This window comes from Rhodococcus sp. RD6.2, from assembly GCF_001040705.1.
Classification (GTDB): domain Bacteria; phylum Actinomycetota; class Actinomycetes; order Mycobacteriales; family Mycobacteriaceae; genus Rhodococcus_G.
On the sequence record NZ_CVQP01000005.1, the window covers coordinates 395,911 to 453,183 of the forward strand.

The window sequence follows — 57,273 nt, forward strand, 5'->3', positions numbered from 1 at the left end:
CATCCACCTGCTGCCGCTCGGTCCATGAACAGCGCGACCGCGTCCGATCCGCCGTCACCGGACAGCGACATCGGCGGAACCGCATAGGCCCGTTCGAACGGCACCAACAGCCGGGCCCGGCTCGTTGCCAGCACCGTGACGTTCGGACAGGACGCGAGGAGCTGCTCGAGGAACGGCGCGACACCGTCCCGCACGTGTTCACAGTTGTCGAGAACGAGCAGCGCCTGCCGCTCCGCCAGTGCAGCGGGTACCGACTCGTCCATGCCTGTGCCGGGCTGCTCGCCGAGCCCGAGTGCGAGTCCGACCGCAGCGGCGACCACCGCGACGTCCGGGCTGCTGATCGGCACCAGATCGACGAACCACACGCCGTCGGCGAACTCGTCGGCGACATCCGCCGCGACGGTCAGCGCGAGCCGCGTCTTGCCGACGCCGCCGGGACCGACCGCCGTCACCTGCCGGTCCCGTCGGATCATCTCGGCGAGCTCGGCGCGCTCGCGCGCGCGCCCGACGAACGACGTCAGGGGCGTCGGCAGGACCGGCTCGGGCTTCGTCGCATCGGCTCGAGGCTGGGCGGAGGCGTGCTGGGCGGGCGCGTACTGGGCGAGGGCACGGCGATCCGGCACGGACAGCTTGCGCAGCAGTGAGGAGACGTGACTCTCGACGGTGCGCACCGAGATGAACAGTCGCGCGGCGATCTCGGCGTTGCTGAGATGTTCGCCGACCAGTGCGAGTACCTCGGCCTCCCGAGCGGAAATGTCCACCGTCGCGGTCATGACCCCATTCTGTACCACCGGATGTACGAACGGGCTCCGTGACGCCGATCCGTGGTGGGTTCCGTGGTCGCCACGGATGTGGCGCACCCCGTCGGAGCGCGATGGTGGTGTCAGTCCGGTTCACGGGCAGATCGGGCGACACGCCCCCGACATCAGGAGCTATCGATGACCACTACTTCGCAGACCCAGGGCATCAAGACCGTGCTGCATCCGGTGGCCGACCTCGCCGCCGCGAAGGCGATCTACACGGCGCTGCTCGGCACGGAGCCGCAGACCGACTCGCCCTACTACGTCGGCTTCGAGGCGGCGGGCCAGCACATCGGTCTGGTGCCCGGTGGCGGACCGCAGGCCATGGCCGGGCCGGTCGCCTACTGGCACGTGCCCGACATCGAGACGAAGTTGGCCGAACTGACCGCCGCGGGCGCCACCGTGACCGAGGCCGCGCACGAGGTCGGCGGTGGGCGCCTGGTGGCGACCGTGACCGACGCCGACGGCAACGTCCTCGGCCTCATCCAGGACCGCTGATCCCACCCCATCCCCACCCGAGGAGACCCCCATGAGCTCGAACGCCACCATTCGCCTGACCCACCGCTGGACCTCCATCGTCTTCACCGTGACCGTGGTCCTCGCCACGATCGCGGTGTCCCTCGACGCCGTTCTGTGGCTGTCGTATCTGCCGCTCCTCCCGCTCGCCGTTCTCCTGTTCAGCGGCCTGTACCTGTTCGTTCTGCCGTACCGGCGACGCGCGGCGGCCGGCCGGCGCCCCCTCACCCCCGCCTAGCCTCACCACCGAAACGAGGACACAGCCATGACCACTCGAAAGTCCACCGCCAAGGCCGAGCCCTCCGTGGGATTCACGGACGACGAACGCGCCGCCATGAAGGAACACGCCCAGGAGCTCAAGACGGCCGCCCGACGCGGCCCCCGCGCGTCCAAGGCCAACGGTGAGCAGGACGTGCTCACGAAGATCGCCGGAATGGCGGAGGCCGACCGCGTCCTGGCCGAGCGGATCCATGCCGTCGTGACCGCAAGCGCCCCCGAACTCACGCCGAAGCTCTGGTACGGCATGCCCGCCTACGCCAAGGACGGCAAGGTGCTCTGCTTCTTCCAGAGCGCGGACAAGTTCAAGGCGCGATACGCCACGCTCGGGTTCAACGACGTCGCGAGCCTCGACCACGGAACGATGTGGCCGACGGCCTTCGCACTGACGCGACTGACCGCGCAGGACGAGGCCCGGATCGGTGACCTGGTCAAGAATGCGGCGTCCTGATTGCTGCGTGACAACGGTTTTCGGGGTCGGTGGGCGGGCGGCATCCATTTCTGTCACCGCAATCGGGCATACTGCCCACCGACCCCCCAATGACCCAGGAGCGCACGGTGATCAGCGAGTTGCAGAACGAGTTCCATGAGCTTCCCGTCGTCGAGTTTCCCACCGACGACGCCACCCCGACGCCGGCCACGAAGGGCCCGGTCGCGTGGCGAATCTCCGCCGACACCTATGACGCGGAGATCGAGTGGCCGGAGGCGTTCGCGAAGTTCCGCGCCGCGGTCGACCCGGCGAGCGTGACCGCCATCGTGGTCGGTACCTGGTCCGAGCCGTACGAGAACAGTTCCGCCGGTGTGGTCGACGCCCTCGTTGCGGCCGCGGACGAGTTTCCTGCACTGCGAGCCCTGTTCGTCGGGGACATGACCGTCGAGGACTGTGAGATCTCCTGGATCGTGCAGTCCGACCTCACCGCTCTGCTCACCGCGTTTCCCCGGCTCGAGCGCCTGGGCGTGCGCGGCGGCACCCAGTTGGCCCTGTCACCGGTCCGGCACGAGAACCTGCGCATCCTCGTGATCGAGTCGGGTGGCCTGCCCGCCGACCTGGTCCGGGCCGTCGCGGCATCGGACTTTCCGGCGCTGACGGACCTGGAACTGTGGCTCGGCACCGAGGAGTACGGCGGCGATTCGTCCGTGGACGACCTCGCCCCGATCCTGTCGGGCGAGAAGTTCCCGAAGTTGACACGTCTCGCTCTGGCGAACTGCGATTACCAGGACGCGATCGCGGCCGCCGTGGCGACGGCGGCGATCCTGCCGCGGTTGCGTGCGCTCGACCTGTCCAAGGGCGTGCTGACCGACGCCGGCGCCGAGGCGCTCCTCGCGGGACGGTCCCTCACCCACCTCGAATCGCTGGACCTGCACCACAACTACCTGAGCAGCGGTATGCGGGAACGACTGCAGGCAGCGCTCGCACCGTCAGTCGCACATCTCGACCTGGATCTCGGCGACGCCAACGAGGACGACTACGACGGAACGATCTACCGATCGGTTGCGGTCGGCGAATGACGCGTCCCCGCCTTGCGGTGGTGGGCAACCCGGAGAACCGTCGCGTCACGATGTTCCTCGACGCCGCAGCCGCTCGCGGGCTGCCCACCCCGCGGGTGCTGCCCTGGCACGAGGTGGTCACCGCCGGTGGCGTCCGGTTCGACGCCGACGAACTGGTTCGCCTCGACTCCCCCGGCGAGAACTCCGCCGTGGATGCGTTGCTGCGCGGCCCCGGTGCGGCGACCCGCATCGCCGACGGTCCCCGCTGGTACACGGCGCTGGTCACCGCCGCCGCGACCCTGCGGGGTGGGCGCCTGCTGACCGACCCGGACGATCTGGCCGTGCTGTTCGACAAGCGCCTGTGCCACGCACAGCTGGCGAACAGTGGTGTCCCGGTGCCGTTCTCGCCCACATCGGGCACAGACGTACCGGCACCGGCAGGCTGGGCGGATGTTCGCGAGCTGGCCCAAGGGTCCGGGCTCCGTCGCTTCTTCGTCAAACCTGCACACGGATCGTCCGCGGCCGGGGTCGTCGCGGTCGAGACCGCGTCGGGCGGCCGCGTGCAAGCGCGCAGCAGCGTGGAGCTCGCCGCCGACGGCGTCCACAACTCCCTGCGCGTCCGCCGCGTCACGGGCGAGGCGGAGGTCGGCGCGCTGATCGACGCCCTGGCAGGCGAGTGCCTGCACATCGAGGCGTGGTTGCCGAAGCCGACGGCCCGCGGCCGCGCCGCCGACCTGCGCGTCGTGGTTGTCGCCGGACGGGCGACCCATGCGGTCGTCCGCACCAGCACCCACCCCATGACCAACCTGCACCTCGGTGGTCGCCGCGGCGACCTGGAGGCCGCACGCGCAGCGTTCGACGCCGCCGGATTCGGCTGGGACAGTGCACTGGCCGTTGCGGAACGAGCCGCTGCCCGCTTCCCGCGCACGCTGTGCGTCGGGGTGGACCTGCTGCCCGCCGCGAACTGGAACGGCGCCAGCGTGGGTGAGGTCAACGTGTTCGGCGACCTGCTTCCCGGGCTGCTCGGGCTGCCGGGCCGCGCCGACGGTCTCGACACGTACGGGGCGCAGCTGGCGGCGTTGGAGGGGTGGTCGGCCGATGCAGCAGCCTGACATGAACACCGTCGTCGGGGTCGACGACATCCTGATGGTCACGCTCGACACGCTGCGCTACGACGTGGCCTGCGAGCTCGCGGCGGCCGGCCGGATTCCGAACCTGGCACGGCACCTGCCGGGTGGACGCTGGGAGCAACGCCACTCCCCCGGCAGCTTCACCTACGCCTCGCACCAGGCGATGTTCGCGGGGTTCCTTCCCACCCCGATCGGGCAGGGACCGCATCCGCGATTGTTCGCGGCCGAGTTCGGCGGAAGCGAGTCGACCGCCGACCGGACGTTCGTGTTCGCGGAGTCGAACATCGTTGCGGGACTTCACAACAACGGATACCACACGGTGTGCATCGGCGGTGTCGGCTTCTTCAACCGGCGCGGCGCGCTGGGGTCCGTGCTGCCCGACCTGTTCGACGAGGCGCACTGGTCTCCCGCACTCGGCGTGACCTCCCCGACGTCCTTCGAGTCGCAGGTGGAACTCACGGCACAGATCGTGGACGGACTCGACCCCGGGCAGCGCCTGTTCCTCTTCGTGAACGTCTCTGCGCTGCACCAACCGAACTGGTTCCACGCCGACGGCGCCACCGCGGACGCCGGCGACACGCGCGAGACGCACGCGGCCGCGTTGGAGTACGTGGACCGGCACATCGGCCGACTGTTCGACTCCATGTCGAGCAGGCGACGATGCTTCGCGATCGTGTGCTCCGACCACGGGACCGCCTACGGCGAGGACGGCTACACCGGGCACCGGCTCGGTCACCCCGTTGTCTGGACCGTGCCCTATGCCCACTTCTTCCTGGACGGCCCTCGATGACCACTTCCCTTCCTGCCACCACCGCCCTTCCCATGCCGACGTCACCGGTTGCTTTGTCGCCGGACTACGTTCCGCCGTACCAGAACTACGTGTACGCGTACCCGCACAAGACCGCGTACCGCCCGCTGCACCCGCGACCCGCATTGAAGGACCTGTGGTCCGGCGAACCGCAGGATGCCCTCTCCCTGTACCTGCACGTGCCGTTCTGTGAGGTGCGGTGCGGCTTCTGCAACCTCTTCACCCGTGTCGGCGCGCCGGACGAACTGACCACCCGCTACCTCGACGCCCTCGAGCGGCAGGCCGAGTCGGTACGCGACGCGCTGTCACCCTCGGCCCGGTTCGCGACGGCCGCCTTCGGCGGCGGGACACCCACCTACCTGACCGCGCGGGAACTGGAACGGCTGTGCGACATCGCCGAGAGCATGGGGGCCGATCTGCGTGCGGTCCCCCTGTCGGTGGAGGCGTCCCCGTCGACGGCCACCGCCGACCGGCTGGCAGTGCTCGCCGAGCGCGGCGCCACCCGCCTCAGCCTGGGGGTGCAGAGCTTCGACGACACCGAGGCCAGGGCTGCGGTGCGGCCGCAGCGGCGCGCGGACGTCGAGGCGGCGCTGCAACGCGTCCGCGACGCGGCGATCGACGTCCTGAACATCGACCTGATCTACGGGATCGACGGTCAGACGCCCGAGTCCTGGGCCGCGTCCCTCGATGCCGCACTGACCTGGCGCCCGGAGGAGCTGTACCTGTACCCGCTCTACGTGCGTCCGCTGACGGGTCTGGCCCGGCGCGGCGGCGGCCCCGATCCGGAATGGGACGCGCATCGGCTGGACCTGTACCGGCGCGGCCGCGATCACCTGCTCGCGGCCGGCTACGTCCAGGAGTCGATGCGGATGTTCCGTCGCGGCGACGCACCGGACCTCGGCCCGAACGACTACGCCTGCCAGACCGACGGCATGATCGGCCTCGGTTGCGGCGCACGGTCGTACACGCGGTCGCTGCACTATTCGTTCGACTACGCGGTGGGGGTGAACGAGGTCCGCGCCATCATCGACGACTACGTGGCGGGCACGGTCGACGACTTCCGCCGCGCCGTGGTCGGTCACGCGATGACCGAGGACGAGGCGCGGCGCCGACACCTGCTGCAGTCCGTGCTGCAGAAGTCGGGAATGCCGTTGACGGACTACCGCTCCCGATTCGGCAGCGATCCGCACGAGCATTTCGGTGTCGAACTGCGCCGGTGGTCGGAGCGCGGGTGGCTCGATTCGGACGGCGACCTGCTGCGGCTGACGGAACTGGGCATGGCGTATTCCGACGCCCTCGGACCGGAACTGTTCTCCCCCCGGGTGCGCGCGGCGATGGCCGAGTACGAGGGCCACTGACCGTGCTGACCATCCTGTATCGCGGGCCACTGGCATCGTGCGACTACGACTGCCCGTACTGCCCTTTCGCGAAACGTCGGGACAGCACCGAGCAGTTGCGCGCGGATCGCGCTGCACTGGAACGGTTCTGCTCCTGGGTGGCGGATCAGGACAAGGAACTGTCGATCCTGTTCACGCCGTGGGGCGAGGGCCTGGTCCGGTCCTGGTATCGGAGGGCACTGGTGGGCCTGTCGCGGTTGCCGCAGGTGCGCCGGGTGGCGATCCAGACCAACCTCAGTTGCCGCACCGCCTGGCTCGCCGACACCGACCGCGACACGGTCGCGCTGTGGTGCACGTACCACCCCGGTCAGACCCCGCACGACCGGTTCCTCGCCAAGACCGCCGAGCTGACCGATCTCGGGGTCCGCTTCAGCGTCGGCGTCGTCGGACTTGCGGAGCACCTCGATGCCGCCCGCCGACTGCGCGCGGAGCTCCCCGCGTCGGTGTACCTGTGGATCAACGCCGCCGAGGGCCACGACTACACCGATGCCGACGCCGCCGAGTGGGCCGCGATCGACCCACTGTTCGGGTTCAGCAGGCATCCGCATCCGACGCGGGGACGCGCCTGCCGCACCGGCGATTCGGTGGTGTCCGTCGACGGTGACGGCACCGTCCGACGCTGCCATTTCGTCCCCGAGGTGCTCGGCAACCTCTACGACGGATCGTTCCGAAAGGCGTTGCAGCCGACACCCTGTCCGCTGGACGTCTGCGACTGCCACATCGGGTACGTCCACGCCGAGCAGTTGCCGCTGTACGACGTGTTCGCGGGCGGGGTGCTCGAGCGGATTCCTGCGGAGCCGGTGTGGCTTCCGCTGAGGATGCCGTCGTCGGAGGTCTCGGCGGTTCAGTTCCCGGCTTGACGGACGGGCGAGGGAATCCTGTTGCCGAGGTACGAGTCACCGCTCCTGGTGGGACGCCACAGGCGCCAGTGTTTCGCGGAGAGCCGGAACGGGAGGTGGTCCTGCAGGTGACGAGCTCCCAGGGAGAGGCGTTCGTCGGCGGGCAGGTTGAGCCACAGGGACAGCGACGACGCCGCGCTGCCGATTGACGCGCGTATCCCCGACCCACCCAGGAGTCGGCCGTACCCGTCCACCGCGAAGCGCCCGAAGGCGTCCGGAGCCAGATCCGGGTACGCGACACCGTCGACCGGATCGACGAGGCGCACGGGCGCACTGTGGATCAACGTGGCCACGGAGCGTCCGTATTCCGTGACGGCGTCGGGGCCCGCCGCGACGAGCGCGTCGAGCGCGGTGTTCACCGACTCGGCGGACACGTTCCACCGAGAGTGGGTCGGCGCGCGGTGGCAGGCTCCACCGAAGGTCTCGGTGGCAACCGCGACCAGACGCTCGGTCAGCGCGGGCGGTCCGCCCGACCAGACCTCGAATGTCCACGATCCCGCCGACGCGGGTTCCGTGCAGGCATCGGCGAAGCGCTGCACACGCCCGAAGGCCTGATGTGGATGCTTGGTTCGAAGCGAGTGCGCACCGCCCGCGGATGCCGGGAGTCCGTCGTAGGTCACCACCCGAGGGAGCTCGATGGTCCGTGCGCGCGCCATGCTCCCATCGTAGGAAGCGGGCATCCGGCTTCGTCACGGCCGGTTTCGCGGACCCGTCAGCGGAGGCTCTGCCTGCGCGCGGTGATGGCGCCGTGTGGCCGGTACCCGCTGCCCGTGCGGGTGTGCGCCTCGATCACCTCGAAGCCGACCGACTCCAACTCCCGGGAGAGGGCACGCACCGGCCATCGGTAGCCGGTGGTCGCGGCATGGTCGAATGCTTCGACTGTGTCGCCTACGAAGAAGCCGACCAACAATCCCCCACCGGGTCGGATCACGCGAGCGAACTCCGCCAGCGGAACGTGAATGTTCGCCGGCTCGTGGTGGATGAGCGAGTACCAGGACAGCACCCCGCCCAACGATCCCGTAGCGTCCTCCAGTTCCTCGAAGTTGCCGGCCTCGAAGGTCAGGCTCGGGTACTGCCCGCGAGCCCGGTGGATGAACTCGGGAACCAGGTCGATCCCGCGCACGATCAGTCCGCGGTCGGTGAGGAAATCCGTCCACTGCCCGGGACCGCACCCGGCGTCGAGCACAGGCCCGTCCAGTTCAGCGGCCCAACTGCGCACCAGTGCCCGGTCGGACGGGTGGGTCGACGTCATGGAGCCGAAAAGGTCAACGTACTCCTGGGATCGGGCCGAGTAGGCCGCGCGAACGGTGTGGCGTGGGTGCGAGCTGTCAGTCTCCATGCCGTCGATCATCGGCCATGATTCGCTGCGCGGAGTGACGCGTCCAGGGAACTCATGAGCTGCGCCACGCGATTCTTGCCCGCTGGCGCCTGCGGATACCGGCTGAGCACAGCGACCACTGTCGGTGTCGCGCGCAGTCGCGCCTGCTCGATCCGCGCCCTCCCCACCTCCGCATCGTCGCCCGCATTGAGCTCCCCGATGCGCGCCGCGCTCGCGGTGGCGCGCAGGATGTGACCGACCTGGTGGGACTTGGCAATCGGATGGAGGTAGGCGGCGGACGCCGCATCGCCCGCGGCCTGCGCGGCGAGACGAGCGGCCTCGGTGGATGCCTCTTTCGCGGCCCGGTGTGCGTCCATCGACGTCACTCGCTGCCGGATGGACCGTCTCGCACCGTTCACGAACTCCCACGCTGCGTCGATCGCTGCGCGGGGACGCGGATCGCCTGGACTCGCGGCCTCGAACACCGGCAGGACTTCCTGGGCACTTTCCGCCGCGAAGGCCGTGACCGCGCGAAGTTCGTCGATGGTCAACTCGAAGTCGCCGGACATCGTCGTCATCGCCCGAGTCTCCCACCGATCCGAACGTTGGAACACCGAGCGTTCGGCCTGATCAGCTCACGAACGCACGCAACGCTTCTGCCATGACCTCGGGCTGGTCCTCCGGAATGAGGGTCCACGAGTCGTCGACGATCACCTTGGTCGCATTCGGGTACAGCTCGACCAGCCGGTCGGCGTGCGCCAGGGGCATCATCCGGTCCTCGCGTGCCCAGACGACGAGGACCGGTCGGTCGAATGTGCTCATCCGGGACGACATTTCGAGCAGGCGGCGGCGTGACGGTGCGCCGGTGGCGAACTTCACCAGGTCGCGGCGAATCGCGGGGTTCTCGACGGCGGGCCGAAACCACTCGTCGTACAGCGCGTCCGGGAGCCCGGTCTTGGCGAGCGCCCCGTACGCGCGTGTGCTGTGGCGGAAGAAGCGGGTACCGAACAGTCGAGTGAGCAGCCATCCGCCGCCGGGCAGTCGGCACAGCAGTTCAGCCGGGCGAGCGGGCTTGGGCGGGTAGTTGTCGAACGCCGTGCACGACACGAGCACCAGGCGTCCGACACGCTTGTCCCGTCCCTCGGAGATCATGAATTGTCCACCGCCCCAATCATTGAGGACGAGCGTCACATCGTCGAGGCCGAGCGCGTCGAGGAAGTCGGCGAGGATGCAGGCCACACCGTTCTCCGACAGGTCCGCGTCCTCGTTCATCGGCGTCGTGTGCGCGCCGAGCGGAAGAGTCGGAGTGATGCACCGGTAGCCGGACAGCAGTGGAATCACCTTGCGCCACTGCCGCCCGTCCATGAGCAGGCCGTGACCGAGAACGAGTACGGGTCCGTCGCCGCCGGTGTCGTCATAGGCGATGGGACCGGACGGCGTTTCGACAGTTCGCACGTCATCATCTCCTAGATAGATCGTTCTATTCAGCGACGGTATGCTGTCCTGGCACGACGCGCAAGAAGGAGACCCGATGGCAGAACGACCCACCCGCGACCGGATCCTGGATGCCGCCGCGGAGCTCTACCGCCGCCAGGGCATGCCTGCCACGGGCCTCAAGCAGATCTCCACCGCGGCGAACGCGCCATTCGGCTCGATCTACCACCATTTTCCCGGCGGCAAGGAAGCGATCAGCGTCGAGGTCATCCGACGCGAGGGCGTCCGGTACGGCACGTTCGTCGGTGCCCAACTCGCCGAGACCGACCCGGTCGACGGCATCCCGGTCCTGTTCGAGAACGCCGGCACGTTGTTGGAGTCGCAGGACTACAGCGAGGCGTGTTCCATCGAAACCATCGCCCTCGAAGTCGCGAGCACCAACGAGACGCTTCGACTCGAAGCCGCCGAGGTCTTCGAAACCTGGCTGACCGCCCTCGCCGCCTGGTTCGGGCAGCTCGACCTCGCCGACGACGACTGCCGCCGGCTGGCCGCGATCACCCTGACCGCCCTCGAAGGCGCCTTCGTCCTGTGCCGGACCCTGCGCTCGATCGAACCGATCGTTCACGCAGGGCAGGGGGTGCAGGCGGCAGTGCGCGCTGCGGTCGACCGGGTCTGACCGTCAGCGCGATTCTTCGGTCCAGGAGGGAAGCCTGCCCGTGGCGTCGCGCACCCAGCTTCGGGAAGCATCCACATCGACGTCGACCGCATCTGTGAGCCAATAGGTTTCGTCGGGTGCCCATCCCGCGATGACACTCGCGGTGTCGGCGTCCACGGCGATCGCGGAGCCCGCCGCGGCGAGGTATCCCACCGCGGTGAGGTGGACGCCGTCGTACCGCTCGGCGATCCGCGGCCAGTCGGGGATGACCCATCGCCCCGACCGCCCGGTGGTGCGGTACCAGTCGTGTCGCTTCTGCGCGGTGACATCGACGGGGAACCGCCTGCACAGTTCCGCCCACGCCTGCGCGCCGTCGACCTCGTACACGCGAGCGTCGGCGGGGACGCTCACCCGCCGCACCACGGCACGCTCCCAGCCCATGCTGTCCTCCACAAACCACAATCCGGCCGGGGTGCCGTCCGACAGCAGCCGAGTCGAACTCCGGGTCGGTGGCGTCGACCACCACCAGCCGGACCAGTTCACGGTCGGATCGGCCGGTCGCTCGCGTTCTGCCCGTGCCTCCTCCTCCTCGGTCCGGTCTGCATAGTCGCGCAGTGCGTCTGCGGCCCGCGCGTCTGCGACATCCGTACCGCTCGCGCTCCAACTCACCTCCCACTGATCGGTCGCGGCGAGCGAGGTCACCCACCACCGCGCATGCGGGGATTCCGCAATGTGCTCGGCGACCCGGCGCAATTCACGAAGCACGGGCTCGGCGTCGGCAAGGAGGTCCTCGCCGTCGGGGTCCTGCCAGTACTGCGCCGAGTCCACCGCCATGGCGAGGGCGGACCGGAGCGAGCCGGCCGTCACCTCCGCAAGCTGCACCGCGGACAGGCGGTGCGCCACGTCGTCTGCAGTCAGGACGGTCCGCCGAGCCACTTCCGCACCCGGCCCGAACATCACACCGGCACCCTCTCGACCCGACTCCAGGTGATACGAGGCGAGGAACACCGCATGATCGAACGAGTCACCGCTGAACTCGGGCTGCAGGGCACGTTCGGCGTCCCGCGCACACGCGAGCAGCAGTCGACGCCCGCGCGGACCCGCGAGCAACACCTCGGCAGTACTCACCTGCCCACGATCTCACGCATGCCGGGTGCGGCGTGGAGACTCCGCGGTCCAGAGCAGTTCAGTCCCAGACGAGGGACAGCACCCGGTGGCCGCCGGGCACGGCCGGCACGTCGCAGAAGTCGTCGTGGTCGTAGACCATGCCCTCCCACGTCGGCTCCGCCTGCAGGCTCTTCACATCGAGGCGTTCGTCGATCTCCTCGGAGGTCAGCGTCGTGCAGATCGCTATACCCTCGGCGGTCACGCCGTCGTACCCGTCCTCGAACATCTCCTCGTGCGGCTGGATGCGTACCCATGCGACGGCGCGATTGGCGGCCAGCGCGTCGAGGCGGCGTGCGATCTCGGCGAGATCAGGGCGTCCGTACCCGTACTGGTTCGGGGCGATCGAGTCCTCGACGGTGTTCCCGTCGAAGAACTCCCGGATGGTCAGCAGCGGGTACCGATCGCTGCCATCGGCCGAACGTTCCATTACACCCTCGCGCGAAATCACAGGGGGACTCTAATTCCCTGGACGGTTCCCCTCGTACGGGGGTTACAGGTCACTTCGATCAGCCGCTGACCTCCGTTTTCTCGGGTGGCCGTAATCGTCTTGACCGCCATGCTCCGACTCCCCGACAATTCCGCGAATGGAAACCGTCGACGTGCTGTCCGACCCCGAATCGCCGGAAGGCTACCTCGCAGGCAGCGAGTTCATCGATCTCGACGACCCATCCATCCGAACCCTTGCTCGGACACTCCGGCAGGGCTCGGACAGCGACGTGTCCTTCGCCAGGGCAGCCTTCGAGTGGGTGCGTGACGAGGTGGGCCACTCCTACGACGTCCAGGACCCGCGGGTCACCCTGGCGGCGAGCGAGGTCCTCGAGCACCGCGTCGGGCTCTGCTACGCCAAGTCACACCTGTTGGCGGCGTTGTTGCGGTCCGAAGGCGTTCCGGCGGGTCTGTGCTATCAGCGTCTCGCGCACGGGGACGAACACGTCCTGCACGCGTTGGTCGCGGTCCATCTCAACGGCGCCTGGCATCGCCAGGACCCGCGCGGAAACAAGGACGGCGTCGACGCGCAGTTCTCACTGGACGAGGAACAACTCGCCTGGGACGTCGACCCCACGCTCGGGGAGATCGACTATCCGACGATCTTCCCCGAGCCCGCGGAATGCGTCATCGACACGCTCCGCGGCACGGCGGACATTCTGTCCCTCTACGACGTCGGCCTACCGACGAGACTGTGACTCTCGCGGGGCACCTACCCGAACGCGGCAACGCCCCGGGAGGAGCAATCTCCTCCCGGGGCGTTGCCGGAGAACTACGGTGTCGTCAGTTGACGGCCGCCAGGTCCGCGGCCTCCACCATCGGGTAGATCGGGTACTCGACGCCGGACAGGTACTGCACGGTGCGCACCACCTGGCAGGAGTAGCCGAACTCGTTGTCGTACCAGACGTAGAGGATGGCGGTGTCGCCCTCGACGATGGTCGCGTTCGCGTCGACAATGCACGCCGCCCGCGAGCCGATGAAGTCGCTCGACACGGCGTCGGTCGCAGCCGTGAAGTCGAGGTTCCGGCTCAGCTCACCGGTCAGCGACTCCTGACGCAGGTGCTCGACGACCTCCGACTTCGTGGTCTCGCGGTTCAGATGCAGGTGCAGGATCGCGACGGACACGTCCGGCGTGGGAACGCGGATCGAGTTGCCGGTGATCTTGGCCTTCAGATCCGGGAGGGCCTTCGCGACGGCCGACGCGGCGCCGGTCTCGGTGAGCACCAGGTTGAACGGTGCGGAACGACCACGACGGTCTGCCTTGTGGTAGTTGTCCAGCAGGTTCTGGTCGTTGGTGAACGAGTGCACGGTCTCGACGTGGCCGCGCGAGACCCCGAACTCGTCGTCCATGGTCTTCAGCGGCGGGACGATGGCGTTCGTGGTGCAGGACGCGCACGACACGATCTTCTCGTCCTGGTCGAGGCTGCGGTGGTTGACACCGTGCACAATGTTCGGGACGTCGCCCTTGCCGGGAGCGGTGAGCAGGACCTTCGCGATGCCGGGGCGCAGGTGCTTCGACAGCCCGTCGCGGTCACGCCAGATACCGGTGTTGTCGACGAGGATGGCGTTGTCGATGCCGTACTCGGTGTAGTCGACGGTGGTCGGGTCGTTGCTGTAGATGAACTTGATGACGTTGCCGTTGGCGATCAGCGTGCTGTTCTCGGCGTCGACCTTGATCGTGCCGTTGAACTGCCCGTGGACGGAGTCGCGACGCAGCAGCGAGGCCCGCTTGACGAGGTCGTCGTCGCCACCCTTGCGGACCACGACGGCCCGCAGGTTCAGTCCGTTGCCGGAGCCGGCCTTCTCGATGAGCAGACGGGCGACGAGGCGACCGATGCGGCCGAAGCCGTAGAGGACGACATCCTGCGGCTTCGCCGGGCTCGTCTGGGCGCCACCGACGAGGTCGGCGAGACGCTCCGCGACGAACTCGGGGATCGAGGTCCCCTCACCGTGGGCGTGGTACGCCGACACCAGCAGGCCGAGGTCGATCTTCGAGGGGCGCAGGTCGAGCTCGGTCAGCGCCTGAAGGAACGGGAAGGTCTCCTCGACGGACAGCTCGTCGCCGCGGATCTGCCGAGCGAAGCGGTGGGTGCGCAGAATCTGGATGACCGACCGGTTCACCAGCGAGCGACTGTGGAGCAGAACCGTCACCGAGTGCGTCCGGTGCAGACCGCCGATGATCGGAATCATCGCCTCCGCGAGAGCCTCCTCGGAGTTCCACTGGGTAAGTTCCGCTGTGCTCACTGCGCTCCCTGCCTTCCGGCTCGTGTCAGGTCCGTGGGACGGATTTCGGCCCGGACGAGACGCACGTCACTCGCTGGTCAGCGTCCTGGATCGGTGGAGCCGTTCGCCACCGATACCGATTTACGACGTGCGCGCCACCAAGCATATGAAAGCGCTCCCTCGGTCCGACAAGCCGGTCGCCGAAACCGTCCCGCAGGCGTGAACGAGACGACGAATCGGAAGAAGATGCCAGGAGTCAGATCGTCTCGGGTCGTGTCCCGGCCACCGCGCTGTGGCGGGCAATGCCTGCAGTCGTCCCGAGCACGACGATCACGACTCCGACCACCACGGCGAGGACGGTCGGGGTCGGGTTGAAGTTCCTCCACCATGCGATTGCCATGCCGGCGCCGATGCTGAGGACTGCTCCCGCCGGCAGAAGTACCGACAGCCACCGAAGCGTCGACGATGCTCGTGGATCACGACGAAGGGTGACCCACACGAACAGCAGGGCGCACAGATAGGCGAGTGCGCCCGACGACGCATACATGGGCAGGACGAATGGCCCCAGATCTACGGTCGGACGACCCGCGAACCCAGCGAAGACGGCGACCAGGATCACCGCCAGTCCAGCTGCCACGCCGAGAACGACAGCAGGAACAACCAGCTCCAGCCGCAGGGCGCGCCCGCACAGTCCCCGCTCGTCCGCCCACTGCCGGAGGGTCCGCGAGCCGTCGTCACCGAGGACCGCCGACGGGTCGTGGCCGTCCCGGAGGGCACCGTCGATTTCCGCCTCCAGTTCGGAGAGCATCATCTTTCGGTCCGGGCCACGGACGCCGGCGCGGCGCCAGAGTCGGTTTGCCTCCCGGAGGGTCTCCTGGAGCTCACCGTTGTCGACTTGCGTGTTCGTGGTGTTCATGCGACGCCCGTTCCGTTGTTGGTAGCCCGGTCTGGTGACTGCAGTAGTGAGGTGACGCTGCCGGAGAGTGCAAGCCATTCCGACGTTCCGCTGGCAAGCACGTCGATGCCGATCTCACTGAGCGAGTAGTACTTTCGCGGCGGTCCTGACGGAGACGGCCGTTTCTCGGAAACCACGAGGCCCGCTTTCTCCAAGCGGGCCAGCAGCGGGTAGGCCGATCCTCCAGCGACGAGCAGATCTTGCTCGGCCAGCCGCTCCGTCAGTTCGTAGCCGTACACCGGCCGCTCTCTCAGCAGTGCCAGGAGGCAAAGATCGAGCACGCCTCGAAGCACGAGGCTTCGTCTCTCCACAGCACTCATGCTCAACAAGCTAGCGGCATCTAGCTTGTTGAGCAAGATACTCGGGGTGGCATTTCTCCGGGCGCGGGATGACTGCGACCTTGCCGGAGTCCGGGACATGATCGAGGTTCGCGAGGAAGGTCACACCACACGACGTCCGAATCGAATTGACACAGGCCCCGCCCGGGCGGCAGAGTGTCCCGCCATGCGTATCCCACCAGCCAAGAAGAGCCGTCGGCGGCTCCGCGTTGGCTTGATCTGGGTGCAGAGACTCATCGGCTGACGCCGTCACGGATGAGCAACCTCCGCTAGCCGACCACGATTCGGCTGCACACCACCCGCATTCCCGGGTTCTTCGATTCCGTTCCGGCGCACAGCCCTTCGCCGCGCACGCACGCCCGCGCGTGCCCCGCTCTCGAGAACGGTCCTCGCCACCGTGCGGCCACTCCGGCACGAACAGCACGGCCGTCGCCTCGGAGCCTCGCGCCCCACCGGTCTCGACAACACACCTCCAGGGAACTCACATGATCACCACCACAGACCTCGAAGTCCGCGCCGGTACCCGGACACTCCTCACCGCGTCCGGGCCCGCGCTGCGCGTCCAGGCCGGGGACCGGATCGGCCTCGTCGGACGCAACGGCGCGGGCAAGACCACCACGCTGCGAATCCTCGCCGGGGAGGGCGAACCTTACGCCGGCGAGGTGATCCGCAGTGGTGAAATCGGTTACCTGCCACAGGATCCCAAGGAGGGTAACCTCGACATCCTGGCCAGGGATCGGGTGCTCTCGGCCCGCGGGCTCGACGAGATCCTGCGCAACATGGAGAAGCAGCAGGCGATCATGGCGGAGGCCGTCGACGACGCCGTACGTGACAGGGCAATCGGCAAGTACGGACTGCTCGAGGAACGGTTCGCCGCGCTCGGCGGGTACGAGGCCGAGTCCGAGGCGGCCCGGATCTGCAACAGCCTCGGGCTCGCGAACCGGATCCTGGCCCAGCCGCTACGCACGCTGTCGGGCGGTCAGCGTCGCCGCGTCGAGCTGGCCCGCATCTTGTTTGCCGCTACGGACGGCTCCGGCGGCAAGTCGAACACCACGCTTCTGCTCGACGAGCCGACCAACCACCTCGACGCCGACTCCATCACATGGCTGCGCGGGTTCCTGCAGAACCACGACGGCGGCCTCATCGTCATCAGCCACGACGTAGACCTGCTCAACGACGTGGTGAACAAGGTGTGGTTCCTCGACGCGGTGCGCGGCGAAGCGGACATCTACAACATGGGCTGGAAGAAGTACCTCGATGCCCGCGCCACTGACGAGCAGCGGCGCCGCCGTGAGCGTGCGAACGCGGAGAAGAAGGCATCCGCGCTGCGCCAGCAGGCCGCGAAGCTCGGAGCGAAGGCGACGAAGGCGACGGCCGCGCAGAACATGGCCAAGCGTGCCGACAAGCTGATCGCCGAACTCGACGACGTCCGCGTCGCCGACAAGGTCGCCCACATCCGGTTCCCGGAGCCTGCTCCGTGCGGCAAGACGCCGCTCATGGCCAAGGGCCTGACGAAGGTGTACGGCTCTCTGGAGATCTTCAGCGGCGTCGACCTCGCGATCGACCGCGGCGGCCGGGTCGTCATCCTCGGGCTCAACGGTGCGGGCAAGACGACGCTGCTGAGATTGCTTGCGGGAGCNGAGAAGCCGGATCTCGGGGAGCTGGTTCCCGGCCANGGCCTCAAGACCGGGTACTTCGCGCAGGAACACGACACCCTCGACGACGAGGCCAGCGTGTGGGAGAACATCCGGCACGCCGCGCCGGACGCGGGGGAGCAGGACCTGCGGGGTCTGCTCGGTGCGTTCATGTTCTCCGGCCCTCAGCTCGACCAGCCGGCGGGCACCCTGTCGGGTGGCGAGAAGACCCGCCTCGCGCTGGCCGGTCTGGTGTCCTCGGCGGCGAACGTGCTGCTGCTCGACGAGCCGACCAACAACCTCGACCCGATCTCCCGCGAGCAGGTGCTCGAGGCGCTGCGCAGCTACACGGGCGCCGTCGTGCTGGTCACCCACGACCCTGGCGCGGCCGAGGCGCTGAATCCGGAACGCGTCATCCTGCTCCCCGACGGCACCGAGGACCACTGGTCGCAGGACTACCTGGACCTCATCTCGCTGGCCTGACGGCCGGCCCGGGCCGCGGTCGCGGATCTGTACTAGCCTGGATTTCGAATGGTGACGTGCATCACATCTGGTGTCTTTTGAGGGGACGGGTGATGGCAGATCTGAAGCAGGTGAGGAAGGGCACGCGCATCTCGGGTGGCGCCCGCGACGAGCTGCAGACCGAGGTCCGTGCCCGCTACGTCGGGGGCGCCAGCATCCGATCCCTCGCCGACGCCACCGGACGCTCCTACGGCTTCATCCGAACCCTGCTCACCGAATCCGGAGTCGAACTGCGTGGGCGCGGCGGCCCCAATCGCCGCCGCGCCGTCCGCGGTGCCTGACCACTGGACTCGAGCGCACCGAGGGTGCGCGGACGCGGTTGCCTCAGTCGGACGAGCGCTGAGCGCGCACCGACTCCTCGACCAGATCGAGCACCGCGGAGAGGTTCTCGCCGCCATGGCCGGAAGCGATCCGGGCGATCAGGCCGTCCAGGACGAGGTCGAGGTAGCCGACCAGTACGTCGGTCGGTAGGTCGTCGCGGAGCCGTCCCGCTTCCTTCTGGCGCTCCAGCCGAGCAACCGTGGCCTCGGTGAGTTCCTCACCTCGCCGGCTCCACTCCTTCGCGAACGCAGGATCCGTGCGCAGACGACGCGAGATCTCCACTCTCGTCGCCAACCAGTCGAACTGGTCCGGCTGCGCGAGCATGTCTCGCATCACCTGGACCAGACCCTGCTCGGCGGCGACGTCGGCCATCCGCGTCGCGTCCTCCTGGGCCAAAGCCAGGAAGAGGCCGTCCTTGTCCTTGAAATGGTGGAAGATCGCACCCCGCGACAACGCGGTGGCGTCCTCCAGCCTGCGCACCGTGGCGCCCTCGTAGCCGAACTCCGCGAAACAGCGGCGAGCGCCATCGAGAATCTGCCGTCGACGTGCCAGCAGGTGGTCCTCACTGACCTTCGGCACAGCCGGGTTCCTTTCGTACGAAAGCGGAACGGCGGGCCCGAGACGAGACGTCCCGAGCCCGCCGTCAGCGCACTACACGGTCACTGGGTCACACGGTGGCCCAGGTGATCGGGTCAGCCCCGGATCATGTTGCGGAGCACGTACTGCAGGATGCCGCCGTTGCGGTAGTAGTCGGCTTCACCGGGGGTGTCGATGCGGACGACCGCGTCGAAGACGATCTTGTCGCCGTCTTCCTTGGTTGCGGTGACCTTGACGGTCTTCGGGGTGACGCCTTCGTTGAGCTTCTCGATGCCCTCGAAGTCGAAGACCTCGGTGCCGGTCAGTCCGAGGGACTTCGCCGACTCGCCCGCGGGGAACTGCAGCGGGATGACGCCCATGCCGATGAGGTTCGAGCGGTGGATGCGCTCGAAGGACTCGGTGATGACGGCCTTGACGCCGAGCAGGCTGGTGCCCTTGGCCGCCCAGTCACGCGACGAGCCGGAGCCGTACTCCTTGCCGCCCAGGACGACCAGCGGGATGCCGGCTGCCTGGTAGTTCTGCGACGCGTCGTAGATGAACGACTGCGGTGCGCCTTCGAGGGTGAAGTCGCGGGTGTAGCCGCCGGAGACGCCGTCGAGGAGCTGGTTCTGCAGGCGGATGTTCGCGAACGTGCCGCGGATCATCACCTCGTGGTTGCCACGACGCGAGCCGAGGGAGTTGTAGTCCTTGCGCTCGACGCCGTGCGAGTCGAGGTACTGCGCGGCGGGGGTGCCGGGCTTGATCGGGCCTGCCGGGCTGATGTGGTCGGTGGTGACGGAGTCGCCGAGCAGCGCAAGGACGCGGGCGCCGGAGATGTCGGTGACCGGAGCCGGGTCCATGGTCATGCCGTCGAAGTACGGAGCCTTGCGGACGTAGGTGGAGTTCTCGTCCCACGCGAAGGTGTCGCCCTCGGGGGTGCTGAGGCCCTGCCAGCGCTCGTCACCGGCGAAGACGGTGGCGTACGAGTTGCGGAACATGTCCTGGCTGATCGCCGACTTGATGGTGTCGTCGATCTCCTGCGCGGACGGCCAGATGTCCTTGAGGAACACGTCGTTGCCGTCGGAGTCCTGACCCAGGGCGTCGGTCTCGAAGTCGAAGTCCATGGTGCCCGCGAGGCCGTAGGCGATGACCAGCGGCGGGGACGCCAGGTAGTTCATCTTGACGTCGGGGGAGATACGGCCTTCGAAGTTGCGGTTACCGGAGAGCACCGCGGTGACGGAGAGGTCGTTGTCGTTGATGGCCTTCGAGATCGGCTCGGGCAGCGGGCCGGTGTTGCCGATGCACGTGGTGCAGCCGAAGCCGCCCAGGTAGTAGCCGAGCTTCTCGAGGTACGGCCACAGGCCGGCCTTCTCGTAGTAGTCGTTGACGACCTGCGAGCCCGGAGCCATGTTGGTCTTGACCCACGGCTTGGTGGACAGGCCCTTCTCGACCGCGTTGCGGGCGAGGAGAGCGGCGCCCAGCATGACGGACGGGTTGGACGTGTTGGTGCAGGACGTGATGCCCGCGACGACCACGGCGCCGTGGTCGAGGATGAAGTCGCCCTGCTCGTCGGTGGTGACCTTGACCGGCTTGGTCGGGCGGCCCTCGGCGCCGTTCGCAGCCGAGGCCACGGCTCCTGCAGCGTCATCCGCGAAGGAGAGCGCGGCGGGATCGGACGCGGGGAACGACTCCTCGACGGCCTCGTCCAGCTGGCTGTGATCGGCCGGGTTGTGGTCCTCCACGTAGGTGTGGATGTCCCTGCGGAACGCGTTCTTCGAGTCCGACAGCAGGATGCGGTCCTGCGGACGCTTCGGGCCTGCGATCGACGGCACGACGGTGCCGAGGTCCAGCTCCAGGTACTCGGAGTAGGCGGGCTCGTGCGCGGCGTCGTGCCACATGCCCTGTTCCTTGGCGTACGCCTCGACGAGAGCGAGCTGCTCGTCGCTACGGCCGGTCAGGCGCAGGTAGTTGATGGTCTCGCCGTCGATCGGGAAGATCGCTGCGGTGGAACCGAACTCGGGGCTCATGTTGCCGAGGGTGGCGCGGTTCGCGAGGGGAACCTCGGCGACGCCCGCACCGTAGAACTCGACGAACTTGCCGACGACGCCGTGCTTGCGCAGCATGTCGGTGACGGTGAGCACGACGTCGGTCGCGGTGACGCCCGGCTTGATCTCACCGGTGAGCTTGAAGCCGACGACGCGCGGGATGAGCATGGAGACGGGCTGGCCGAGCATCGCAGCCTCGGCCTCGATGCCGCCGACACCCCAGCCGAGAACGCCCAGGCCGTTGACCATCGTGGTGTGCGAGTCGGTGCCGACGCAGGTGTCGGGGTAGGCCTGACCGTTACGGGTCATGACGGTCGGCGCCAGGTACTCGATGTTGACCTGGTGGACGATGCCCATGCCCGGGGGGACGACCTTGAAGTCGTCGAACGCACCCTGGCCCCAGCGCAGGAACTGGTAGCGCTCGCCGTTGCGCTCGTACTCGAGGTCGACGTTGCGTTCCAGGGCGTCTGCGCGGCCGAAGACATCGAGGATGACCGAGTGGTCGATGACCATGTCGGCGGGGGAGAGCGGGTTGACCTTGTTCGGGTCGCCGCCGAGGGTGGCGACGGCCTCACGCATGGTGGCGAGGTCGACCACGCAGGGCACGCCGGTGAAGTCCTGCATGATGACGCGGGCAGGGGTGAACTGGATCTCGACGCTCGGCTGGGCCGACGGATCCCAGTTGGCGATCGCGCGGATGTGGTCGGCGGTGATGTTGGCGCCGTCCTCGGTGCGCAGCAGGTTTTCTGCCAGCACCTTCAGGGCGTAGGGCAACTTCTCGGTGCCGGGGACCGCGTTGAGGCGGAAGATCTCGTAGGAGTTCTCACCGACCTCGAGGGTTCCCTTGGCGCCGAACGAATCAATACTGGTGCTCACGGCAGCTCCACTCGTCTTGAGGTTCGCCGTCGACGGGGCTGTGCCGACGGCAAGCGAGGCTCGTCGCGGCGACCAGGGAGCCGTTCGACTCGAGTCGCACCCGACCGGACGGTCGCGCCGAAATACCTCGCAACAACTCTAACAGTACGCTTGTCCTGTTGAGACTCGCGGGCGGGGTGCTCCGCGCGTCACACCTCGTGATCCTTGTCTCCGGGGCGGCTGTCCGCAATGTGAGTGCGCCTTCCCGGAGGGGCGTCTCGGCGAAACGGCATTGTCACTCTGTCCGTTTCCTGCGCAACAGTCCCGTAATGTGCGTGGCGGTCCCGCGGCACCCGCCGCACCCGCTACCGACGCTCCGGAAGAAAGATGCCTGTTTCCCACACCATCGCGTTCCTCCCGGCTCCCGCCGACATTCCGAACAGCGTCGATATCGACACCATCCTCGCCGACCTCCAGGACGACGGGGTGTCCGCGCCCGCCGACGACGTGGCCGGTCTCCAGGACGTGGTCGCCCGTGCGGACCGCGAGGGGATCACGCTTCGGGTGGTGGTGCTCGACGAGAACCCGGGACGCGACTCGCAGCTGCGCGACATCGCGACCGACGTCGGCGAACAGCAGGGGGGAACCATCCTGGTTCTCAGTCCGAACTGGGTGGGGACGTCCAGCGACGCGCTGCCCCGCGTTGCGGTCGAGGATGCGCAGGATCACGCCTACACCGGTAACGCGGTGGCTTCCGCGAACCAGTTCCTCGATGCGGTCGTCGAGCCGGATGCGCCGTACGGACTGATCACGGTGGGGCTCCTGCTCGTCGTCGGCGCGGGCGCCGCCGTGACGTGGCGACTGCGCTCGCGCCGGGCCGCGGCCGCGACCCGCGTGGAGGACTGACCGCCACCCGAGCGTCGGCGGTTCGAATTCTCAAGCCGGAAAATATCTTTCGCTACCCGCGAGTTACTCCCAGTACAGGCGGGGTGTGTGCGGTGTAATTACTCCTGTGTCAGTTGTGACTGGAGTTTCGCTAGTTCGCGAAGTGTCGTACGGTGCCAATGGCACTCTTGGGGAAGAAGTGTCGCTGTGGGCAGGACCGCCACGTAAGTGGCGCCTGCTCACCGGAGTCCACGGGTGAGCATGCCTGGGACGTCCTCCGGCGTGCACGCCTTCCCCGGGTGGTTGCGCGACCGAGGGAGACGATCGTGAGACGAAGGGCACCGGGCGGGACCCGCAGATTCACGCGGAAACGGGTCCGCCGCGCGCAGACCCTGGTCGGGTTCGGCCTCGCAGTTGCGGTCCTCGTTGCCACGCCGGGACTCGTCGGTGCCGTTCCGCCGCCGCCCCCGAACCCGAGCGACGGACAACTGCAGCAGGCCGACGACGACGTCGCCGCCCGGATCGGCCAGGTCGGATCCCTCATCAACGAGGTGGCCAGTGCGGACCAGCGGCTCCGCGCACTCGACGACGCCGTCGCGATCAAACGCGAAGCGGTGAACAAGGCCCTCGTCGACCTCCAGTCGGCCCGTGATGCCGCGGTCTCCGCCGCCGACGCCGTAGCGGGAACGCTCCAGGCACTGCGAGATGCGGGCGCTCAGATCGAGGCGGCGCAGGTCCGGTTCGACGAGTTCGCCGCCAGCACGTACCGGCAGGGCACCGGCGTCTCGTCGATGGCGTCGTTCATCGGTTCGCAGGGGCCGGACGACATCCTCGACCGTGCGCAGGTGATGCGCGTACTCGCATCGAACAAGAACGCCGTCCTCGACTCGCTGCAACGCGCTCGGACGGCGGAGGCCAACCGGAACTCCGCGGCCCGCGAGGCCAAGCAGCAGGCTGACGAGGCGGCGTCGGCGGCCGAGGCCCGCAAGGCCGAAGCGGAAGGCGCCATCGCCGAGGCACGGGCCGCGCTGGCCGATCAGCAGTCGAAGAAGGCGGCGGTCGAAGCGGAGAAGGCCGCCGCCGAGTCGCAACTCGCGTCGGCCCGGGACAACGTCTCGGGGCTGCAGAGCCAGCGGCAGGCCTTCGTCAACTGGGACACCCAGCGGGCCGCCGAGCAGGCCGCCGCCGAGGCCGCCGCGGCAGCAGCTCGAGAGGCCGCCGCCGAGGCTGCCGCCCGAGTCGCCGCGGATCAGGCCGCGCGGGACCGCGCTCGGGCTCTCGCCGAAGGGCAGCGAAGCCACACGCAGGTCGAGGACCAGGACGACACCGACTCCGGCGCCGCGGACAGCGACGACACGGACTCCGGCACCGCGGACAGCGACGACACGTCGCAGGACAGCGAGGAGGCCGAGACCGCGCCCACCACCAAACCCAAGCCGAAACCGACGAAGCCGCGACCGTCGATCACCGGCAGCGCCGCAGTCGAGTCCGTCATCGACCGCGCGATGTCGCAACTGGGCATTCCGTACGCGTGGGGCGGGGGCAACGAGAACGGTCCGACGCTCGGCATCCGCGACGGCGGCGTCGCCGACAGCTACGGCGACTTCAACAAGGTCGGATTCGACTGCTCGGGACTGATGATCTACGCGTTCGCCGGCATCGGGATCTCGCTGCCGCACTACACCGGATACCAGTACACCGCGGGCGAACAGGTTCCGAGTTCTCAGATGAAACGCGGCGACATGGTCTTCTACGGGCCCAATGCCAGCCAGCACGTCGGGCTGTACCTTGGCAACGGGGAGATGATCGAAGCTCCGCAGTCGGGATCGGTGGTCAAGGTCTCGCCTCTGCGCTGGGACGGCATGACCCCGTACGTGGTCCGGTTGGTGTCCTGATCCGCTCGGTCGAGTGGGGTCGGGGGGAGTGAAAGTGGTGGATTCTTGGTGACCTCACAGGGCGCGGGCCGTGATCTCGCGGTTGCCGCAGCAGCCGACGGCGGGACAGGGTCCGGCGGCGCGGCGACGCCCGACACGGCGAAGCCCGAAACCGCGAAGCCCGGGACGGTCTCGACGACCGCGTCGGACGTCCAGTCCGAGGCGCAGCTTCTCGAGAAGGTGATCTACGAGGTCAAGCGTGTCATCGTGGGTCAGGACCGGTTGGTGGAGCGGATTCTCGTCGGGCTCCTGGCCAAGGGGCACGTGTTGCTCGAAGGTGTGCCCGGCGTTGCCAAGACGCTTGCCGTCGAGACCTTCGCGACCGTGGTCGGTGGCAGCTTCTCCCGTGTGCAGTTCACCCCCGACCTGGTGCCCACCGACCTCGTCGGCACCCGTATCTACCGGCAGGGACGCGAGGCGTTCGACATCGAGCTCGGTCCCGTTGTCGCGAACTTCCTCCTCGCCGACGAGATCAACCGCGCGCCCGCGAAGGTGCAGTCGGCACTGCTCGAGGTGATGGCCGAGCGGCACGTCACCATCGGCGGCAAGACCTTCCCGATGCCCGAGCCGTTCCTGGTCATGGCGACGCAGAACCCCATCGAGAACGAGGGCGTCTACCCGCTGCCGGAGGCGCAGCGAGACCGATTCCTGTTCAAGATCCTCGTCGACTACCCGTCGGTCGAGGAGGAACGCGAGATCGTCTACCGGATGGGTGTGGCGGCGCCCGAACCGCGCCAGGTGCTCGGTCCCGACGACCTGATCCGGCTGCAGAAGACGGCAGCAGGCGTGTTCGTTCATCACGCCCTGGTCGACTACGTGGTCCGAGTGATCGCTTCGACCCGTACGCCCGAGTCGTTCGGGCTGACGGACGTCGCAGGCTGGATCTCGTACGGTGCATCGCCCCGCGCGACGCTCGGCATCATCTCGTCGTCGCGGGCGCTCGCGATGCTGCGCGGCCGTGACTACGTGGTCCCGCAGGACGTGCTCGACGTCATCCCGGACGTCCTGCGTCACCGTCTGGTGCTGTCGTACGACGCGCTCGCCGACGAGGTGAGCCCCGACGATGTCATCGCGCGTGTGCTGCAGACGGTCGGTCTCCCGCAGGTGGCGGCGCAGCCTGTCGCGCCGGTGCCCGCGCCCGCCCCGAACCCCGCTGCTGCCGCGGCACCGGTAGGGGGCGCGCCGCGGTGACGCCGTCCGGTTCACCGCTGCCGTCCCTGCGGTCCGGACAGCTACGCGACCCGGAACTGTCGGCGGCGTTGCGGACCCTGGAGTTGACGGTTCGTCGGCGTCTCGACGGCGTCCTGCACGGCGAGCACCTGGGGTTGATCCCGGGCCCCGGTACCGAACCGGGTGACGCACGCATGTATCAGCCGGGCGACGACGTCCGGCAGATGGACTGGTCGGTCACCGCCCGCACGACGCACCCGCACGTGCGGCAGTCCGTCGCGGACCGCGAGTTGGAGACGTGGCTGGTCGTCGACCTGTCCGCCAGCCTCGACTTCGGCACCACGGGTGCGGAGAAGCGGGACCTCGCGGTCGCGGCGGCGGCCGCGGTCACCCACCTCACCAGTGGGGGCGGCAACCGGATCGGCGCGATCGTCACGACCGGCCACCGGACCGTGCGCATCCCGGCGCGTGGCGGCCGGATCCACTCCAGGGCGATGCTCCGTCAGATCGCGACCACGCCGCACGCGCCCGACGGGGTGCGCGGCGACCTCAAGGGTGCGATCGAGTCGCTACGGCGGCCGCAGCGACGTCGCGGACTCGCCGTGGTGATCAGTGACTTCCTCGGCCCGCTCGACTGGGAACGGTCCCTCCGGGCCGTGTCCGGCCGCCACGACCTGCTCGGCGTCGAGGTGCTCGATCCGCGCGACCTCGAACTGCCGGACCTCGGTGACGTGGTCCTGCACGACCCCGAGACGGGCCGAACCCGCGAGTTCACAACGACTCCGCGGCTGCGGGCCGATTTCGCCACGGCCGCGCAGGCGCACCGGGTGGACGTCGAGCAGGCGTTGCGTCGGTGCGGTGCACCGGTACTCGGCCTGCGCACCGACCGTGACTGGATCGCGGACGTCGTGCGCTTCGTCGCGGCCCGCAGACACAGCTATGGTTCCCGGGTGAATCGAGCGGCCCGCCAGTGAGTCTGACCCAGTTCGCGTCACCCGGGTGGTTGGCGTTCCTCCTCGTCGTCGCCGCACTCGCCGCCGCCTATGTGCTCGCGCAGCGCCGGCGGCAGCGCAACATGCTCCGGTTCTCGAATCTGGAGTTGCTGGAGAAGGTGGCGCCCACGCGACCGGGTCGGCTTCGGCACCTGCCGACAGCCTTGGTTCTCGTGGGGTTGATGCTGCTGACGGTGGCGCTCGCCGGTCCGACGTCGGACAAGAAGGTTCCGCGCAACCGGGCGACGGTGATGCTGGTGATCGACGTGTCACTGTCGATGAAGTCCACCGACGTCGCGCCGACCCGGCTCGCGGCCGCGCAGGAAGCCGCGAAGCAGTTCGCGGACGGGCTCACCCCCGGCATCAACCTCGGCCTGGTCGCCTTCGCGGGCACCGCGTCCGTCCTCGTCTCGCCGACCGTCAACCGCGAGGAGACGAAGGCCGCGATCGATCACCTCACCCTCGCCGAGCGGACCGCGACCGGTGAGGCGATCTTCACCTCACTGCAGTCGATCGAGACGCTCGGCGCCGTCCTCGGTGGCGGCGATCAGGTTCCGCCCGCGCGGATCGTGTTGCTGTCCGACGGCAAGCAGACGGTTCCGGACAGCCCGGACGACGCCCGCGGCGGCTACACGGCAGCGAGTGAGGCGAAGGAGCGGGGCGTCCCCATCTCGACGATCTCGTTCGGCACCTCGTACGGCACCGTCGACATCGGCGACGATCGGATCGCCGTGCCAGTAGACGATCCGTCGCTGCGTGAGATCGCGAATCTGTCCGGTGGCTCCTTCTTCACCGCGTCGAGCCTCGAGGAACTCAACAAGGTGTACGACACGCTCGAGGAGCAGATCGGGTTCGAGATCACCCGCGGTGACGCGAGCCGGGCGTGGCTGGTTCTCGGTGTCCTCTTCACCGCTGCCGGAATGGCCGCTGCACTGGTTCTGCGCCAACGCCTGCCGTGACCCAGTGGCGCCTGACAGAATGTGCCTCCGGCTGACCCTTACCCAACAGATAGGTTGATCGAATGTCGAACGAGTCCACCCCGTCCCGCTCCGTGCTCGTGACCGGTGGCAACCGAGGCATCGGCCTCGCGGTTGCCCAGCGTCTCGCGGCGGACGGTCACAAGGTGGCGGTCACCCACCGCGGATCCGGCGCCCCTGACGGGCTCTTCGGGGTCAAGTGCGACGTCACCGATGCGGACTCCGTCGACCGTGCGTTCAGCGAGGTGGAGGCGCATCAGGGTCCCGTCGAGGTGCTGGTGGCGAACGCGGGCATCACCGACGACACGCTCCTGATGCGGATGACCGAGGACCAGTTCACGAAGGTCATCGACGCGAACCTCACCGGCGCGTTCCGGTGCGCCAAGCGTGCCAACCGGGCGATGCTGCGGGGCCGCTGGGGTCGGATGATCTTCCTCGGCTCGGTCGTCGGCATGGCAGGACAGGCCGGCCAGATCAACTATGCGTCGTCGAAGGCAGGCGTGATCGGCCTTGCGCGGTCGGTCACCCGCGAGCTCGGTTCGCGCTCGATCACCGCGAACGTCGTCGCACCCGGTTTCATCGAGACGGACATGACCGCCGACCTGTCCGACGACATGAAGGAGATGGCGCAGAAGTTCATCCCGCTGCAGCGTCTCGGCAAGCCCGAGGACGTGGCCGCCGTCGTCAGCTTCCTCGCGTCGGAGGATTCCGCATACGTGTCCGGTGCCGTCATCCCGGTCGACGGCGGCATGGGCATGGGTCACTGACCGCCTCGAACCTTCTCCCACACCACGACTTACATCTCCAGAGGAGCACAACCATGGGCGGACTGCTCGAAGGCAAGACAATTCTCGTGACGGGCATCATCACCGATGCCTCCATCGCGTTCCACACCGCGAAGGTCGCCCAGCAGCAGGGTGCCAAGGTGATCATCACCGGCATCCCGGAGCGGCTGCGACTGATCGACCGGATCGCTCAGCGTCTCCCGGAGCCGGTGCCGGCGGCGATCCCCCTGGACGTGACCGACGAGGAGAGCCTCGGTGCGCTCGCCGACAAGGTCCGTGAGTTGGCCCCCGAGGGTCTCGACGGCGTCGTCCACTCGATCGCCTTCGCGCCCAAGACTCTGATGGGTCCCGATGCCGTGCCGTTCCTCGACGGTCCCGGACCGGACGTTGCCAAGGCGTTCGAGATCTCCGCGTGGAGCTACGCCTCGCTCGCGCGCGCCGTGCTTCCCGTCATGAACGAGCGCGGCTCGATCGTCGGGATGGACTTCGATCCGCGCACCGCGATGCCGGACTACAACTGGATGGGCGTCGCCAAGGCCGCGCTCGAGTCCGTGAACCGGTACGTGGCACGGGAAGTGGGCTACGCCAAGAAGATCCGGTCGAACCTGGTTGCGGCGGGCCCGATCAAGACGCTCGCGGCGAAGGCGATCTCGGGCACTGCGACGGACGACGCCAAGAAGCTGAACATGCTGAACGACTACTGGGACGGCGCATCGCCCATCGGCTGGAACGTCGACGATCCGGGCGTCGTGGGTACCAGCGTGTGCGCGGTGCTGTCGGACTTCCTGCCCGCCACCACCGGCTCGATCATCTACGTCGACGGCGGAGCCAGCCACAACACGTGGTTCCCCGAGAACTTCATGGGCTGACACGGTGTACGACGCCCTCCTGCTGCTGTCCTTCGGCGGACCCGAAAAGCCCGCCGACGTGCGACCGTTCCTCGAGAACGTCACCCGCGGCAGGGGGGTGCCACCGGAACGCCTGGACGAGGTGGTCGAGCACTACCTGCACTTCGGTGGGGTCTCGCCGATCAATCGCCTCAATCGCGACATCATCGCCGCGATCGAGGGTGAATTCTCTTCTGCGGGAATCGAACTGCCAGTGTACTTCGGCAATCGCAACTGGCATCCGATGGTCGGGGACACCGTCGCTCGCATGCGCGACGACGGTGTCCGTTCGGCCCTGGTGTTCCCGACGTCCGCGTGGGGTGGCTACTCGGGGTGCAGGCAGTACCACGAGGACGTCACCCGGGCGCGGGCTGCGGTCGACGGGGCGCCGGACCTGACGAAACTGCGTCAGTACTACGACCATCCGTTGATGGTCGCTGCGTTCGCGGACGCGATCACCGCGGCCCGCAGCGAGTTGCCGGAGTCGCAGCGTGACGGTGCGCGCCTGGTGTTCACCGCGCACTCGGTGCCGGTCGCGGCGGACGCGACGGGAGGTCCGCGCGCCGAGGGAGGCGGACTTTACAGCCGTCAGGTCGCCGAGGCCGCGCGGTTGTGCGCGGCGGCGGTCGGCGCCGCGGACCACGACCTGGTGTGGCAGTCGCGGTCCGGGCCGCCGCAGGTTCCGTGGCTCGAACCCGACATCTGCGACCACCTCGATGCGGTCGCCGCGGCCGGGGCTAGCGCGGTGATCGTGTGCCCGATCGGATTCGTCTCGGACCACCTCGAGGTGATCTGGGATCTCGACACCGAGGCCCGGGACCGGGCAGCTGAGTTGGGGCTCGGGTTCGCGCGCGCGGGAACACCCGGCACCGATCCGCGATTCGCGGCGATGGTGGCCGAGCTGGTCGCCGAACGCGTCGACGGGGTCCCCGCGCGCAGGCTCGGCACCGAACCGTTGTACGGCGTCGGAACGAACGGCAACCTGTGTGCGCCCGACTGCTGTGTGCCACCGGCACGGCCGACGCGCAGGCCGAGCTGACGACACGCCCTGGTTTCGGGCGCCGCGGCGGGGCAGGATGGAACCTGTCGTAGTCGCTCCCACCGAGAGGAGTCGCCGATGACTCTCCTCAGCACCGAACCGGTCCGCTCGCTCGGACCGCGCTTCGCCTCACGCCTCCGCCGCGCGGCTGTCGTCGCCGTGTGCGCCTGCGCAGCCTGCGTGCTCGCGCCACTCGGTGCCGCCGCAGCGCCCGGTGACACCTACATGAGCAACCCGCCCCAGGACAAGCAGCTCATCGGCTACTGCCAGGACCAGGCGAGGCTCGCGAACAATCTCGTCGACAGAGGCGATCCCGACCGTGCCGCCGACGTCGTCGGCGCCGCGAACCTTCGCGGCTGCCGGATCTTCACCTTCGGCGAGATGTAGCGCCACAGGCGCGTCAGTTGGTCCAGGCGTATCTCAGGCGTGCCGTCGCCTCCGCGGCGGCGATGCCTCGGTAGCGGTCGAGTTCATAGGAGCGCACTGCCTGCAGTGCCTCGCGGACGGTCGGGGTGAACAGGTCGGCAGCCAGTCGTGAGTTCGCGAACCGGTCGAGCATGTCGTCGGCGGCGGTCGGCATCACGGTGACGCGCTCGTCGGCGGGCAGTTCGCCCGGGTTGACGATCACCTCGGGTGGCAGCGCCGCGCCGGCGGTCAGACCCGCGTGGGCCGCGCCGAGCGCGACGGTGGTCGCGAGGTAGGGGTTGGCTGACGGATCGATGGGTTTGACCTCGATGTTCGCTCCGATCGGATTGCCCATGGTGTCTTCGCACAGTCGCACCGCCGCCTCCCGGTTTTCGAGGCCCCAGCAGCAGTGGACGCCGGCCCAGTTGTCGGGGCGCATCCGTAGGTGCGACACCGCCGACCCGGTCAGGACGAGCGGGAAGTCGGGGAGGACGGCGACCAGTCCGGCGATCGCGTGTGCGCCGGCATCGGTCAGTCCGTGCGGTCCGCGACCGCCCGACAGCAGTGGTGCCCCGTCGCGCCACAACGACAGGTGCTGGTGGGCGCCGTTGCCTGCACCCTCGAGGGTCGGCTGAGGCGAGAACGAGGCGAGCATCCCGTGTGCGCGAGCGGTCGCGCAGATCACCGTGCGGGCCAGTACCGCTCCGTCTGCGGCCGCGACGGGATCGGTGGGCGCCAGGGACACCTCGAACTGGTCGGGGCCGTACTCGGCGTGCACCTGGTCGACGGCGATGCCCGCCCGCGCTGCGGCATTCAGGACGTCGTTCACGAAATCGTCCTGGCGCAGAACCGATTCGAGACCGTACGCTGCCCATCGTCCGGTGTCGGGTACTCCGAACAACGTGAACTCGAGCTCGTGGCCCACCAGCGCCCCGACACCTGCCTCTGCCAACCGGGTGACGGTGGTGCGCAGCGCCTCGCGGGGGCATCCGGGGAACGGCGTGCCGTCCTGGTAGGTGAGATCCGCAGGAGCCCAGAGGTTTCCGCTTCCGAGCTCGCGTACCTCGTCGCGGGTGATGCGCAGCCGCAGGTCCCCGACGACGGACAAGTCGGGTGTGAACGCGAGGTGGTCGTCCACGCAGAATACCAACCACGACACGGAGACCCCGGCACCTGCTGCGACGAATACGTCCATGCGGTCCGCGGGCATCGCCTTGGCGCGGGACACTCCGGCCATGTCGACGAACGATCCGACGACCAGCCGCGGCGTGGTGGCTTCGGTCATGGCAACTCGATCCGGCTGACGGATGTGGTGGTGCGCGATTCCAGTGTCGCACCGACGCGGGCAGACCCGGTCCATTACCGTCGAGTCGATGGACACCGTTTCGCTGGTACTCGGCTCGCCGCGTGGCCGCCGCTTCTGTGCCGGCGTCGGAGGTCAGGGTGGGGCACCCGGACCGACCAGGTCCCGAACGATGCAGGAAGAGGAGTTCACATGGTTGTGAGGCTCGAAGTGTCGCGCGACATCGCTGCCTCCCCAGCCGCGGTGTACGCGGCGATCTCGGACGTCACCCGAATGGGGGAATGGTCCCAGGAGTGCCATGCCTGCCACTGGCACGACGGCATCGACGGACCGTCCGTCGGCGCGACGTTCGACGGACACAACCGCAACGGCGATCATGAGTGGACCACCCAGGGGACCGTCGTCGAAGCCGAGCCGGGCAGCAGCTTCGCGTTCGGCTGCTCGATGTACGGCGTGCACTACGCGACCTGGGGGTATCGCATCGAGCCAGTCGAGGGTGGCTGCCGGGTCACGGAGTGGACGGACGACCTGCGGACCGAGCACGCCCGGGCGTACGGTGCGCGGGTGTCCGGCGTCGACGATCGCGCCACCCGGAACCGGCAGACCATGAGCGGCACCCTCGAGCGGATCGCGGCTGCCGTCGAAGGCTGATCGCCCGCTTCTGCGACCGCGGCCGGGTCGACGGATCAGGCGCGCGGCTGCCCGCTGCGGACACACGCCGCGACCGCGGCGGTACGGGCGCCGCGCACCGCTGCCCAGAGGGGACGCAGAGTGTCGTCCCGGAGGGCCGCCCCGGTCGCGGTCTGCGCGCGTCCCGACGACTCGCCTGCCACGGTGAGGATCGCCGCGACCTGGTCGGCGGTGTCGAGGATCCGCAGTACCCGGGCCGGCGTGCCGTCCGGGGTCGTGTGGTGGGCGATGTCGGCGAGGGCTCCGGCGATCCGGCTGCGCGGATCGCCCGCCGCGGCGGAGAACCCGCCACGCAGGGACGACAGCGCGGCGGCTGCGTCCCGGACGGCCTCCCGCAACGCGAACTCCGCCTCCCCGAGCCCGGTGTGCTCGGTGTGAAGCGGAAGCGCAGGGACCCCGAACACCTTCCAGCGCAACACGTCCGGACCCTCGACGGTCGGCACGATCCCGATGCCGGGGTTCCCGGGAGCGCCGACGAGCACGCCCTGCCCGGCGTCCAGTGCGGCGGTCGCGAACGCCGACCCGACGGGAAGCCCGCGCACGTCACCGGCGGCGGGCAACACGAGGCTCGGCGCCGCCTCGTTGTCGGATGTCGTCACCGCTCGCACCGCCTGCAGCAGTGTCACCGGCCCCGCGTCGGTCGGATCGGGCCACGGCAGATCCCAGCGCAGCGCGACCGCGGCGTCGGCAGCGACAATCAGATGCATCGGGGCCCACGCCCGGACGGCGTCGATCACGTCGTCCGGCGACGTGGCGCCGGCGAGCCACGACGCCGACCACAGGGTGAAGGTGATGCTGGGGCAGGACACGGTATCCAAGCTTAGGACCCGCGAGCGGCGGTGAACACTAGCCTGGTTCCTCGTGAGTGGACGCGACATGTACAGCGGGAACATCTTCGACGGGCACACGAGGCGCCGGGCCCGCGAGTATCCGAAGGTGCCCGCCGATCGAGGTCTCGTCGTCGAGGACGCCGCGACCGGGTGGTGTGGCGCCGTGGTCGGAATGGAGAAGACCTACGACGGTGACTACGTGCGACTCGAGGACGCGCGGAAGCAGACCCGCCTGTTCGCGATGCGCGAGGCCGCCTTCCTGGTCGACGGCAAGCCCGTCACATTGGTCCGGCCGACCGTGACGAAGCCCGCCGCCCAGACCCGGTCCGCGTCCGGTTCGACCAGGGTCGAGGGTGTCAAGGCCCGCGTCGCGCTCCCCAGCCGGATCTGGGTCGAAGGGGTGCACGACGCGGCCATCGTCGAGCGGGTCTGGGGACACGACCTGCGGATCGAGGGCGTCGTGGTCGAGCAGTTGGAGGGACTCGACAACCTCGCGGAGCGGCTCGTCGAGTTCGGTCCGGGACCGGGCCGGAAGGTGGGCGTGCTCGCCGACCATCTCGTCGAGGGGTCGAAGGAGACCGCACTGACGCAGGGGCTGGGGCCGTACGTGATGGTGACCGGGCACCCCTACATCGACGTGTGGGAGGCGGTGCGGCCGAAGTCCGTCGGGATCGCGGCGTGGCCGACGATCCCGCGCGGGCAGGACTGGAAGACGGGGATCTGCCGTGAACTCGGTTGGGGCACACCGCAGGACGGGTGGCGTCGGGTGTACGGCGCGGTGTCGAGCTTCCGTGACCTGGAGGCTCCGCTGATCGGCGCGGTCGAACGGCTCGTGGATTTCGTGACCGTCGACTGACGCCTGCAGCCCCCGTGGGAGTCGGGCACGCCCGTTCGCCGCTCGCCGTGGCTAGAGTGGGTGATGTGGCAGCGGTGATCTGGTTGGTGGGCGGCGTACTGCTCGCGGCGGCGGAGGCGGCCACGGGGGACTTCTTCCTGCTCATGCTCGCGGGAGGCGCCCTGTCGGCAGCCGGTTTCAGCGCGCTGACCGATCTGCCGGTCTGGGTCGACGCGCTGGTCTTCGCGCTGGTGTCCGCGGCGCTGATCGTCGGCGTGCGGCCCGCGCTGCTCCGTCGCTACGCCCAGCCGCCCGTGCTGCCGACGAACACCGCCGCGCTGCCCGGCAAACATGCGCTCGTGCTCGAAGAGGTTTCCGAGCATCAGGGTCAGGTCAAGCTCGCAGGTGAGGTCTGGACCGCCCGTCCGCTCGACCACACCGAGGTCTATCCGCAGGGAACCACCGTCACCGTGATGGAGATCGACGGCGCGACCGCCGTCGTGTGGCGGGGTCCGTAGAACCCAAGGGGGAGTGAACACATGGCCGCACTGATCGTGCTGGCGGTGATTGTCGTGCTCGTGGTGATCGTCGTGGCGAAGTCCGTCGCGTTGGTCCCGCAGGCCGAGGCCGCCGTGATCGAACGACTCGGTCGCTACCAGCGCACCGTGTCGGGACAGCTGACACTGCTGGTGCCGTTCGTCGACAAGATTCGCGCCAAGGTGGACCTGCGCGAGCGGGTCGTCTCGTTCCCGCCGCAGCCGGTGATCACGCAGGACAACCTGACGCTGAACATCGACACCGTCGTCTACTTCCAGGTGACGAACCCGCAGGCCGCGGTGTACGAGATCAACAACTACATCGTCGGCGTCGAGCAGCTGACCACCACCACGCTGCGCAACGTGGTCGGCGGCATGACGCTGGAGGAGACGCTGACCTCCCGCGACTCGATCAACGGGCAACTGCGCGGCGTCCTCGACGAGGCGACCGGGCGATGGGGTCTGCGTGTCGCCCGCGTCGAGCTCAAGAGCATCGATCCGCCGCCGTCGATCCAGGAGTCGATGGAGAAGCAGATGAAGGCGGATCGGGAGAAGCGCGCGATGATCCTCACCGCCGAGGGCACCCGCGAGTCCGCGATCAAGACCGCCGAGGGCGCCAAGCAGAGCCAGATCCTCGCGGCCGAGGGTGCCAAGCAGGCCGCCATCCTCGACGCCGAAGGTGAGCGGCAGTCGCGAATCCTGCGCGCGCAGGGTGAGCGGGCCGCGAAGTACCTGCAGGCGCAGGGTCAGGCCAAGGCCATCGAGAAGGTGTTCGCCGCCATCAAGGCCGGAAAGCCGACGCCGGAACTGCTTGCGTACCAGTACCTTCAGACGCTGCCGCAGATGGCGCAGGGGGACGCGAACAAGGTGTGGCTGGTGCCCAGCGACTTCGGTGACGCGCTCAAGGGATTCGCGAAGACGCTCGGGGCGCCGGGTGACGACGGCGTGTTCCGCTACGAACCGAGCAGCGAGGAGGCTGCTTCGGGGCCTGTCGACGACTCCGACGAGGTGGCCGACTGGTTCGAGGTCAAGTCCGACCCGGCGGTCGCGAAGGCTGTTGCCGCGGCGGAAGCGGTCGCGAACAAGCCGGTGGCGTCGTCGGTGCTGTCCGAGCACGAGCTGCCGACGACACCGGGGCAGCACGCGTTGCCGTCGCAGGAGCAGCCTGAGGCCGAGCAACTCTAGGGTTGCTCGTAAGCCGGTAGTTGGAGGTCCTGCCGTGACACCACCGGTCGAGGACGAGCCGGGGCGCGGCCCCGGCGTGATCCTGCGCGGTCGGTGGTTCTCGGCGGTGATCTTCGATCTGGACGGGGTGATCACCGATACCGCGGCGGTGCACCGGCGGGCCTGGGCCACGGTCTTCGACGAGTTCCTGGCCCGACACCATCCGGAGCAGCCGGAGTTCGGCGAACAGGACTACCTGACCTACGTGGACGGGAAGAATCGCGCGGACGGGGTCCGGTCCTTCCTCGACTCCCGGTCGATCACCCTGCCGGAAACGACTGCGGAAGACGAACCGGCCGCCGGGAGCGTGGCCGCGCTCGCGGAGCGGAAGGATCGGTTGTTCCACGAGGTGCTCGACGCGGAGGGGCCCCACCCGATCGCGCCCACCGTTGATCTCATCCGGCGACTCCGGTCCGCCGGGGTGCCGGTCGCAGTGGTCAGTGCGAGCCGCAACGCCGCGACCGTGCTCAGCCGGGCCGGAGTCGCTGTCGACGTGCGCGTCGACGGCATCGACGCCGACCGCCTCGGTCTGCCGGGGAAACCGGATCCAGCGCTGTTCCTCGAGGCCGCCCGACGGCTGCGGCTCGATCCGGCCGATGCGATTGTGGTCGAGGACGCCGAATCCGGTGTCGCAGCCGCGACGAGTGGTGGGTTCGGCCAGGTCGTGGGGATCGCGACCGCGGGGCGCGCCTCGGCTCTCGAGCGAAGCGGCGCAGACGTGGTGGTACCGGACGTCGCCGCGCTGACCTGGTCCACCCCGTCCGCGGTCGAGCGGAACCGTGGTCCGGATCGGACAAACGGCGGGTGAGTCAGTCCAGGGTGACCGTCTCGCCGGGCCGCAACTCTCTCAGCTGACCGTGACACATGATCGTGATCGGTCGTTGATGGCCGGCCCCGGACTGCACGGTGACCTTGCGTCCGCTCACGGTGAGCCACAGCTGGTGCCCCCGATACTTGATCGGAAATTCCAGGTCGCCGAGATCCTCCGGCCAGTGTGGTGCGAAAAACAGCATGTCGCCACGGGTTTCGAGTCCGGTGAAGCACCGCTGCAGCAGATCGACACTGCCCGCCATCGCCGCGAGGTGGATGCCCTCGGCCGTCGTGCCGCCCTGGATGTCGGTGATGTCGGATGCGAGGACGCTCTCGAAGTAGTCCAGCGCCTGGTCGCGGTTGAGGCGGGCCAAGACCCAGGAAAGGACCACCGCACTCAGGGTCGAACCGTGTGAGGTCCGGTCGACGTAGTACTCGACGGTGCGCGCGATGTCGTCGGGTTCGAGCCGATATCCGAGCCGCCCGAACAGATCTCGCAGTTCGTCGGCCGAGAGGAGGTAGAACAGCATCAACACGTCCGCCTGTTTGGACGCGCGGTAGCGGTTGACGTCATCGCCCTCTGCCTCGAGGATGCGGTCGAGTCGTCGCATGTCTCCGTAACGCTGCCGGTAGCCGTCCCAGTCGAGTTCGATCAGATCGCCGTAGCCCTCGAACTGGCTGATCACCCCTTCGTGGAACGGTACGAACATGTGACGGGAGATTTCCTCCCACCGGGCCAGTTCCGGCGCGTTCAGGTGCAGGCTGTCGAGAAGTTCGGTGCGGCGAGGGTCGGCGACGGCGTCGAGTGAATCGAGGGCCCGCAGAATCACCCATACCGCCATGACATTGGTGTATGCGTTGTTGTCGACCCCGTCGTACGGCGCCTCCGGATAGCCGGAGTGGAACTCGTCCGGTCCCATCACGGCGCGGATGACGAACCGGGACCGCGACGGGTCGAACGACGCGAGGCTGGTGAAGAACCGGGCGATCTGGAGCAACATCTCGGCGCCGTAGTTGGCGAGGAACTCGAGGTCGTCGGTCATCTGGTAGTACTGCCACACGTTGTACGCGACCGCGATTCCGATGTGGTGCTGTCGCCAACTCGCGTCCGGAAGCCACCGCCCCGAGCTCGGATTCAGGTGCAGTTGCTGGCTCTCCTCCCGGCCGTCGCTGCCCGACTGCCACGGGAACATGGCGCCCCGGTGTCCGGCGGCGTGCGCCGCGCGACGGGCCTCGGGCAGGCGGCGGTACCGGTAGCGCAGGAGTGACCGGGTCAGCTCCGGCGCGCGCAGCGTCAACACCGGGAACACGAACAGCTCGTCCCAGAAGATGTGGCCCCGATATGCCTCCCCGTGCAAGCCGCGGGCCGGGATACCCACGTCCAGGTCGGCGGTGTTCCGCGAGACTGTCTGCACCAGGTGCACGAGGTGGAACCGGAGGAGTCGCGACACCTCCGGCCGGCCCGCGATGTCGATGCCGATCCTGTCCCACAGGTGCTCCCAGGCCAGGGCGTGACCTGCCAGGAGATCCTCGAATCCCTCCAGCCCTGACAGCAGGCGTTGTGCCTCGTCATCGGGATCGGACACTGCGTGGTCGCGCCCGGTGAACAGGATTGCCGTCTTGTCCAGCGTGACGGATCGACCGGCCTCGAGTTCGAGCGAGATGTCGTGGCCGGCGGCACCGTCGATGTCGAACCATCGGCGCCGGGACGCGCACGGTCCACCGTCACGGAGCACCACGGTCCGCGCCGCGACCGCGATCGGTACGCGGGACTGGTTGGTCTCCACTGTCAGCAGGACCGAGTCCGGCGGCAGCTCGGTGGCCTGTACGCAGCGCAGGTGATCGGAGGCCAGGTCGCGGTATCGGTCGACGAGGGTGTTGCGCACCGAACCGTCCACCGCCGATCGGAATTCGATGGTTCCCGACCAGTCCTCGGCCACGACGGTCGTCTGCAGCGCGCAGACGTGGGGGTGGTGCATCGCGACGAGCCGCCGCTGGAGGACCGCCGTCGTCCGTCCCTCGGCATCGCGGAATCGGAGGCGGCGGGTGAGAACCGCCCGGCGCAGGTTGAGATTCTGGTGGTGCTCGAGCAGGTCGACCTCGTCGACGTCGAACCAGGGCCCGCCGTCGATGCGGAACGTGAACGGCAGCCAGTTCGGGACGTTGACCATGCTCTCGTTCGAGATGAGGACGCCCTGCCGTTCGTCGCTCAGGCGGTTGAAGAGTCCGGCCACGTAGGTGCCCGGATAGTGCGCGGGCCCCGCTGCCGCCTCGGGTGCGCAACCGCGGGTTGCGAAGTAGCCGTTGCCCACCGTGCACAGTGCTTCGCGCAACTTCTCGGCTTCCGGATCGTAGCCGTCGAAATGCAGGATCCAGCCCCCGTCCCGGGACGTGGTCGGCGAGTCCCGTTCCACGTTGCAGGCGAGCCGGTGCAGCAGTTCGCGCACCTGGCCCGGGCCGTCGACGGCGAACAGCGCGGCCGACCGCCGATTCGCGGCCTCCGCGCTGCGCACCACGATGCCGACGCCCTTGGCTGGCAGTGAATCGAACGCGTCCTCGTCGGTGAGATCGTCACCGACATGGATCGGGAGGAGCGCGTCGACCTCGGCCGGTGGGCAGAGTGGGTCGGTGGTGCCGTCGCTCGAAGCGTTGATGCGGTCGAGGATCCACTGCAGGGCCCGGCCCTTGTCCCAGTCGACATCGGGACGCAGTTCGATCACCTTGCGGCCGAGTGTGATCCGGAGTGTTTCTTCGCGGGCACCGACTTCGTGCACGGTGCTCGTGACCTCGTCGACACGATCGGCGGGCACGTTCCGGTAGTGGACGGCGACGGTGAACCGCTTGGGCTCCACCAGCACCCCCGGGACGTGACGGAGGCTGTCCTCGAGCACCCGCGTGACCCGCTCCAGCGCGGGCATGGCGGCCAGCGCGACCGGATTCTCGTACCTCTCGTCGGTGGGGCCGAGGAGGTCGAGGCCGTGGCTTCCCCCGTACCAGATGCCGGGAACACCCACCCGGGCCCGGATATCGGTCAGATCGCGACCGCTGATCACCGCGACGGGACAGTGGGCCGCCAGCCGACTCAGAGCGGCGGCGGCACCGTCGACGAGGACGGCCGCCGCCGGGTTGCCCACGATGTCGGCCAGGGTGCCGTCGAAGTCGAGGAGGACCACGGGCCGGCGGACGCACAGCGGTGCCGCCAGCTCGTGGCGGTCCGTCAGGGCGGACGGAATGTCGGACAGGTGGCGGTCACCGGTGCGGAGTTCGACGTCGGAGACGTCCGCGACCACCACGTGGGCGCCCCGGCGCAGTAGTTCGTCCACTCGGCGCTGGTCGCGGTCGACGCCGATCACCAGTGCGAAGCCGCTGCGGCGCGCCTGCGCGATGACATCCGGGGCGGAGGCGACGAGGACCGCGTCCGCGGTGGAAGCGCCGAGGCGGGCCACGGTGTCCGCCGGTGCCGCCTCGACCACCCGGACCGGAATCCGGCGCGCGACCTCCGCGGCCGCGGGACCGGCTGCGGCACCGTCGCTCGCAATCACGGCGCACGGGACACCGGAGCGCTGGAACCGGTCGATCACGGCAACGGTTGATTCCACGCAGCGCGCCCCGTCGACGGAATCGATCGCGAGGTCGAGGTCGATGGCGACGGCGTGATGCCGTCGCAGATCTATCACAGGTCGAACCGAGCCCCCGGTGTGCGCATCTGGCATGCGTATCGCCTGCTCTACGAACGGATCACGGCCTGTGGTCAGGGTACGTCGGTCTGGGCTTCGTTGGGAAGGACATCGCTCGGAGATGCACTGTTGGTGAATGCGCCCTTGGGGGTGATGGGTGGGCGCATGAATCAGGTGATGAGGGCCTGCGCGACTCCGGTGACGGCGACCGCGTACAGCACCGAGGTGAAGGTGCCGATGATGAACTGTTCCGACGCGTGCGGTTCGCGTAGTTCGGGATAGCGGGCCAGTCCCTTGACCGCGAGGACGATCGCCAGGCCCTCTGGCCAGCCGGAGAGGATCGCGACGGCGACCGCGACGCGTTCGAGGACGCCGATGGTGCGCCCGCCGCGCAGCGGCCCCTCGTCGGGTCGGGCGCCGGATTCGGAGCGGCGGCGCGCTATCCGGAAGGCCGCGAGCACCAGGGGAGCGCCGCCGGTCGCGGCGGCCGCCACCGCGATGACGAGGGTCGCGCCGAGGGCGAAGCCGGTGACGGGGCGCGTTGCCGTCGCGGCGAGCGCGCTGCCTCCGAGTGCGAGCGTGGTCACGACGGGTGCGATCCAGGTGGGGATCCGCTTGGCGGACAGGACGAGCGGTGCGATCGCTGTGACGGCGAGCAGGATCAGTGCCAGTGCTGTCATCGGTCGGCTGCCTCCAGCAGTTGCGCGGCGAGCGGGCGTCCCGCTTCCTCGGCCTGCCAGCCTGCCACCGACAGTCGTTGCGACATGGCCTGTTTGCTGATTCCCAGGTGGGCGGCCGCGTCGGACTGTGTCATGCCGGTCCGCATCGCGTCGACGGCCGCTCGTCCGGCATCGGAGCGGCGGGTGATGGTCGCGGACAGGAGCATGAGGGCCGCTTCGGCGCCGGGGGATCCGTCGACGGCGATGGCTCCCGGAATGTTCTTGGCACGTTCGACGGCGCGGCGGGCCGCTTCGAAGGCGGGTCCGCGGCCGGCGCGGGTGCTGTCGGGGAGTGGGAGCTCCACCGCCCCGACACCGATTCCGACACTCCAGTGGCCGGCGGCAGCGGCGTCGAGTGCGATGTCGACCACGAGTTCCGCATCGTCGGTGACCGCCTGGGCCTCGTCGCCGGCAGTGCGTTCGAATGGGCGGAGCAGGGGCCGGTCGGCGTTGTGCGCCAGCAGATCCGGGATGCGGTCGACGTCGCGGCGGCTACGACGCTGGTCGATCGTCAGCACGAACATTGGTCAAGGCTAAAACCTGGACACTGTCCAGTCAAGGTTTAGGACTTGATATCACTATGTCCAGTGTGAAGGCCTGACGCGGCACGCGCCTCGTCGAGGGTCAGCTCCGGTGCCGCGGGGACCCCGAGCCGAGCGTCCACGACGAGCCCGACCACGCCGAGCAGCAGGCACGCCGCCGACACCGCGAGGAGCGCGGGAGACGTGTCGCCGCCGATCGCGTCGCCGAGCACCACCACGCCGATCGTCCCGGGGACGATGCCGACCATCGTCGCCAGGATGAAGGGCCAGAACCGGATCGACGACAGCGCGGCGCAGTAGTTCGTGATCGAGAACGGCACTGGCGCGATCAGCCGCAACGATCCGACGGCCAGCCAGCCGCGGCGGGCCAGCCTGTCGTCGATCTTCTGCACCGCAGGGTGTGTCAGATGCGCCGCGACGACGTCCCGGCCCACGGCTCTGACCAGGAGCAGCGCGATCGCGGCACTGACCGTCGTCGCGCCCGCGGCCAGGGCGATGCCTGCCACCGATCCGAACAGAAGTCCCGCTGCGAGGGTGAAGACCGTCCGAGGTACCGGAGCCACCGTCACGATCGCGTGCACGACGAAGAACGTCACCGGGAACGCCGGTCCGAGCGAGTCCGACCACTCCCGCAGCTGGTCGACCGTCGGCAGCGGGACGAACAGTGCCGCCGCGCCGAGCGCGAGCAGCAGCACCGCGAGCAGCAGCACCTTGGGGTTACGCAGCAGTCGGACGGCGGAGTTCACCACGCCGGAGTTCAGCACGCCGGGGAGGCGTCGGGGTCGCGCCGCAACGTCACGGCGGCCGTCGAGCATTCGCGGCCCGCAGCGTCGAGCGCGACGACCCGTACCATGCACACCCGGCGCCCGTCACGGACCACCGTCGCATCGAAGACGGTCGTCGCGTCGACGGGGACCGGCCGGAAGAAGTTCACCTTCATCGACGCGGCGCGCATGGAACCGCCCGCCGCCGCGGTGGCGGCAACGTCGTGCGCACACGTCAGGACGCCGCCGTGCATCATGCCGATGGCGTTGACCAGATCCGGGTTGGGGGGAACGGTCAGGCGCGCGCCGCTGTCGGTGCTCTCGACGGTCCCACCCAGTGCGTCGGCCGGGTCCGACGCTCCGACGGAGAGGGGCGCGGGTGTGATCTCCGTCGCAATGGGGCGGGACTGTGTGACACCGTCCACGAACGAGCCCCACAGCGTTCCCCTCGCGACGAGGGCGCCAGCGGAGTCGACGATCCGGGCGGATGCCAGGCCGCCGTCACGGTCGAGCACCTCGACCGCGCCCTCTGCCGTCAGAAAGGGGCCCTGCCACCCGGTCGGCCGTACGAAATCGACGGACAGTGTGGCGCTGACCAGGCCGTCTCGCTCGCCGCGGCGGTGAAAGAGGGTGAACCCGAGGATGTCGTCGACGAGGACGCCGAGAGCTGCGGTGGCCGCGGGCCCGTCGCCGAGGGTCATCGTCATTCGATTGACGTCGCCGTCGCGGACCGCCCGGCTCACTCCGAACAGCGATTGGGGAGTGCGGCCCAGCTCGGTGGCGATGCTCATGCCGTGAGGTTACCGAACGTTAGATTGAGCCAGCGGATCGTGCTCGCCGGGGCGGGGTTAGCATCACACGCACAATGACCATGTCCGAAAACCGAGAGGAAGCAGACACCGTGCCAGTGTCACCCGCTTCACAGACCGAGGAGGCCGCCCGCGACCACGCGGCGTGGCAGCAGGCGGTGGCTGCGGTGCTCGCGAAGGCCCGCAAGGTCGACGTGTCCGAGCTGCCCGCAGATCCGGAGCACCTCCTCGACACCGTCACCTACGACGGCGTCACCGTCACGCCGCTGTACACCCGCAGGGAGGAAACCGCCGAGGCGCCGCTGCCGGGCGTGTTCCCGTTCGTCCGCGGACGCGACGCGCACCGCGACGTCAACAGCGGATGGAAGGTCAGCGCCGCGTTCGGCGCCGACGAGAGCGACGCGAAGAAGATCAACGAGGCCGTCCTCGACGGGCTCGAGAACGGCGTCAGCGCCATCTGGTTGAACGTCGGCGGCAACGGGCTGTCCGCCGACGCTCTCGATGTTGCGCTCGGCGGTGTTCTGCTCGACCTCGCGCCGCTGACCCTCGACGCCGGAGCGGCCACTGCCGCCGCGGCCGAGAACCTCTACGCGCTGATCGACGCGCGTGCCGCGGCCGGTGACGGCGTCACCGATCGAGCCGCGATCACCGTCGCGCTCGGCGCGTCCGCGCTCACCGATCGCTACTCGGGTGCGGACGGGGTCGACCTGGCCGCCACCGTCGCGCTCGCCGGGGCAGCGGCCGACCGCGCCGAGACGGTTCGCGCAATCACCGTCGACGGCACCGCATTCCACAATGCGGGTGCGTCGGATGCCGAGGAGCTCGGTGCCGCTGTCGCTGCGGGCCTGGAATACCTTCGTGCTCTCACCGATTCGGGTCTGACGATCTCGAAGGCACTGGGACAGGTCGAGTTCCGCTTCGCGGCCACCGACGACCAGTTCCAGACGATCGCCAAGCTTCGCGCAGGCAGGCAGCTGTGGGCACGCGTCGCGCAGGTGTGCGGCGCGAGCGAGTTCGGTGGCGCACCGCAGCATGCGGTCACCTCCGCCGCGATGATGTCGCAGCGCGACCCGTGGGTGAACATGCTCCGCACCACCCTCGCGGCGTTCGGCGCCGGAGTCGGCGGCGCGGATTCGGTGACGGTCCTGCCGTTCGACGCCGCACTGCCCGAGGGAAGCGTGGAGACGTCGAAGTCGTTCGCGGCCCGCATCGCCCGCAACACCCAGCTGCTGCTGCTCGAGGAGTCGAACCTCGGGCGCGTGCTCGATCCGGGTGCGGGCTCCTGGTACGTGGAGGACCTGACGTCGCAGATCGCGGCGAAGGCGTGGGAGTTCGTGCAGCAGATCGAGGCCGCAGGCGGATACGCCGCAGCCCTCGAGGCCGGCGTGATTGCCGAGCGCATCGCCGCCACCCGCGACAAGCGTGATTCCGACATCGCTCACCGCAGGACCGCGGTCACCGGTGTCAACGAGTTCCCGAACCTCGGCGAGACCCCGATCGCGGAGGGTGATTCGCCGCTCGCCGGTGTCGCCCGCTACGGCGCGGCGTTCGAGGCGCTGCGTGACCGGTCGGACCGATTCCTCGCCGAGCGTGGCCACCGGCCCAAGGTGCTGCTCGCGGCGCTCGGCCCGGTCGCCGAGCACAACGGACGCACCACCTTCGCCGCGAACCTGCTCGCCTCCGGCGGCATCGAGGCGGTCAACCCCGGCACCCTCGACCTGGCGACCGTCGCCGGGATCGTCAAGGAGTCGGAGACCACCATCGCGGTCCTGTGCGGCACCGACAAGCGGTACGGCACCGACGGCGTCCCCGCGGTCGACGCACTGCGCGCCGCAGGCATCGAGACCGTCCTCCTCGCGGGACCGGAGAAGACGTTCGCCGACGCGCAGGGCGCGGACCGGCCGGACGGCTTCCTGACCGCTCGTATTGACGCAGTGTCGGCGCTGACCGGTCTGCTCGACACCCTGGGAGCGAAATGAGCATCACGCACGACATCGGCAGCTTCGCCGACGTGCCGCTGACCGACCCGGACTTCCCGGCACCCGCCGCGCCGACCGAGGCCGAGACCGCCGCACACATCGAGGACGCCGCCAAGGCGAACAACTACGCAGCCGAGGACGTCGTCTGGTCGACGCCCGAGGGCATCGACGTCAAGCCGGTGTACACCAAGGCCGACCGCGACGCCGCCGAGGCATCGGGCTACCCGCTCGACAGCTTCCCCGGTGCCGCGCCGTTCCTGCGCGGCCCGTACCCGACGATGTACGTCAACCAGCCGTGGACCATCCGGCAGTACGCCGGCTTCTCCACCGCCGCCGAGTCCAACGCCTTCTACCGCCGCAACCTCGCGTCCGGTCAGAAGGGCCTGTCGGTCGCGTTCGACCTCGCGACGCACCGCGGCTACGACTCGGACCACCCGCGCGTGCAGGGTGACGTCGGTATGGCCGGCGTGGCGATCGACTCGATCCTCGACATGCGTCAGCTGTTCGACGGCATCGACCTGTCGCAGGTGTCGGTGTCGATGACCATGAACGGCGCGGTGCTGCCGATCCTGGCGCTGTACGTCGTCGCCGCGGAGGAGCAGGGCGTCGCGCCCGAGCAGTTGGCCGGAACCATTCAGAACGACATTCTGAAGGAGTTCATGGTCCGCAACACCTACATCTACCCGCCGAAGCCGTCGATGCGGATCATCTCCGACATCTTCGCGTACACCAGCGCGAAGATGCCGAAGTTCAACTCGATCTCCATCTCCGGCTACCACATCCAGGAGGCGGGCGCGACGGCCGACCTGGAGCTGGCGTACACCCTCGCCGACGGCATCGAGTACATCCGCGCCGGTCTCGACGCGGGCATGGACATCGACAAGTTCGCGCCGCGACTGTCGTTCTTCTGGGCGATCGGCATGAACTTCTTCATGGAGGTCGCCAAGCTCCGCGCCGGGCGTCTGCTGTGGGCCGAGCTGGTCGAGAAGTTCGAGGCGAAGAACGCCAAGTCGCTGTCGCTGCGCACCCACTCGCAGACCTCCGGCTGGTCGCTCACCGCGCAGGACGTGTTCAACAACGTCGCGCGCACCTGCGTCGAGGCGATGGCCGCGACCCAGGGCCACACCCAGTCGCTGCACACCAACGCGCTCGACGAGGCGATCGCGCTGCCGACCGACTTCTCGGCCCGCATCGCGCGCAACACCCAGCTGCTGCTGCAGCAGGAATCCGGCACCACCCGGCCGATCGACCCGTGGGGCGGCTCGCACTACGTCGAGTGGCTCACCAACGAGCTCGCGAACCGGGCCCGGGCGCACATCGCCGAGGTCGAGGAGGCCGGCGGCATGGCGCAGGCCATCGGTGAGGGCATCCCGAAGCTCCGCATCGAGGAGGCCGCGGCCCGCACCCAGGCCCGCATCGACTCGGGACGGCAGCCGCTCGTTGGCGTCAACAAGTACGTGCCGGACGAGCCGGACAGCATCGAGGTGCTCAAGGTCGACAACACCAAGGTGCGTGCCGAGCAGCTCGCGAAGTTGCAGCAGCTGCGCGCCGAGCGCGACGAGGCGGCCACCCAGGCTGCGCTCGCCGAGCTGACCCGCGCCGCCGCCAGCACCGAGGGCGGCATGGAGAACAACCTGCTCGCCCTGGCCGTGAACGCGGCCCGCGCCAAGGCCACCGGCGGAGAGATCTCCGATGCGCTGGAGAAGGTGTACGGGCGTCACCAGGCCGAGATCCGGACCATCAGCGGTGTGTACCGGGACGAGGCCGGAAAGTCGGAGAACATTTCCAGCGCAATCGAACTCGTCGAGAAGTTCGCGGAGGCCGAGGGCCGTCGCCCGCGCATCCTCGTCGCGAAGATGGGCCAGGACGGCCACGACCGCGGCCAGAAGGTGATCTCCACCGGCTTCGCGGACATCGGATTCGACGTCGACGTGGGACCGCTGTTCCAGACCCCCGAGGAGGTCGCCCAGCAGGCGGCCGACGCCGACGTGCACATCGTCGGCGTGTCCTCCCTCGCCGCCGGTCACCTCACGCTGGTGCCCGCGCTGCGGGAGGCCCTCGCGTCGGTCGGCCGTCCCGACATCATGGTCGTCGTCGGCGGCGTCATCCCGCCGGGCGATTTCGACGAGCTGTACGCGGCGGGCGCTGCGGCGATCTTCCCGCCCGGAACGGTCCTCGCGGACGCGGCGGTCGGGCTGCTGACGAAGCTGGCAGATCAGTTGGGACACGATTCGGTTGCCGCCGACTAGTCGTCCGCCACTGGATCTGACCGCTCTCGGAGATGCGGTTCTCGCCGGCAGGCGGGGCGAGATCGCGAAGGCGATCACCCTCGTCGAGTCGACCCGGACGGATCATCGGGAGCAGGCGCAGCAGCTGCTGCTGCGCCTGCTCCCGCACGCCGGTGGTGCCATCCGCGTCGGCATCACCGGTGTCCCCGGGGTCGGCAAGTCCACGACCATCGAAGCCCTCGGGATGTATCTGATCTCGTTGGGGCACAAGGTCGCCGTGCTTGCGGTCGACCCGTCGTCCACCCGGACCGGCGGCTCGATCCTCGGCGACAAGACCCGCATGCAGAACCTGTCGGTCGAGCCGAACGCGTTCATCCGGCCGTCCCCGACATCGGGCACCCTCGGCGGCGTCGCCAAGGCGACCCGCGAGACGATGGTGCTGATCGAAGCCGCCGGGTACGACGTGATCCTCGTCGAGACGGTCGGCGTCGGGCAGTCCGAGGTGACCGTCGCGAACATGGTCGACACGTTCACCTTCCTGACGCTGGCCCGCACCGGTGATCAGTTGCAGGGCATCAAGAAGGGCGTGCTCGAACTAGCGGACATCGTCACCGTCAACAAGGCGGACGGCAAGCACGAGCGGGAGGCCAAGGCAGCGGCCCGGGAACTCGCGGGCGCGTTGCGGCTGATCTACCCCCACGACGCGCTGTGGAAGCCACCGGTGCTGACGATGAGTGCTCTCGAGAACACTGGCGTCGACAAGTTCTGGGACGAGGTGCTGCGGCACCGCAAGGTCCTCGGCGACGCAGGCGAACTCGAACGCAAACGCCACCAGCAGCAGGTCGACTGGACATGGTCGATGGTTCACGACCAGTTGTTGCGCCGCCTCGACACGGATCCGGCGGTCAAGGCGATCCGCGGTGACGTCGAGCAGCAGGTCCGCGATGGTTCGCTGACCGCGGCGCTCGCCGCACACCGGATCTTGGAGGCATTCGACGAGTAGAGCTCTCGGGAGGGCGGCAGTGGAACCGAGTAGGACGGTGTCGCCCACCGAGAGGTCCTCGGGCCGAATCCGCCTGCGGCCGGTGCTGGTCGCGGTCGGACTGCTCGCGGCCGTGACCGGTGCGGTGGTGGTCCCACCGATGCTGGCCCGCTCGACCGCCGACCAGATCGACCGTCTGTCCGCGCAGGAGATGACCGAGGAGTCGGCTCCGCCGGAGGAGGCCGAGCTCGACTTCCTCGACACGTCCGCCTCGAGTCCGGCGGGACTGGCGGCACTGGCCGCCGCCTACACGCAGGAGGGCAAGCCGTACCGCTGGGGCGGAACCGGCCCCGACGAGTGGGACTGTTCGGGCCTGGTGCAGTGGGCATTCGGGCAGGCAGGCGTGGTCCTGCCCAGGGTGAGTGAGGACCAGGCGTTGTTCGGTGAACCCATCCGGGTGGAGGAGATGGCGCCGGGGGACGTGATCACCTTCCGTGACGCGGCCGACCACGTCGGCATCTACGCGGGAGACGGGCAGGTGTTCAACGCCTACGACGAGGATGTCCCGATCGGTCTGACCGAGCTCGCCGAACTGCCGCCGATCCACAACGTGCAGCGCTTCTGAAGCGAAGGGCCTGCGTGTCAGCGCTGCATGGCCGTTGCGACGAGATCGTGGCCGAGATCGAATCGGATGCCGTCGGGATTGGTCAGACCCGTTCCGGTGTACCAGGATTCGTCGGCCTCCGGATGTGGACCGACGAGTCCGACGCGCCCACGGCCGTACGGGGTGACGACGGCCGCGACCTCGTCGTTGGGGTAGCGCGCCAGCACCGTCGCGCCGACCGCGTCCCAGTCGTCGTGGGCGACGGCGAACGCCGTGCCGTCCTGGAAGTACATGTGCCGCTCCCGGTCTCGCCAGCTGACCGAGACGACGGTGTCGTCGGTGTCGTGGACCGTCGCGTCGTCGGTGCCGATGTACTGCCGTACCCGACCGGGGAACAGGCGGTAGCCGGGGTCGTCGCCCGCGAGGTAGGCGCCGAGGCAGAATCCGAGGTACGTGCCGCCGCCGGCGACGAAGTCACGCAGTTGGGGTGCGTAGTCCCGCGTGTGCCGCCATCCCCGGGCGAGGCTCCCGCCGCCGGGTTGCGCGTACGCGGCGGCCCCGGCGAGCGATTCGGGCGTCACGTCGACGTCCTCGTCCGGGCCGCAGTACACCGGGCGCAGTGGCGTCGGCGCGGAGGCGAGCAGGTCCGCCACCGATTCCGCGCACCCCGAACAGGTCGCGGGTCCGCGGTAGACGAGCGCGACCGGCCGGTCGTCGGTGTTGCCGACCAGACCGGGCACGGTCAGTGCCGCCGCGGCACCCGCCAGACCGAGGCCCGCCGCGCCGATCAGGACGCGGCGCCGCGTCACCGGCACTCGGGGCCTCACGCGCGTGCGACGCGGGTCTCGACGGCCCGGCGGACGCGGCTGGTCACGGAGGTGACCAGACCCTCGAGCGGGCCGCGTCCCGCGGTCGCCCGCCACGCGAGCGCCAACGCACAGATCACCAGCACTTGCCGCAGATACCCCTCCGTCGGGCCGTACAGGTCGAAGTCGGAGTTGATGAACATGATGTGGCCAACGTAGACCGTGAGCGACATCGTTCCCACCGCGACCAGGGGTGCTGTGACGACGCGCACCGTTCCGGCCACGACCGGCCGGGTGATCTGGAACAGCATCAAACAGAGACCGAGGACGAGCAGCGAACTGCCGACAGTGCTCGCCAGGTCCAGCGGAGTTCCGGTGTGCGGGCCGTTGACGGCCAGCCACCACCAGGTGTCGGTGGGAACGGTGCCGTCCGAGCCGAACGTGAGGATCTCCTCGATCGTGTCGGGATCCGAGACGGCCTCGATCCGGCTCAACCCCTCGAACGGGTGCAGGAACATCCACGACACGGTCGCCGAGAGTGACACGAGCAGCGCGCCGACGCCGACGAGCCAGGCGGTGACCCGAATCGAGGAGAGGTCGAGTCGGCCGACCACCATGCCCACGACCACATAGGTCATCCACACGAAGGCCGGGAATTCGCCGGTGAAGCACAGGTTGGCAAGCGACTGGAGCGGCTCGACCAGCACCGTCTCCCAGGACACCTGCCGGGTGAACGGTGACGGCAGGTGGGGGCGTACGAGCTGGCTGAGCACCGGCGTGAGCAGGGCGGACACGAGGGCCAGTACGGCCAGCGTGCGAGTTCCCAGGTACACCAGCGGGACAGCGAGGAGGAACATGACGGCGTAGTAGGGCAGGATCACCACCCCGTAGTCGATCTCGGTGTATCCCAACGACAATCCGATCACCGCGAGCAACAGTGCGCGGGCGGCGAGCGAGGCGGCGGTCCCGAGGGACTGTCGTCCACGCGTGAGTCGGCGCCGACCGGACAGGAACGCGATCGCGACACCGGCCAGCAACGCGAACATCGCCGAGGCGTGCCCGGCCGACACCGTGTACGACAGCGTGGCGCGCCCCTCCACGTCGTAGTCGTTGAGGGAGTGCACGGCGATCATGCCGAACACGGCCAGCCCGCGCGCGAGGTCGATTCCGCTGAGGCGAATCCGTCGCCGCTGCGGCGGCGTGGCGGCCACGGGTACGGCAGTTTCGGTGGTCATGTCAGCTCATCACCGCATCGATCAGGTCGAGGCCGGCGGCGGTGCCGACGTCGGTGGGGGTGGACAGGCCGGAGTCGGCGAACCACGCGGCGTCCGCCTCGGGATGGGGGCCGACGACGCCGACACGGCCCGCGCCGAATCGCGCGGTGAGTGCGGCGACCTCCCCATTGGCGTACGCCGCGAGGACATACATGCCGGGGGTGAAGTGGTGCGGCAGCTCGAATGTCGGCCCGTCCTGGAAGTACATCGGCTGAGGGCGTCCCCGCCACCGCACGTCCACGACGCGGGCCTCGGTGCCGGGGACCTCGGAGCGGGGTGTCGCGATGTACTGATCGGTGTCGCCGGGGAGCAGATCGAAGCCGGGAGTGGAGCCTGCGAGGTACCCGCCGAGGCAGAACCCGAGGTATCGGCCACCGCCGCGGACGTAGTCCCGGAGGACGTCACGGTGCCTGCGCATGCGACGCCAGGCCGGGAGGAGCTCGTCGCCGCCGGGCTGCGCGTACACGGTCGCGCACCCCAGAACCTCCGGGGTGAGACGGAGATGCTCCCGCGGGCCGACGTAGTGCACGTCGAAGTTCCAGCGGCTTCGTCCGAGCAGGGCCGCCACCGATTCGGCACTGCCCGGCAGGGTGGCTCCGCGGCCGCGGTAGACGAGTGCCAGCGGGCGCGGTGGCGACGACCTCATGTGCGAACCGCCTGGGCCGGAACACCTTCCCAGCGGGTGCCCGCGGGAAGTTCGTCGCCCTTCATCAGCAGCGAGAGGGCCGCGAGTTCGGCGTGGTCACCCACGACGGAGTCGTAGAGGACGACGGCGCGGGTGCCGACGGTGGAGGCGGCGCCGACGGTGACCGTCGACATCTTCATGACGCGATCCTCGAACAGGTGGGTCTGCAACGACACACCGGCACCGATTGCGGCGTCGTCGCCCACCTGAACCAGATCGAATTCGGTGAGATAGGTCGTACCGATCCAGACGCGCCTGCCCATTCCGGCGCCGAACCAGCGCAGGATCATCGGCAGGTAGGGTGTGCCGGTCAACTGGTTGAGCAGCACCGGGACGGCGGCAGATTCGTACATGCCGGTGGCGAACTCGGATCGGCGGACGAACTTGGCCCACAGCGGCTCCACCCGCGGCCGGTAGGTGCCGACGAGGTTCTTCTTCACCGCGGCGGAGAACAGGACGACTCCGAGTGCGGTCGCGAGCGCCAGGAACGGCGCGGTCAGGACGGTCCAGAGCAGGGTGCTGCTGCGCGCAGTCAGCGACAGACCCAGCAGGTAGAAGTACAGGCTGACGCCGATCACCGTGGGTGGCAGCACGATCCGGAAGAACTCGATCCACCAGCGATGGGCGACCACGCCCCGATCGGGTGTGAACGTCTCCGCCTCGTCGTACTCGCCACTGTCCTGACGAACAGGCAGGTGGAACGCGGGGTTACCGAGCCACGACGTGTCCGGCGGCACTCCGTCGGCGGGTGGCACGGTCAGCACCCCGACGAGTGAGCCGTCACCGGTGCGCATGCCGCTGGGAAGAACCGCCGCATTGCCGACGAACGCCCGGGTGCCGACCGCGGTCGGGGCGAACATCATTCGGCCGTTGCAGAAGGCACTGCCGCCGAGGCTCGCCATGTCGGCGACGAAGCTCTCCTGACCGATGGTGAGCAGGTCGGGGTCGATGTGCGACACGGTCGAGACCTCCGCGCCGCGCCCGACCCGGGCGCCGAGCGCGCGCAGCCACGGCACGGTGTAGAGGGTGGCGTACAGCGTGTTCGTGTACAGCAGGCTCATCTCGAGCAGCTTGTCGGTGACCCATTTCCGGACCCCGAGTACGGATGCTTCGGGGAAGGTACCGACCGGCAGCGCGGGCAGGATCAGCTTCTTCCCGAGCAGGACCACCGCGCAGACGCTGGCGACATAGACGGCACCCGACACCAGCGTCGCGAGCAGAGACGCGATCATCCCGAACTCGAGCAGGACCGCCCACACCAGCACCAGGCTCGGCACGATGGTGGCGATGGCGAGCGCTTCCAGCGCCACGACCCCGACGGCGGTCAGCAGCAGTAGCTTCGGGCCCCACCCGGCCGGCCGGGGCTGCGCCGCCATGGATTCGATACGTGCGTCGAGGGCCGGGACGCGCTGCGGCGGTGATCCCGCCCATCGGGTCCCCGGTGGCAACGCGACGCCCTCGGTGAGCACGGACTGGTCACCGAGCATCGTGCCCTCGCCGACGGAACTGCCCGCTTCGAGAACGCTGTTGGAGGCGACGTAGGCGCCCGCACCGATGACGATCGGGGCCACGATCACCTCGCGCCCGACCACCCGCCACGGCCGGACATCGGTGTTGGTGCCGACGGACGCGCCGTCACCGATGTCGACCAGCGCCGGGAACGAGATCGTCGACGTTCCGATGTGGGTGTCGCGGCCGACCCGAGCGCCGAGCGCGCGCAGGAAGGAAGCCATCAGAGGCGAACCGCTCAACACCGGCATCGGGGCGAGCAGCATGAGGTGATCGACCATCCACAGGCGCAGATAGGTTGTGCCCCACAGTCGATAGCGGCCGGGGGTGATCCCGGCCGACAGCGGCCTGATCGCGAGGACCGGCAGCACCCAGCGGACCACGAGATAGGACGGAACGGTGGCGATCAACAGGTCGACGAGGGCGTCGAACGACGGTTGGCCGTGGTGAGCGTGGTAGACGACGGACACGGGGATCGTCACCACCAGCAGAACCAGCAGGACGAACAGTCCCTGGACGGCGCCTGCGCTGCGGATGGTGGCGTTTCCGGTCGGCTCGTCGCCCGGTTCGTCCACCAGCGGAGGAGGGGGAGTGGGCGGCCCGCCCGAGCCGTACGAAAGGTCGTGGGGGAGCGCGCCTGCCATCGCCCGGATGGTCGGGTTGGCGTACACGTCCCTGATCCCGGCGGTGGGGTGCATGCCGCTCTCGCGCAGTCGGGTCACCAACTGTGCGGCCGCGAGGGAGTGTCCACCGAGTTCGGTGAAGAAGTCCGCTTCCACCGAGACGTCGTCGACGGGAAGTCCGAGCAGCGTCGCCCAGAGCTGCCGTAGGTCGTTCTCGACATCGCCGTGGGCCGCGACGACCGGTCCGGCAGGGCCGGACAGTCGTCGACCCGACGGCGCGGGCAACTTGGGCCGATCGACCTTGCCGCTCGGCATCATCGGAAGTTCGTTCACCACGTCGAGGAAGGTCGGGACCATGTAGTCGGGCAGGCGCCGGCCCGTCTCGTCGGCGAGACGGGCGAACAGTGCATCGATCGTGTCCGGGGAGGCGCCCGTTCCCGGCATCAGCACCACCCACGCGGCGAGTTGTTCCACGTCGGCGACCGTCACGAGTGACACAACTGCGCTGGCAACGCCGTCGTCGACGAGGAGGACGCTCTCGATCTCGCCGAGGTCGACGCGGTGACCTCGGATCTTGACCTCGCTGTCGGCGCGGCCGAGGTATTCGATCTCCCCCCACTCGGTCCATCGTGCGAGGTCGCCGGTGCGGTAGAGGCGGCCGTCGATACCGCTCTCGGGGACGTGGAGGAACTTGTCGGCGGTGAGATCGGGGCGGCCGACGTAACCGCGCGCGACGCCGGGACCACCGATGCACAACTCGCCGACCTCGCCGTCCGGCACGACGCGCCTGCCCTCGTCGAGGATCACGCAGGAGTACGTCGGAAGCGGCACACCGATGGTGACCGGCCGACCCGGTACGAGCTCGCACCAGGTGGCGGTTACGGTCGCCTCGGTCGGTCCGTAGGTGTTCAGGATCCGGCGACCGGGCCGGCCCCAGCGCTCGACCAGTTCGCGGGGACACGCCTCGCCGCCGACGAGGATGTTGCGCAGCAGCGGCAGCTCTCGCGGGATCGTGGCGAGCAGGGTGGGGACGCAGTAGAGGACCGTGACGCGGTTGTACTCGAGGAAGTCGGCGAGTTCGCCGCCGAGCCGCCCCGCCCCGGTCGGGCCGGGGACGAGGGTCGCGCCAACGGCCCACGTCGGCCAGATCTCCTCGATCGAGAAGTCGAACGAGATCGTCATGCCCTGGTAGACGCGGTCGGTGGGCTGCACGTCGTAGACGGTGGGCACGATGTCGAGGAAGTTGCAGATGCTGGACTGCGCGACCTCGACACCCTTGGGGCGTCCGGTCGAACCGGACGTGTAGATGATGTACGCGGCCGGATCCCGGTGCATCACCTCGAAGTTCGGTCGTGTCACGGCATTCTGTGCGATGAGTTCGGCTTCGCCGTCGATCTCGGTCCAGGGGACGCCGAGCGGTGCGAGCAGGCCGGCGAACGACGTGCTGGTGATCACGAGGTCGACGCCCGCGTCGCTGGTGATGTAGTCGACGCGGTCGGCGGGGGAGGCGGGATCGATCGGGACGAACGCGGCGCCGGCTTTGAGCACGGCGAGCAGCGCGACATACGTGTGGGGGGATCGTTCCAGCAGGATGCCGATGCGTGCACCGACGTCGATGCCGACGCTGATCAGGTGGTGGGCCAGCTGATTGGCCCGCCACTCGATGTCGGCGTACGTGAAGGTATTGCCCTCGCAGAGCAGAGCGATCGAATCCGGGGTCCGGTCGGCCGTCGCCTCGAACACGTGTTCAAGGCGACGCCTGGTCCCGGCGACGGCGGCGGACCTGCCGGTCGCCCGGGTCGGGTACGGGCCAGACATCCGGATCCTCACGGTAGCGAACAAGAGTCAGTCAACGTGTAGCTAACTGGGGGTTGGGCGGCGGTCAGTCAAGCACGTTCCGACATGAAGGACGAATGTCCACATGATGGGAAGGTGCTGGGGTGATGTCCTCGATGTCGGGGTGGGTTCGGGGCGGTTCTCGGATCGTTCCTGCAGGAGTAGCGGCTGGGAGAGTGGTTCGGGAGTCATCCCGGTCAGGTGCAAATCTCCGTGTGGCTGCCGAAGGAATCACCCGCGAATTCACCCACTCGCCGACGCGGACGTGAGCGCACTCACGATCCGGGGGTTGGCGGGGTGCGACCTGCAGATATCGGTAGGCTATTTCGGACATGTCGGACGGTTCGAGGGGGTGGGGGATGACTGATGTCCGGGTTTCGGCACGTCGGTTACGCCTGCTTCGCAGGCTGGACGAGTCGCCCCTGACGGTGGTGTGGGGGCCGGCCGGATACGGCAAGACCGAGCTCGTGGAATCGTGGCTTGCGCTCCGCGCCGACGTCGTCGCATGTCGAATCGCGGCTCCGGGCCCGGCGACGGGACCGGACGCGTACTGGGCTGCCGTGGCATCTGCATCCGCATCCGCGTCGGCGGGGGGTGCGGACGTGATGGTCGTTCTCGACCTTCCGGAGAAAGGCCTCCTCGCGAACATCGGTGTGAGGCTGTGGGATCTGCAGGTCCGCACCCCGACCTGTCGATTCGTCCTGACCACGCGGGACGGGTCGGTGTTCGACGACCGGTTCCCGTCGTCCGGAGTGTCGGTGGTGATGCCCGCAGAACTGGAGTACACCCTCGACGAGGTCGCCGAGTTGCTCGCCGATCGGCAGGCCTCGTCTTGGAGGGCTGCGCGCGACGTGTGGCTCATGACGGGAGGGCACCCCGCGCTGGTTGCCTTGGCGGAGAACGTGCTCCGCATCTATGGAAAGGATCTCGAGCTCGAACGAGAGCGCGCCTGCCTCGCAGTGGAGGTGCAGGTCGACCGGTACGTCGACGCCAATCTCCTCGAGCCTCTTCCGCAGAGTCTGCGGGCGGCCGCCCGGACGGTGGCGGCGGTCAGGCGGGTGACCGCGACGGTGGTGACGATGCTCCGCGTC

At 68.9% G+C, this 57,273-nt stretch carries 54 protein-coding genes (2 of these 54 cut by a window edge); 31 read left to right on the plus strand and 23 right to left on the minus strand.

Annotation, left to right across the window (positions count from 1 at the left end; translation table 11 throughout):
• A protein-coding gene (locus RHCRD62_RS08355) for an ATP-binding protein (protein WP_050064215.1) crosses the window boundary here: on the minus strand, positions 1–773 show its beginning. 2,044 nt of this gene lie to the left of the window's left edge; the window shows 773 of its 2,817 coding nt (coding positions 1–773); it begins with the start codon at positions 771–773; the stop codon falls past the left edge of the window.
• Positions 774–938: 165 nt separating this feature from the next.
• Between RHCRD62_RS08355 and RHCRD62_RS08360 the strand changes: the two genes are divergently transcribed.
• The 8 genes from RHCRD62_RS08360 to RHCRD62_RS08395 all read left to right on the plus strand — a co-directional run bounded on the left by RHCRD62_RS08360 (position 939) and on the right by RHCRD62_RS08395 (position 7,275).
• Positions 939–1,298: a VOC family protein gene (locus tag RHCRD62_RS08360; RefSeq protein WP_050064216.1), complete on the plus strand. Its 360-nt coding sequence runs from the start codon at positions 939–941 to the stop codon at positions 1,296–1,298.
• A 31-nt stretch (positions 1,299–1,329) separates the two neighbouring features.
• Positions 1,330–1,554, plus strand: coding sequence for a hypothetical protein (locus RHCRD62_RS08365; protein ID WP_050064217.1), 225 nt, complete (start codon positions 1,330–1,332; stop codon positions 1,552–1,554).
• 27 nt (positions 1,555–1,581) lie between these two features.
• The gene (locus RHCRD62_RS08370; protein WP_050064218.1) at positions 1,582–2,043 is read left to right on the plus strand and encodes an iron chaperone; all 462 of its coding nucleotides are present in this window, start codon (positions 1,582–1,584) and stop codon (positions 2,041–2,043) included.
• An 89-nt stretch (positions 2,044–2,132) separates the two neighbouring features.
• Positions 2,133–3,101: an STM4015 family protein gene (locus tag RHCRD62_RS08375; RefSeq protein ID WP_050064219.1), complete on the plus strand. Its 969-nt coding sequence runs from the start codon at positions 2,133–2,135 to the stop codon at positions 3,099–3,101.
• Positions 3,098–4,192, plus strand: coding sequence for an STM4014 family protein (locus tag RHCRD62_RS08380; protein WP_050064220.1), 1,095 nt, complete (start codon positions 3,098–3,100; stop codon positions 4,190–4,192). Before RHCRD62_RS08375 ends, RHCRD62_RS08380 begins: the two co-directional genes overlap by 4 nt.
• The gene (locus tag RHCRD62_RS08385) at positions 4,179–5,000 is read left to right on the plus strand and encodes an STM4013/SEN3800 family hydrolase (protein ID WP_253277246.1); all 822 of its coding nucleotides are present in this window, start codon (positions 4,179–4,181) and stop codon (positions 4,998–5,000) included. The genes RHCRD62_RS08380 and RHCRD62_RS08385 overlap by 14 nt, the downstream gene beginning before the upstream one ends.
• Positions 4,997–6,376 carry an STM4012 family radical SAM protein gene (locus RHCRD62_RS08390; protein ID WP_253277247.1) on the plus strand — a complete coding sequence of 460 codons (1,380 nt, stop codon included), beginning with the start codon at positions 4,997–4,999 and terminating at the stop codon, positions 6,374–6,376. Before RHCRD62_RS08385 ends, RHCRD62_RS08390 begins: the two co-directional genes overlap by 4 nt.
• Positions 6,377–6,378: 2 nt before the next feature.
• Positions 6,379–7,275, plus strand: a complete 897-nt coding sequence (locus tag RHCRD62_RS08395; RefSeq protein WP_050064223.1) for an STM4011 family radical SAM protein — start codon at positions 6,379–6,381, stop codon at positions 7,273–7,275.
• Here the strand turns inward: RHCRD62_RS08395 and RHCRD62_RS08400 are convergent.
• Genes RHCRD62_RS08400 through RHCRD62_RS08415 form a run of 4 tightly spaced genes read right to left on the minus strand, consistent with a single transcriptional unit; the run spans position 7,260 to position 10,087 of the window.
• Complete coding sequence (locus RHCRD62_RS08400; protein WP_050064224.1) at positions 7,260–7,970, minus strand: hypothetical protein; 711 nt, start codon at positions 7,968–7,970, stop codon at positions 7,260–7,262. The genes RHCRD62_RS08395 and RHCRD62_RS08400 overlap by 16 nt on opposite strands.
• A 56-nt stretch (positions 7,971–8,026) precedes the next feature.
• Positions 8,027–8,653 (minus strand): class I SAM-dependent methyltransferase, encoded by a 627-nt coding sequence (locus RHCRD62_RS08405; RefSeq protein ID WP_253277248.1) that lies wholly within the window; start codon positions 8,651–8,653, stop codon positions 8,027–8,029.
• Between the two features lie 8 nt (positions 8,654–8,661).
• Positions 8,662–9,210 (minus strand): putative immunity protein, encoded by a 549-nt coding sequence (locus RHCRD62_RS08410; protein WP_050064226.1) that lies wholly within the window; start codon positions 9,208–9,210, stop codon positions 8,662–8,664.
• 52 nt (positions 9,211–9,262) lie between these two features.
• Positions 9,263–10,087: an alpha/beta fold hydrolase gene (locus RHCRD62_RS08415; protein ID WP_050064227.1), complete on the minus strand. Its 825-nt coding sequence runs from the start codon at positions 10,085–10,087 to the stop codon at positions 9,263–9,265.
• A gap of 76 nt (positions 10,088–10,163) precedes the next feature.
• Between RHCRD62_RS08415 and RHCRD62_RS08420 the strand changes: the two genes are divergently transcribed.
• Positions 10,164–10,742 carry a TetR/AcrR family transcriptional regulator gene (locus RHCRD62_RS08420; RefSeq protein ID WP_050064543.1) on the plus strand — a complete coding sequence of 193 codons (579 nt, stop codon included), beginning with the start codon at positions 10,164–10,166 and terminating at the stop codon, positions 10,740–10,742.
• A 3-nt stretch (positions 10,743–10,745) separates the two neighbouring features.
• Here RHCRD62_RS08420 and RHCRD62_RS08425 read toward each other — a convergent pair whose 3' ends face one another.
• Entirely contained in the window at positions 10,746–11,804 is a 1,059-nt protein-coding gene (locus RHCRD62_RS08425; protein ID WP_050064544.1) for a hypothetical protein, read from the minus strand.
• Between the two features lie 103 nt (positions 11,805–11,907).
• Positions 11,908–12,315, minus strand: a complete 408-nt coding sequence (locus RHCRD62_RS08430; protein ID WP_050064228.1) for a hypothetical protein — start codon at positions 12,313–12,315, stop codon at positions 11,908–11,910.
• Positions 12,316–12,472: 157 nt separating this feature from the next.
• Between RHCRD62_RS08430 and RHCRD62_RS08435 the strand changes: the two genes are divergently transcribed.
• Positions 12,473–13,072 carry a transglutaminase-like domain-containing protein gene (locus tag RHCRD62_RS08435; protein WP_050064229.1) on the plus strand — a complete coding sequence of 200 codons (600 nt, stop codon included), beginning with the start codon at positions 12,473–12,475 and terminating at the stop codon, positions 13,070–13,072.
• Positions 13,073–13,157: 85 nt separating this feature from the next.
• Here the strand turns inward: RHCRD62_RS08435 and RHCRD62_RS08440 are convergent, their stop codons facing one another.
• The 3 genes from RHCRD62_RS08440 to RHCRD62_RS08450 all read right to left on the minus strand — a co-directional run bounded on the left by RHCRD62_RS08440 (position 13,158) and on the right by RHCRD62_RS08450 (position 15,872).
• Positions 13,158–14,618: a glyceraldehyde-3-phosphate dehydrogenase gene (locus RHCRD62_RS08440; protein ID WP_050064230.1), complete on the minus strand. Its 1,461-nt coding sequence runs from the start codon at positions 14,616–14,618 to the stop codon at positions 13,158–13,160.
• Positions 14,619–14,853: 235 nt separating this feature from the next.
• A complete protein-coding gene (locus RHCRD62_RS08445; protein ID WP_050064231.1) occupies positions 14,854–15,513 on the minus strand; it encodes a hypothetical protein in 660 nt (219 codons plus the stop codon).
• Positions 15,510–15,872 carry a PadR family transcriptional regulator gene (locus tag RHCRD62_RS08450; protein WP_084734145.1) on the minus strand — a complete coding sequence of 121 codons (363 nt, stop codon included), beginning with the start codon at positions 15,870–15,872 and terminating at the stop codon, positions 15,510–15,512. The genes RHCRD62_RS08445 and RHCRD62_RS08450 overlap by 4 nt, the downstream gene beginning before the upstream one ends.
• Before the next feature lie 503 nt (positions 15,873–16,375).
• On the opposite strand from RHCRD62_RS08450, the gene RHCRD62_RS08455 reads away from it, so the two are divergent.
• Both RHCRD62_RS08455 and RHCRD62_RS08460 read left to right on the plus strand, forming a co-directional pair.
• Complete coding sequence (locus RHCRD62_RS08455; protein WP_050064233.1) at positions 16,376–18,007, plus strand: ABC-F family ATP-binding cassette domain-containing protein; 1,632 nt, start codon at positions 16,376–16,378, stop codon at positions 18,005–18,007.
• Between the two features lie 92 nt (positions 18,008–18,099).
• Positions 18,100–18,327 carry a helix-turn-helix domain-containing protein gene (locus tag RHCRD62_RS08460; RefSeq protein ID WP_050064234.1) on the plus strand — a complete coding sequence of 76 codons (228 nt, stop codon included), beginning with the start codon at positions 18,100–18,102 and terminating at the stop codon, positions 18,325–18,327.
• Positions 18,328–18,370: 43 nt separating this feature from the next.
• Here the strand turns inward: RHCRD62_RS08460 and RHCRD62_RS08465 are convergent, their stop codons facing one another.
• Positions 18,371–18,946 (minus strand): TetR/AcrR family transcriptional regulator, encoded by a 576-nt coding sequence (locus tag RHCRD62_RS08465; protein ID WP_050064235.1) that lies wholly within the window; start codon positions 18,944–18,946, stop codon positions 18,371–18,373.
• 113 nt (positions 18,947–19,059) lie between these two features.
• Positions 19,060–21,864, minus strand: coding sequence for an aconitate hydratase AcnA (acnA, locus tag RHCRD62_RS08470; protein WP_050064236.1), 2,805 nt, complete (start codon positions 21,862–21,864; stop codon positions 19,060–19,062).
• Between the two features lie 366 nt (positions 21,865–22,230).
• Between acnA and RHCRD62_RS08475 the strand changes: the two genes are divergently transcribed.
• From RHCRD62_RS08475 to RHCRD62_RS08515, 9 genes are all read left to right on the plus strand, one after another.
• Positions 22,231–22,749, plus strand: coding sequence for an Rv1476 family membrane protein (locus RHCRD62_RS08475; protein ID WP_050064237.1), 519 nt, complete (start codon positions 22,231–22,233; stop codon positions 22,747–22,749).
• 305 nt (positions 22,750–23,054) lie between these two features.
• Positions 23,055–24,623, plus strand: coding sequence for an NlpC/P60 family protein (locus RHCRD62_RS08480; protein ID WP_050064238.1), 1,569 nt, complete (start codon positions 23,055–23,057; stop codon positions 24,621–24,623).
• A gap of 48 nt (positions 24,624–24,671) precedes the next feature.
• Positions 24,672–25,853 carry an AAA family ATPase gene (locus RHCRD62_RS08485; RefSeq protein WP_084734146.1) on the plus strand — a complete coding sequence of 394 codons (1,182 nt, stop codon included), beginning with the start codon at positions 24,672–24,674 and terminating at the stop codon, positions 25,851–25,853.
• Positions 25,850–26,806: a DUF58 domain-containing protein gene (locus RHCRD62_RS08490; protein WP_050064240.1), complete on the plus strand. Its 957-nt coding sequence runs from the start codon at positions 25,850–25,852 to the stop codon at positions 26,804–26,806. The genes RHCRD62_RS08485 and RHCRD62_RS08490 overlap by 4 nt, the downstream gene beginning before the upstream one ends.
• Positions 26,803–27,783, plus strand: coding sequence for a VWA domain-containing protein (locus RHCRD62_RS08495; protein ID WP_050064241.1), 981 nt, complete (start codon positions 26,803–26,805; stop codon positions 27,781–27,783). The genes RHCRD62_RS08490 and RHCRD62_RS08495 overlap by 4 nt, the downstream gene beginning before the upstream one ends.
• A 62-nt stretch (positions 27,784–27,845) precedes the next feature.
• Entirely contained in the window at positions 27,846–28,568 is a 723-nt protein-coding gene (gene fabG1, locus RHCRD62_RS08500; RefSeq protein WP_050064242.1) for a 3-oxoacyl-ACP reductase FabG1, read from the plus strand.
• A 53-nt stretch (positions 28,569–28,621) separates the two neighbouring features.
• A complete protein-coding gene (gene inhA / locus RHCRD62_RS08505; RefSeq protein WP_050064243.1) occupies positions 28,622–29,455 on the plus strand; it encodes an NADH-dependent enoyl-ACP reductase InhA in 834 nt (277 codons plus the stop codon).
• A gap of 4 nt (positions 29,456–29,459) precedes the next feature.
• Positions 29,460–30,512, plus strand: coding sequence for a ferrochelatase (locus RHCRD62_RS08510; protein WP_050064244.1), 1,053 nt, complete (start codon positions 29,460–29,462; stop codon positions 30,510–30,512).
• 78 nt (positions 30,513–30,590) lie between these two features.
• Complete coding sequence (locus RHCRD62_RS08515) at positions 30,591–30,899, plus strand: hypothetical protein (RefSeq protein WP_050064245.1); 309 nt, start codon at positions 30,591–30,593, stop codon at positions 30,897–30,899.
• Positions 30,900–30,912: 13 nt separating this feature from the next.
• On the opposite strand, the gene RHCRD62_RS08520 is transcribed toward RHCRD62_RS08515, so the two are convergent.
• The gene (locus RHCRD62_RS08520) at positions 30,913–32,202 is read right to left on the minus strand and encodes a type I glutamate--ammonia ligase (protein WP_050064246.1); all 1,290 of its coding nucleotides are present in this window, start codon (positions 32,200–32,202) and stop codon (positions 30,913–30,915) included.
• Positions 32,203–32,412: 210 nt separating this feature from the next.
• On the opposite strand from RHCRD62_RS08520, the gene RHCRD62_RS08525 reads away from it, so the two are divergent.
• Positions 32,413–32,871, plus strand: coding sequence for an SRPBCC family protein (locus RHCRD62_RS08525; RefSeq protein WP_050064247.1), 459 nt, complete (start codon positions 32,413–32,415; stop codon positions 32,869–32,871).
• Between the two features lie 35 nt (positions 32,872–32,906).
• On the opposite strand, the gene RHCRD62_RS08530 is transcribed toward RHCRD62_RS08525, so the two are convergent.
• The gene (locus tag RHCRD62_RS08530; protein WP_050064248.1) at positions 32,907–33,719 is read right to left on the minus strand and encodes a hypothetical protein; all 813 of its coding nucleotides are present in this window, start codon (positions 33,717–33,719) and stop codon (positions 32,907–32,909) included.
• A 52-nt stretch (positions 33,720–33,771) separates the two neighbouring features.
• Here RHCRD62_RS08530 and RHCRD62_RS08535 point away from each other — a divergent pair, with 52 nt between their 5' ends.
• The 4 genes from RHCRD62_RS08535 (at position 33,772) to RHCRD62_RS08550 (ending at position 37,143) form a co-directional block, all read left to right on the plus strand.
• Positions 33,772–34,596: a DUF3097 domain-containing protein gene (locus RHCRD62_RS08535; RefSeq protein WP_050064249.1), complete on the plus strand. Its 825-nt coding sequence runs from the start codon at positions 33,772–33,774 to the stop codon at positions 34,594–34,596.
• Between the two features lie 65 nt (positions 34,597–34,661).
• Positions 34,662–35,093 (plus strand): NfeD family protein, encoded by a 432-nt coding sequence (locus RHCRD62_RS08540; RefSeq protein WP_050064250.1) that lies wholly within the window; start codon positions 34,662–34,664, stop codon positions 35,091–35,093.
• A gap of 21 nt (positions 35,094–35,114) precedes the next feature.
• Positions 35,115–36,296, plus strand: a complete 1,182-nt coding sequence (locus tag RHCRD62_RS08545) for an SPFH domain-containing protein (RefSeq protein WP_050064251.1) — start codon at positions 35,115–35,117, stop codon at positions 36,294–36,296.
• A 34-nt stretch (positions 36,297–36,330) separates the two neighbouring features.
• Positions 36,331–37,143, plus strand: coding sequence for an HAD family hydrolase (locus tag RHCRD62_RS08550; protein ID WP_253277249.1), 813 nt, complete (start codon positions 36,331–36,333; stop codon positions 37,141–37,143).
• Position 37,144: 1 nt separating this feature from the next.
• Here the strand turns inward: RHCRD62_RS08550 and otsB are convergent, their stop codons facing one another.
• The 5 genes from otsB to RHCRD62_RS08575 all read right to left on the minus strand — a co-directional run bounded on the left by otsB (position 37,145) and on the right by RHCRD62_RS08575 (position 43,638).
• A complete protein-coding gene (gene otsB, locus RHCRD62_RS08555; RefSeq protein WP_050064252.1) occupies positions 37,145–40,858 on the minus strand; it encodes a trehalose-phosphatase in 3,714 nt (1,237 codons plus the stop codon).
• A gap of 134 nt (positions 40,859–40,992) precedes the next feature.
• Positions 40,993–41,502: a hypothetical protein gene (locus RHCRD62_RS08560; RefSeq protein WP_050064253.1), complete on the minus strand. Its 510-nt coding sequence runs from the start codon at positions 41,500–41,502 to the stop codon at positions 40,993–40,995.
• On the minus strand, positions 41,499–42,065 hold the full coding sequence (locus RHCRD62_RS08565; RefSeq protein ID WP_050064254.1) for a hypothetical protein: 567 nt from the start codon (positions 42,063–42,065) through the stop codon (positions 41,499–41,501). Before RHCRD62_RS08565 ends, RHCRD62_RS08560 begins: the two co-directional genes overlap by 4 nt.
• Before the next feature lie 38 nt (positions 42,066–42,103).
• The gene (locus RHCRD62_RS08570) at positions 42,104–42,847 is read right to left on the minus strand and encodes a TVP38/TMEM64 family protein (RefSeq protein WP_157050842.1); all 744 of its coding nucleotides are present in this window, start codon (positions 42,845–42,847) and stop codon (positions 42,104–42,106) included.
• Positions 42,841–43,638, minus strand: coding sequence for a PaaI family thioesterase (locus tag RHCRD62_RS08575; protein ID WP_050064255.1), 798 nt, complete (start codon positions 43,636–43,638; stop codon positions 42,841–42,843). Before RHCRD62_RS08575 ends, RHCRD62_RS08570 begins: the two co-directional genes overlap by 7 nt.
• A gap of 116 nt (positions 43,639–43,754) precedes the next feature.
• On the opposite strand from RHCRD62_RS08575, the gene mutA reads away from it, so the two are divergent.
• Genes mutA through RHCRD62_RS08595 form a run of 4 tightly spaced genes read left to right on the plus strand, consistent with a single transcriptional unit; the run spans position 43,755 to position 49,470 of the window.
• Positions 43,755–45,635 (plus strand): methylmalonyl-CoA mutase small subunit, encoded by a 1,881-nt coding sequence (mutA, locus tag RHCRD62_RS08580; RefSeq protein ID WP_050064256.1) that lies wholly within the window; start codon positions 43,755–43,757, stop codon positions 45,633–45,635.
• Complete coding sequence (gene scpA, locus RHCRD62_RS08585) at positions 45,632–47,884, plus strand: methylmalonyl-CoA mutase (protein ID WP_050064257.1); 2,253 nt, start codon at positions 45,632–45,634, stop codon at positions 47,882–47,884. Before mutA ends, scpA begins: the two co-directional genes overlap by 4 nt.
• Entirely contained in the window at positions 47,871–48,866 is a 996-nt protein-coding gene (gene meaB / locus RHCRD62_RS08590) for a methylmalonyl Co-A mutase-associated GTPase MeaB (protein ID WP_172671029.1), read from the plus strand. The genes scpA and meaB overlap by 14 nt, the downstream gene beginning before the upstream one ends.
• 19 nt (positions 48,867–48,885) lie before the next feature.
• Positions 48,886–49,470, plus strand: a complete 585-nt coding sequence (locus tag RHCRD62_RS08595; protein WP_253277250.1) for a C40 family peptidase — start codon at positions 48,886–48,888, stop codon at positions 49,468–49,470.
• A gap of 17 nt (positions 49,471–49,487) precedes the next feature.
• Here the strand turns inward: RHCRD62_RS08595 and RHCRD62_RS08600 are convergent, their stop codons facing one another.
• The 4 genes from RHCRD62_RS08600 to RHCRD62_RS08615 are packed head-to-tail and all read right to left on the minus strand — an operon-like array spanning position 49,488 to position 56,164.
• Positions 49,488–50,258: a BPL-N domain-containing protein gene (locus RHCRD62_RS08600; protein WP_216596619.1), complete on the minus strand. Its 771-nt coding sequence runs from the start codon at positions 50,256–50,258 to the stop codon at positions 49,488–49,490.
• Between the two features lie 14 nt (positions 50,259–50,272).
• Complete coding sequence (locus RHCRD62_RS08605) at positions 50,273–51,490, minus strand: heparan-alpha-glucosaminide N-acetyltransferase domain-containing protein (protein ID WP_050064260.1); 1,218 nt, start codon at positions 51,488–51,490, stop codon at positions 50,273–50,275.
• 1 nt (position 51,491) lies between these two features.
• On the minus strand, positions 51,492–52,175 hold the full coding sequence (locus RHCRD62_RS08610) for a BPL-N domain-containing protein (protein ID WP_050064261.1): 684 nt from the start codon (positions 52,173–52,175) through the stop codon (positions 51,492–51,494).
• A complete protein-coding gene (locus tag RHCRD62_RS08615) occupies positions 52,172–56,164 on the minus strand; it encodes a Pls/PosA family non-ribosomal peptide synthetase (RefSeq protein WP_084734148.1) in 3,993 nt (1,330 codons plus the stop codon). The genes RHCRD62_RS08610 and RHCRD62_RS08615 overlap by 4 nt, the downstream gene beginning before the upstream one ends.
• Before the next feature lie 377 nt (positions 56,165–56,541).
• Between RHCRD62_RS08615 and RHCRD62_RS08620 the strand changes: the two genes are divergently transcribed.
• Positions 56,542–57,273: the start of a helix-turn-helix transcriptional regulator gene (locus RHCRD62_RS08620; RefSeq protein ID WP_172671030.1), read on the plus strand. 1,728 nt of this gene lie beyond the right edge of the window; 732 of the gene's 2,460 nt are visible here — the first part of the coding sequence; its start codon is at positions 56,542–56,544; its stop codon lies beyond the right edge, outside the window.

What these genes read in the sequence shown, in the direction of transcription:
- RHCRD62_RS08370 (WP_050064218.1), top strand. Translation starts at nt 1,582, where the DNA reads ATGACCACTCGAAAGTCCACCGCCAAGGCCGAGCCCTCCGTGGGATTC.
- RHCRD62_RS08475 (WP_050064237.1), top strand. Translation starts at nt 22,231, where the DNA reads ATGCCTGTTTCCCACACCATCGCGTTCCTCCCGGCTCCCGCCGACATT.
- RHCRD62_RS08380 (WP_050064220.1), top strand. Translation starts at nt 3,098, where the DNA reads ATGACGCGTCCCCGCCTTGCGGTGGTGGGCAACCCGGAGAACCGTCGC.
- RHCRD62_RS08515 (WP_050064245.1), top strand. Translation starts at nt 30,591, where the DNA reads ATGACTCTCCTCAGCACCGAACCGGTCCGCTCGCTCGGACCGCGCTTC.
- RHCRD62_RS08400 (WP_050064224.1), bottom strand. Translation starts at nt 7,970, where the DNA reads ATGGCGCGCGCACGGACCATCGAGCTCCCTCGGGTGGTGACCTACGAC.
- RHCRD62_RS08525 (WP_050064247.1), top strand. Translation starts at nt 32,413, where the DNA reads ATGGTTGTGAGGCTCGAAGTGTCGCGCGACATCGCTGCCTCCCCAGCC.
- RHCRD62_RS08430 (WP_050064228.1), bottom strand. Translation starts at nt 12,315, where the DNA reads ATGGAACGTTCGGCCGATGGCAGCGATCGGTACCCGCTGCTGACCATC.
- RHCRD62_RS08450 (WP_084734145.1), bottom strand. Translation starts at nt 15,872, where the DNA reads ATGAGTGCTGTGGAGAGACGAAGCCTCGTGCTTCGAGGCGTGCTCGAT.
- RHCRD62_RS08365 (WP_050064217.1), top strand. Translation starts at nt 1,330, where the DNA reads ATGAGCTCGAACGCCACCATTCGCCTGACCCACCGCTGGACCTCCATC.
- RHCRD62_RS08445 (WP_050064231.1), bottom strand. Translation starts at nt 15,513, where the DNA reads ATGAACACCACGAACACGCAAGTCGACAACGGTGAGCTCCAGGAGACC.
- RHCRD62_RS08360 (WP_050064216.1), top strand. Translation starts at nt 939, where the DNA reads ATGACCACTACTTCGCAGACCCAGGGCATCAAGACCGTGCTGCATCCG.
- RHCRD62_RS08605 (WP_050064260.1), bottom strand. Translation starts at nt 51,490, where the DNA reads ATGACCACCGAAACTGCCGTACCCGTGGCCGCCACGCCGCCGCAGCGG.
- RHCRD62_RS08575 (WP_050064255.1), bottom strand. Translation starts at nt 43,638, where the DNA reads ATGAGCATCGCCACCGAGCTGGGCCGCACTCCCCAATCGCTGTTCGGA.
- inhA (WP_050064243.1), top strand. Translation starts at nt 28,622, where the DNA reads ATGGGCGGACTGCTCGAAGGCAAGACAATTCTCGTGACGGGCATCATC.
- RHCRD62_RS08520 (WP_050064246.1), bottom strand. Translation starts at nt 32,202, where the DNA reads ATGACCGAAGCCACCACGCCGCGGCTGGTCGTCGGATCGTTCGTCGAC.
- RHCRD62_RS08610 (WP_050064261.1), bottom strand. Translation starts at nt 52,175, where the DNA reads ATGAGGTCGTCGCCACCGCGCCCGCTGGCACTCGTCTACCGCGGCCGC.
- RHCRD62_RS08615 (WP_084734148.1), bottom strand. Translation starts at nt 56,164, where the DNA reads ATGTCTGGCCCGTACCCGACCCGGGCGACCGGCAGGTCCGCCGCCGTC.
- fabG1 (WP_050064242.1), top strand. Translation starts at nt 27,846, where the DNA reads ATGTCGAACGAGTCCACCCCGTCCCGCTCCGTGCTCGTGACCGGTGGC.
- otsB (WP_050064252.1), bottom strand. Translation starts at nt 40,858, where the DNA reads ATGCCAGATGCGCACACCGGGGGCTCGGTTCGACCTGTGATAGATCTG.
- RHCRD62_RS08565 (WP_050064254.1), bottom strand. Translation starts at nt 42,065, where the DNA reads ATGTTCGTGCTGACGATCGACCAGCGTCGTAGCCGCCGCGACGTCGAC.
- RHCRD62_RS08385 (WP_253277246.1), top strand. Translation starts at nt 4,179, where the DNA reads ATGCAGCAGCCTGACATGAACACCGTCGTCGGGGTCGACGACATCCTG.
- scpA (WP_050064257.1), top strand. Translation starts at nt 45,632, where the DNA reads ATGAGCATCACGCACGACATCGGCAGCTTCGCCGACGTGCCGCTGACC.
- RHCRD62_RS08405 (WP_253277248.1), bottom strand. Translation starts at nt 8,653, where the DNA reads ATGGAGACTGACAGCTCGCACCCACGCCACACCGTTCGCGCGGCCTAC.
- RHCRD62_RS08420 (WP_050064543.1), top strand. Translation starts at nt 10,164, where the DNA reads ATGGCAGAACGACCCACCCGCGACCGGATCCTGGATGCCGCCGCGGAG.
- RHCRD62_RS08435 (WP_050064229.1), top strand. Translation starts at nt 12,473, where the DNA reads ATGGAAACCGTCGACGTGCTGTCCGACCCCGAATCGCCGGAAGGCTAC.
- RHCRD62_RS08560 (WP_050064253.1), bottom strand. Translation starts at nt 41,502, where the DNA reads ATGACAGCACTGGCACTGATCCTGCTCGCCGTCACAGCGATCGCACCG.
- RHCRD62_RS08545 (WP_050064251.1), top strand. Translation starts at nt 35,115, where the DNA reads ATGGCCGCACTGATCGTGCTGGCGGTGATTGTCGTGCTCGTGGTGATC.
- RHCRD62_RS08375 (WP_050064219.1), top strand. Translation starts at nt 2,133, where the DNA reads ATGACCCAGGAGCGCACGGTGATCAGCGAGTTGCAGAACGAGTTCCAT.
- RHCRD62_RS08460 (WP_050064234.1), top strand. Translation starts at nt 18,100, where the DNA reads ATGGCAGATCTGAAGCAGGTGAGGAAGGGCACGCGCATCTCGGGTGGC.
- RHCRD62_RS08410 (WP_050064226.1), bottom strand. Translation starts at nt 9,210, where the DNA reads ATGACGACGATGTCCGGCGACTTCGAGTTGACCATCGACGAACTTCGC.
- RHCRD62_RS08390 (WP_253277247.1), top strand. Translation starts at nt 4,997, where the DNA reads ATGACCACTTCCCTTCCTGCCACCACCGCCCTTCCCATGCCGACGTCA.